The organism is Stenotrophomonas sp. YJH_SMC_43, from assembly GCF_059372535.1.
Genome location: NZ_JCAFVQ010000002.1, coordinates 952,055 through 1,007,768, shown reverse-complemented (window position 1 = coordinate 1,007,768; position 55,714 = coordinate 952,055). Strand labels below are relative to the sequence as shown.

The window sequence follows — 55,714 nt, the reverse complement described above, 5'->3', positions numbered from 1 at the left end:
AAGATCGCCAGCATCGGCCAGGTGCTGGCACGCGCCAGCGAATGCACGCAGGCCGCCGCCGAACTGGGCAACACCTGCCGCATCTTCGACCCGGCCGCTGCCGACCGCGTGGAGGAAGAACGCGTGCTGCGCTGGGTCACCCGAATCCGTGAAGCACTGGCCGGTGATGGCTTCCAGCTGCACTACCAGCCGGTGCTGAACCTGCAGGGGGAGTCGCTGGAGCTGTATGAGGCCTACCTGCGCCTTGAGCACAATGGTGAACTGCTGAGCCCGACTGCGTTCCTGGGCATCGCGGAGGAACACGGCCTGCTGGCCGACATCAACCGCTGGGTGGTGTCACGGGCGATCGCTGTGCTGGGCCAACGTGCACGCGAAGGCCATGCCACGCAGATGCTGGTGAAGGTGACGCCAGAGTCGTTCGACGACCCGCAGATGATCGCCACCCTGCGTCGGGAACTGCAGGCACAGGGCGTGCCCGGCGAACGGCTGTGGCTGCATGCGCCGGAAGCAAAGGTGTTCACCCATCTGCGCAGTGCGCAGCAGTTCCTTGCCGAAGTGGCGCCGCTGGGCTGCCGCATCGGCCTGGAGCAGTTTGGTTCGGGATTGGACTCGTTCCAGCTGCTGGCCCACTTCCAGCCGCAGTTCCTCAAGCTGGACCGCGGTTTCACCAGCGATCTGGCCGCCACCCGAGAAAACATCGACCGCATCAGCCAGATCACCGCGCGCGCGCAGGAAGCCGGCATCCGCACCATCGCCGAGTTCGTCAGCGATGCCAACTCGATGACCCTGCTGTTCAGTGCCGGCGTGGATTACGTGCAGGGCGACTTCGTCGGTCCGGCGTTGCCGGAGATGGGGTTCGAGTTTGGTTGACGCCTCTCTGTAGAGCCGAGCGATGCGCGGCTGCGAGACTCAAGCGAAGAGCAGCCGAGCATGGCTCGGCTCTACACAAAGAGAAGGGCGGCTTTCGCCGGCCTTTTCATTGATCAGGTCATGTCGACCAGATTGTCGATCTTCACGTCCGGGTTGACGTCGGCCTCGTAGTCGACGCCCTCCACGCCAAAGCCGAACAGGCGCAGGAAGTCGGCCTTGTAACCGGCCAGATCGCTGATCTCGTACAGGTTCTCGTTGGTCACCTGCGGCCACAGCGCAACCACCTTGCCCTGCACGTCTGCCGCCATTTCCTTGTAGTCGGCACGCAGGCGGCCTTCCTCATCGACCAGCGCAACGGTATGGCCCTCGCCATCGACCAGGTCGTGGCGCAGGCGATCGATCGCCACGCCGTCGGCCTTGCCGCCGTAGAGGATGTCGTACAGCACATCCAACTGCTCGATGCAGCCTTCGTGGGTGCCCTTTTCCTTCATCACCTTGAACAGCAGCGACAGGTACAGCGGCATGGTCGGAATCGCCGAACTGGCCTGGGTCACCACCGCCTTCAGCACCGATACGCGTGCATCACCACCAATCTTGGCCAACTTCTCGCGCAGGCCCAGCACCTTGGTGTCCAGGTCCTTCTTGGCGGCACCGATCGAGCCGTTCCAGTAAATCGCCTGGGTGATCTCTTCGCCCACATAGGTGAAGGCGGTGGTGGTGCAGCCGTTGGCCAGCACGCCGGCATCGGCCAGCGCGTCGATCCACATCTGCCAGTCTTCGCCGCCCATCACCGCAACGGTACCGGCGATTTCTTCCGGAGTGGCCGGCTGCAGATGGGTTTCGGTCAGCACTTCCTTGTCGGTATCCAGGCCGCGCAGGGTGATCGGCTCACCGATCGGCTTCAGCGTGGAGCTGATGATCTCACCGGTCTTCGGATGCTTGCGCCGCGGCGCCGCCAGGCTGTAGACCACCTGGTCGACCTGGCCAAGATCGGCCTTGATCATCTCGATGGTCCTGGCCTTCACTTCATCGGAGAAGGCATCGCCGTTGATGCTCTTGGCGTACAGGCCGGCTTCGTCGGCGTACTTGTGGAACGCGGCCGAGTTGTACCAGCCGGCCGTGCCCGGCTTGGTCTCGCTGCCCGGGCGTTCGAAGAAGATGCCCAGGGTCGCGGCGCCACTGCCGAAGGCAGCGGTGATGCGCGCAGCGAGGCCGTAGCCGGTGGAGGCGCCGATCACCAGCACGCGCTTGGGGCCGTTCTGGATCGGCGGGCGCGCGCGGATGTAGTCGATCTGCTGCTTGACCGCGGCGTCGCAGCCGGTCGGGTGGGTGGTGACGCAGATGAAGCCGCGGACGCGCGGTTTGATGACCATGGATACCTCGGGTTGGCAGATGCGGCGCGCGGGGCGCTCAGCAGGAATATGGGTGCGCGCATGCGCGCGCGAACCGCAGGATCGTAGTGCGCGGGGGCCGAATGCACAACCGACGCTGCCGTAGGGTGGTGTTTCTTTTGCAGGGTTGCACCCTGCACCCGCAGAGGCCTGAGCAACGGCCAGAGCCAGAGCAACGTCAAAAGCTGGGTTCCTGGGGGTGGGCGGGGGTGGGTCCGGTTGAGGGGGACGCTGCAAGTACGTCCATGTAAGCTCGGTCGCCGCATCCATGCGGCTCACGCCCCCTCAACCGGACCCACCCCGCCTTCGACAGACTTCCGCGATCTGTCAGGACGGCATTCTGCTCTGGTGGGTGTCGACCTTGGTCGACACGGTAGATCCACGCCATGCGTGGATGACTCATTCGATATCTGACAGGTGTGTCGACCAAGGTCGACACCTACCAACAGCCGCAGGAAACGATCTGGGGCAGAGCCCCCTGAGTCAGGGGGCGGCCGCGAAGCGGCGGGGGTCTGGGAGCTGGTAAGTGGGGCCCACGGTTCGCGCAGCGAAGCGTGGGAGCGACAGCGCGCATGCGATGACGCGTACCAGCCCTGCCAACAAAAAACCCCGCTTGCGCGGGGTTCTCTGTGCATTGCGTGCAGCGCGAACGCTTACGGGCGACGGGCCAGGGCCTCGACGTCCTTCGCCTTCGGCAGCAGGTCCTGCTTGCTGACGCGCAGGAAACCGATCGTCAGCATCGGCACCGCCACCAGGATCGAGGACAGCACCACGATCACCGCACCGATCATGTGCGTCTCGGCCAGGCCTTCCATCGAGCTGCCGCCGTACATGTACAGGGCCAGTGCCGACAGGAAGAACATCACCGCGGTGATCACCGTACGCGACAGCGTCTGGTTGATCGAACGGTTCAGCACTTCCATCGAGTCCACGCGCAGGCTGCGGAAGTTCTCGCGGACGCGGTCGAAGACCACGATGATGTCGTTGATCGCAAAGCCCATCACCGACAGCAGGCCGGCCAGCACGGTCAGGTCGAACTCACGGCCCAGCAGGGACACGTAAGCCACCGTCACGATCAGGTCGAACATGGCCACGATGCTGGCGGTGACCGCGAACTTCCATTCGAAGCGCACGGCGATGTAGATCAGGAAGCCGGCCAGCATGAAGATGGTGGCGTACAGGCCATTCATCGCCAGGTCCTTGCCGATCTGCGGGCCGACGAACTCGTTGCGCAGTACGGTTGCCTGATTATCAGCCGTGGACAGTGCCTTCACTACAGCGGCAGCGGTAGCCTTGTCTTCGGTGGCGGCAGCACCCGTGCCCGGAGCATGCTCGCCGTGTGGCGCCAGGCGGATCAGCAGGTCGGTGTTGCCACCGACGCTCTGTACCTGGGCGCCGTCGAAGCCATTCTGCTCGAGCTTGGTGCGGACCTGCTCGACGTCCACCGCCTTGTCGAAGCGGGCTTCGATCAGGGTACCGCCGGTGAAGTCCAGCGCGTAGTTGAAGCCCTTGAACGCGATGATGCTGATCGACGCCAGGAACACCACGATGGTGACTGCCATGGCGACATGGCGCCAGCGCATGAAGTCGATCTTGGTGTCGTTCGGGAGGATGTGCAGCGGAAACAGTTTCATTGTGCGTGTCGTCCCGTCAGATGGCCACGTTCTGGAGCTTCTTGCGACGGCCGTAGATCAGCGTCGCCAGCGCACGCGACACGGTGATCGCGGTGAACATGGAGGCGAAAATACCGATGATCATGGTCAGCGCGAAGCCCTTCAGCGGACCGGTACCGAATGCAAACAGCGCCACACCGACGATCAGGCCGGTCAGGTTGGCGTCGAGGATGGTGCCCGAAGCACGCTCGTAACCGGTCACGATCGCGGTTTTGCCCGGCACGCCGGCACGCAGTTCTTCACGGATACGCTCGTTGATCAGCACGTTGGCGTCCACTGACAGGCCGACCGACAACGCCAGGCCGGCAAAGCCCGGCAGGGTCATGGTCGCGCCGAACAGCGACATCACCGCCACCACGATCAGCAGGTTGAACAGCATCGCGATCGAGGTGATCACGCCGAACATGCGGTAGTAGACGCTGAAGAACACCAGGGTGAACAGGAATGCGAACACCACCGCGCGCATACCGTTCTTGACGTTCTCGGCACCCAGGCTCGGGCCGACCACGCGCTCTTCGACGAAGTCCATCGGCGCGGCCAGCGAGCCGGACTTCAGCAGCTTGGCCAGGTCCTCGGCTTCCTTCTTCTGAAGGCCGGTGGTCTGGAAGTTCTTGCCGAACACGCCGTTGATGTTGGCCACCGAGATCACTTCCTCGTTGACCTTGAAGCCACGCACTTCCTGGCCGTCGACAACGGTCACGGTCGGTACGCGCTCGGTGTAGACCACCGCCATCGGCTTGTTCACGTTGGCGCTGGTGAAGTCGAACATGCGCTGGCCGCCGACATTGTTCAGCGTCACGCTGACCGCCGGAGAACCGCTGTTCGAATCGGTCACCGCCTGCGCGCCGACCATCTGGTCACCGGTGACGATCACGCGCTTGTTCAGCAGGACCGGACCACCGCCATCACGACGCTGGTAGACCTTCGCTTCCGGCGGAATGCGGCCGGAGTTGATGGCGTCCTGTGCATTGCCGTCAACCACCGCGCGGTACTCGAGGGTAGCGGTGGCGCCGATCATGCGCTTGGCTTCGGCCGTGTCCTGCACGCCCGGCAGCTGCACGACCACGCGGTCGGCACCCTGGCGCTGGATGATCGGCTCGGCCACGCCCAGCTGGTTCACGCGGTTGCGCAGGGTGTTGATGTTCTGCTCGATGGCGCCGTTGGCGATCTGGGTGATCTCAGTTTCCGGCACGGTCACCGTGATGCGATTGCCACTGACGTCGTAGCCGAGGGTCGGCTGCGCCTTGACCAGGGCGGTGCGGGCACGCTGCGCGGCGTCGTCACCGGCGGACGGGCTCAGGTTGGCCACGATACTGTTGTCAGCACGGCGTTCCACCGACTGGTACGGAATGCGGGCGTCGCGCAGGGTGCTGCGCACGTCTTCGGTGTAGGCATCCAGGCGCTTGTCGAGCGCGGCCTTCTGGTCGACCTGCAGCACGAAGTGCACGCCGCCCTGCAGGTCCAGGCCCAGCACCATCGGGCGACCGCCGAGGTTGGCCAACCAGTCCGGCACGGTCGAGGCCAGGTTCAGGGCCACGGTGTACTTCTCGCCGACGGTGTCACGCAGGGCGTCGCTGGCAGCGGACTGCGCCTTCAGGTCCGGCAGGCGGACGATCAGGCTCTCCCCTTCCTTCTCGGCACCGAGGGCGTCCACACCGGCCTTTTTCAGGTCGGCCAGCACACGGTCGCGCAGCGCGTCGTCGACCTGTCCGCCACGGTTGGCGGTGATCTGGACGGCCGGGTCCTTCTGGTAGATGTTGGGCAGCGCGTACAGCGCACTGAGCGCCAGTACGATCAGGATGACGACGTACTTCCAGCGTGGAAATTCGAGCATTGCTTGGGTCCCGCGCGGCGCCATCCCCGGCGCCGCGGTTGTGCATCGGAAAGGGAGTGGCTTACTGGGCCGACTTCAGGGTACCGGCCGGCAGCACGTTGCCGACAGCGCCCTTCTGCACGCGGATGCGCACGTTGTCAGCCACTTCGATGGTGATGAAGTTGTCGCCGATGTCGGTGACGATGCCGGCGATGCCGCCATTGGTCAGCACTTCATCGCCACGCTTGATCTTCTCCAGCATGGCCTTGTGCTCCTTCTGCCGCTTCATCTGCGGGCGGATCATCAGGAAGTACATGATGGCGATCAGGATGACCGGGAACAGCAGCGTGGTCAGGCCCATGCCCTGCGGTTGGCCGCCGGCGGCCTGGGCGTGGGCGGCGGGAATCAGGAAAGCAAGCAGGTTCATCGTTGGTCCTTTGGTTGGGCGGCGCTCCGGCCCTTTCACGGGCACGGCGTGTCGACCGCGGATCTGGGTCAGCCTTGAAGTATGCCACGGCCCCGGGCGTTCGTCCTTGGGCCGTTTGGCAGGGGGTACTCGGTTTACAGGGGCGGTGCGACCGCCCCGCGTGCCGCGTAGAAAGACTCACGGAAGGCCAGGAAGGTTCCCGCCTCGATCGCCGCACGGATGTCGGCCATGAGCTTTTCGTAATAGAACAGGTTGTGCAGGGTACCCAGCATCGGCGCCAGCATCTCGTTGCAGCGGTCCAGGTGGCGCAGGTAGGAACGGGTGTAGCCACCGGTGCAGGCCACGCAGCCGCAGCCGGGCTCGATCGGATCCATGTCGCGCGCGTACTGCGAGTTGCGGATGCGGACGGTGCCGAACGAGGTGAAATAGTGGCCGTTGCGCGCGTTGCGGGTCGGCATCACGCAATCGAACATGTCCACGCCACGTGCGACACCCTCGACCAGGTCTTCCGGTCGGCCCACGCCCATCAGGTAGCGCGGGCGGTCACCCGGCAGCTCCGGGTCCAGGTGGTCGAGCATGGCATTGCGCTCGTGCTCCGGCTCGCCCACGGCGAGGCCGCCGATGGCGTAACCGTCGAAGCCGATCGCCTGCAGGGCCTCCGCCGAGCGGCTGCGCAGGTCGGTGTGCACGCCACCCTGGACGATGCCGAACAGGGCCGCGTCGTTGCCCAGCTCGTCATGCGCGTTGCGGCTGCGCTGCGCCCAGCGCAGGCTCAGTTCCATGGAACGGCGGGCGACGTCTTCGGTGGCCGGGTACGGGGTGCACTCGTCGAAGATCATCACCACGTCCGAATCGAGCACCTTCTGGATCTTCATGCTCTCCTCCGGGCCCAGGAACACGCGAGCGCCGTCGGTGGGCGAGGCGAAGGTCACGCCCTGCTCGGTGATCTTGCGGCGGTGGGCCAGCGAAAACACCTGGAAGCCGCCGGAGTCGGTCAGGATCGGGCCGTCCCAGCGGCAGAAGCCGTGCAGGCCGCCGTGGTCGGCGATGATGTCCAGGCCCGGGCGCAGGTACAGGTGGAAGGTGTTGCCGAGGATGATCTCGGCGCCCAGCGCACGCACCTGGTCCGGCAGGATGCCCTTGACCGAGCCATAGGTCCCCACCGGCATGAAGGCCGGCGTTTCCACCGTGCCACGCGGGAAGGTCAGGCGGCCACGGCGGGCACGGCCGTCGCGGGTCTGGAGCTGGAACTGCAATCGGGACATGGAGCGGTCATTCGGGCAAATAGTCGCTCATTGTCTCCCAAAACCGGCTCGACCGCCCATTCAGGCCTGAACGGCACGGCAGTAGAGCCACGCCATGCGTGGCTTTCCTGGTCTCCAGGCACCTGCAAGTGCGCACCAACGGTGCGCACCCACCACAAGCAGGCAGAGGTCAGCCCCCTACCCCGCTTGCGGGAACAGCAGCATGGCGTCGCCGTAGCTGAAGAAGCGGTAGCGCTGCTCGATCGCGTGCTGGTAGGCCTCGAACACCCTTTCCTTGCCGGCGAACGCGGAGATCATCATCAGCAGCGTGCTTTCCGGCAGGTGGAAGTTGGTCACCATCGCGTCGACGCTGCGGATGCGGTAGCCCGGGGTGATGAAGATCTGCGTTTCACCGGCGAACGGCAGCAGCTCGCCATCGCGCATCGCGCTTTCCAACGCGCGTACCACGGTGGTGCCGACGCCGATCACCCGGCCGCCGGCCGCGCGCGTGCGCCGTACCTGCTGCACCAGCTCCGCGCCCACGTTCAGCCACTCGCGGTGCATCACGTGATCCTTCAGGTCATCGGCGCGCACCGGCTGGAAGGTGCCCGCGCCGACGTGCAGGGTGACATGGCCGAAGTCCACGCCCTTGTCCTTTAGCGCGGCCAGCAGCGGTTCGTCGAAATGCAGGCCGGCGGTCGGCGCCGCCACCGCGCCCACTTCGCGCGCGAACACGGTCTGGTAGCGCTCGCGGTCGTCCACGCCCGGCTCGCGCTGGATGTACGGCGGCAGCGGCAGGCGGCCGGCATGCAGCAGCCACTGTTCCAGCGATTCCGGCACATGGAACTGCAGCACGTAGAACTCGCCATCGCGACCCAGCACCTCGGCTTCGCCACCGGCATCCAGCGCGATGCGGCTGCCGGCCTTCGGCGACTTGCTGGCGCCGACCTGGGCACGGGCCTGCTGGCCGCCGAGCAGGCGCTCGATCAGGATCTCCACGCGGCCACCGCTGGCCTTCTGCCCGAACAGGCGCGCCGGGATCACCCGGGTGTCGTTGAACACCAGCAGATCGCCCGGCTGCAGCAGGGATGGCAGATCACGCACCTGCAGATCGGTGAAGCCATCGGGCGCCGGCGGGACCAGCAGCAGGCGGCTTGCGGAACGTTCGGCCAGGGGCGCCTGCGCGATCAGTTCAGCCGGCAGGTCGTAGTGGAAATCGGACTTCTTCAAGGCAGTGGGCGGCAACAGGTCGACAATGGCGCGCATTGTACGTCCAGCGTCTGCGAGCCGGCGCGCTTCGCGGCGAACGTCGCGCAAAATGCTGCTATGCAGCAGGTTTCTGCGGGGTTATCGCGCAAAAAAACAAGTGCTAGCATCGAGCCGGAAGTCCGCTGCACGAGCCTGCCCCAAGCGCGCGTGATGACGCGCGTTTTGCTTTTGAAGACCCGTGCGACCCATTGTTTCAGGAGATCTGCAATGAGCTTCATCGAACGCCTCGCCCCCCTGCGCAACCAGCCCGGCACCCGCCTCACCTCCGGCCTGGACGATGCCACCCTGACCACCCTGTCCGCCAACCACCCGCAGCTGATCGCCGCGGTGGACGCCGCCGCCGAGGAATTCGCGCGCGTGCAGGCCGACCTGGGGCCGCTGCTGGCGCAGGACGAACAGGCGCAGATCGACGCGATGCAGGACGGTTTCGTCAATTTCTATGCCGATGACGCGGTGACCCCGTACGTGGCACTGGCCGCGCGCGGCCCGTGGGTGGTCACCCTGAAGGGCGCCGTGCTGTACGACGCCGGCGGCTACGGCATGCTCGGCTTCGGGCACACCCCGGATGCCGTGCTGGAGGCGATGGCCCGCCCGCAGGTGATGGCCAACATCATGACCCCCAGCCTGTCGCAGCAGCGCTTCATCACCGCCCTGCGCGCCGAGATCGGCCACCGCCGTGGCGGCTGCCCGTTCGCCCGTTTCATGTGCCTGAATTCCGGTTCCGAGGCCGTCGGCCTGGCCGCCCGCATCGCCGACGTCAACGCCAAGCTGCAGACCGACCCCGGCGCGCGCCACGCCGGCGCCGCGATCAAGCGCGTGGTGGTCAAGGGCAGCTTCCACGGCCGTACCGACCGCCCGGCGCTGTATTCCGATTCCAGCCGCAAGAGCTACATGCAGCACCTGGCCAGCTATCGCGGCGAGGACTCGGTGATCACCGTGGCGCCGTACGACGAGGCCGGCCTGCGCAAGGTGTTCGAGGATGCCGCACGCAACCAGTGGTTCATCGAAGCGGTGTTCCTGGAGCCGGTGATGGGCGAAGGCGACCCCGGCCGCTCGGTGCCGCCGTCGTTCTATGCCGTGGCCCGTGAACTGACCCGTGCCCATGGCAGCCTGCTGCTGCTCGACTCGATCCAGGCCGGCCTGCGCGCGCATGGCGTGCTCTCGGTGGTGGACTACCCGGGCTTCGAAGGCCTGGACCCGCCGGACATGGAGACCTATTCCAAGGCGCTCAACGCCGCGCAGTACCCGCTGTCCGTGCTGGCGGTAACCGAGCATGCCGCGCAGCTGTACCGCAAGGGCATCTATGGCAACACCATGACCAGCAACCCGCGTGCGCTGGACGTGGCCTGCGCCACCCTGGCCCAGCTGACCCCGCAGGTGCGTGCCAACATTGCCGAACGCGGTGCCGAGGCCGTGCGTAAGCTGGAACAGCTGAAGAACGAGCTGGGCGGGCTGATCACCAAGGTGCAGGGCACCGGCCTGCTGTTCTCCTGCGAGCTGGCCCCGCAGTTCAAGTGCTACGGCGCCAATTCCACCGAGGAATGGCTGCGCCAGCACGGCATCAACGTGATCCACGGTGGCGAGAACTCGCTGCGCTTCACCCCGCACTTCGGCATGGACAGCGAAGAGCTGGACCTGCTGGTGGGCATGGTCGGCCGCGCCCTGCGTGAAGGCCCGCGCCGCGAGCAGGCGGCGGCGGCGTAAACCCCCGCTTCGGTAGAGCCGAAGGCAGCGGCAGGAGCCGCTGCCAACGTCGCTGGCGACGGCCCGAAGGGTGCCGGTCAGGACGACCGGCATAGCCCATGCTCGGCTGGCGCCTTTGCCGCGATCTGAACGAAGAGCAGCCGAGCGCGGCTCGGCTCTACAGAAGGCCTCTCAAGGCCTCATAATCCTTGGGCACCCCGTCCCTGACCGCCCTGCGGTCGGCGACGGGGCGTTTTCGTTTCCGGCCAAGAGACAGGAAGATCCATGAAATCGATCTGTGTGTACTGTGGTTCCAACGCTGGCAGCAAGCCGGCCTATACCGAACGCGCCATTGCACTGGGCGACCGCATCGCCCGCGACGGCCTGCGCCTGGTGTATGGCGGGGGCAACGTCGGCCTGATGGGAACCGTGGCCAATGCCGTGCTTGCCGCTGGCGGCGAAGTGACCGGCGTGATCCCGCGTCAGCTGGCCGACTGGGAAGTGGCCCACCGCGGCCTGACCGAACTGGAGATCGTCGGTTCGATGCATGAGCGCAAGTCGCGCATGTTCGACCTCGCCGATGGCTTCGTCACCCTGCCCGGCGGCTTCGGCACCATGGAAGAGATCTTCGAGATGCTGACCTGGCGCCAGCTGGGCATCGGCAACAAGCCGTGCGCGTTCCTCGATGTGGAAGGCTTCTACGCCCCGCTGATCGGCATGATCGATCGCATGGTGGAAGAGCGCTTCCTGCACCCGGACCAGCGCCAGGACCTGTGGTACGGCTCGGACATCGAAGCGATGCTGGAGTGGATGAAGAACTACCAGCCGGCCCAGGCCTCGAAGTGGATCGACGAGAAGCGCCGGGCCGCCCTGCGTTGATGCAGCCGCACGCGGTGGCTCAGGCCGCCGCGTGCGACCACGGGGCAGGCCGCCCCAGCAGATAGCCTTGGCCGTAATCGCAGCCCAGTTCGCGCAGGGTCTGCCGCTGCGCCTCGGTCTCGATGCCTTCACCGATGGTCTCGATGCCCAGCGTGCGCGCCAGCGACAGTACGCCTTCGACCAGCGCGCGCGTGCTCTGCACTTCCGGTCCATGCAGGCCGGCGATGAAGCTCTGGTCGATCTTCAGCGTACTGATCGGGAAACGGTGCAGGTAGGACAGCGCGGAGAAGCCGGTACCGAAATCGTCCAGCTGCACCTGGATGCCGCGCTCGCGCAGCCCCTGCAGGATGCGCAGCGTGTGCGGGCCATCGTCCAGCAGCGCCACCTCGGTGATCTCCAGGCGCAGCCGGCGCGGATCGGCACCGCAGCTGTCGAGCAGGCCGAACAGGCGGTCACTGAATTCGGCGGAGCGGAAATGCCGGGGTGAGACGTTCACCGAGACGTAGCCTTCGCCCCCCTGCGCCAACCCTGCGATGACCTGCTCGTAGATCAGCCAGTCGACCTGTTCGATCAGGCCGCTCTCTTCACCCAGCTCCAGGAACGCGCCCGGCAGCAGCAGGCCGCGGCGCTCATGCTGCCAGCGCAGCAGCGCCTCGTAGCCCACCACCTCGCCATCGGACAGGCGCACGATCGGCTGGTAGAACGGCACGAAATCGCGGTTGTTGATCGCACGACGCAGGTCGGCCTCCAGGTCGAGGCTGCGCATGGCCTGCTCGCGCATGTCTTCGTCGAAGATCGCGCAGCGGTCATGACCCTGCGCCTTGGCCCGGTACATGGCCGCGTCGGCGTCGCGCAGCAGCTCTTCGCCGGTGCGGTAGCGCGGGTTCCACAGGGCGATGCCCAGGCTGCCGGACGGGAACAGTTCGCGCCCGGCGATCCACATCGATTCCTGCAGCGCCAGCAGCAGGCGCTGGCCAAAGTCCAGCGCCTGTGCCAGGCCCTGCGGGCATTGCAGCAGCACCGCGAATTCATCACCGCCCAGCCGCGCCACAACGTCCTCGGCGCCAGCCATCGATACGATGCGCTTGGCCACCTCCACCAGCATGCGGTCACCGGCAGCGTGGCCGATACTGTCGTTGACCAGCTTGAAGCGGTCCAGGTCGAGGAACAGCACAGCGAACACCGGCCCACCATCACGCTTGGCCAGCGCCAGCGCATCCTGCAGGCGGTCCAGCAGGTGCAGGCGATTGGGCAGGCCGGTCAGCGCATCGTGCATGGCCTGGTGGGTCAGGCGCTGCTCGGCACGCAGCCGCTCGCCGATCTGCCCGAGCAACTTCTCGTTGACCTCGGCCAGCTCGCGGGTACGTTCTTCCACGCGCTTTTCCAGCTCGGCATGCGCCGAGCGCAGCCGCTGCTGGTCGCGCTGACGGGCCAGGCCGGTACCGATGTTCTGCGCAACGAAGGTCAGCAGGCGCTGGTCATGCACGCTGAAAATGCTGTTCTCGCTGTAGCTCTGCACCACGATCGCGCCGACCACTTCGTCGTCGCGCAGCAGTGGTACGCCCAGCCAGCAGTGCGAACGCGCACCGGATTCACGCACCTCGCCACTGGCCAGCAGTGCATCGATCTGCGCGCGCGAGGCCAGCAGCGGGCGCCGGTTGCGCACCACGTATTCGGTCAGGCCCCGGCTGAAGGGCCGTGGCGCGCGACTGGCATTGTGCTCGTCCACCGAATACACGAAATCCAGGCCGTTGCCGGCCGGGTTGACCAGGGCGATGTAGAAATTGCGCGCGTCGAGCAGACGCCCAACCACGCCATGCACCTGTCCGTAGAACTGGGCCAGGCTGTCGGCCGACATCGCCATCTCGGCAATGTTATAGAGCGCGGTCTGCAGCTGTTCGGCGCGACGCCGCTCGGTTACTTCGTCCTGCAGGCTGTGGTTGGCCCGCTGCAGTTCCTGGGTACGCCGCTCTACCTGCTGCTCCAGCCGCACCTGCGCCTGGCGCCGGTCCATCGCGGTCTGCACATGCTGCGCAACGAAACCCAGCAATGCGCGCTCGGCCTCGCCATAGCGGGCCGCCTGTTCATAGCTCTGAACCACGATGGCACCGCATACACGGCCATCGCGCAGCATCGGCACGCCCAGCCAGTCCAGGCTTTCCGGCCCACGCTGCGGGTCGTGCTCCTGTTCCATCACCTGCGCCAGCAGTTTGCGCGAGGGACCACTGAGCGGTTTGCCATGGCGCAGCAGCGCCACGGTCAGGCTGCGCGGCATCTCGCTGGCGTCATGGCTCTGCGTGGGATCGGCGACGAAGTCATCGACCTGATCGGCGAAGTACAGGAACCGGATCTGGTCGCGCACATCGTCGTATTCGACGATGTAGCAGTTCTCGGCATACATCAGCGTACCCAGCACGCCATGCACGTGGCGCAGCATCTCGGGCATTTCAAGGTCGGCACCGGCCAGGTCTGCAATCTGGAACAGGGCCTGCTGCAACCGCTCGGCCTCTTCCAGTGCCTTGATCTGGCCGGCCTGGCGGCCGCGCTGCAGCGCCAGCTCCATCGCCTGCCGGGCAACGCCCCACCATGCCGGCGAAGGCACTGCGCCTTCGACCGACAACAGCAGGCGCGCACCATCATGTTCCCAGCCGTGCTGGCCATCGCCCGCGCCGGGTACCGCCGCATCACCTCCGGCAGCCGCTGTCGGCCACCCCCCCTGGCCACGACCGAGCTGCGGGTCGTCCCAGCCGACGCGGACCACGGCCGTTTCCGGCAAAAGCGCATGCAACGCGCGCACCAGCGCCGTGCTCAGCACGGCCTCGTGTGGTGGCTCTTCCGCCGGTTCAGCATGCGTGGACAAATGACAATCTCTTGGCGCCGTCGGTGCGTCGCCTCCCCTGAGCCGCCGAGCATAGCGCGCCACCCGGGGGGCAATGGAAGCCCGTAAACCCCGAATCGTGCGCCCGTACGTTTTTCCTGCTGTCCGTAGCCCCTTCCGAGCCATGACCCTCGCCCTGCCCGCCCCCGCCACCGGCTATGCGCCATCGCCTGCAGGCCTTACCCTGTACGCCGTGGAAGCCAGCGCACTGCCAACCGATGAAGCCTTGATGCTGGCCTGGGCCGGTGGCGACCTGCGCGCATTCGAAAGCCTGTATGCGCGCCATCGCAAGCGCCTGTTCGGCTTCCTGCTGCGGCAACTGCGCGACAACGCGCTGGCCGAGGAGATCTTCCAGGACGTCTGGCAGCGGGTGATCAGCGCCCGCGCCGGCTGGCAGCCCGAGGCGGCGTTCAGCACCTGGTTGTTCCGCATTGCGCACAACCGTCTGAATGACCATTGGCGTGCCGCCCGTCATCGCCCCGCCGCGCCGGCCGACGCCGATCTGCGCCTGGCCGCGATCGAGGATGGGCAGACCCCGGAAGGTGAGCTTTCCGAATTCGAACAACGTCGCCGCATCCAGCTGGCGATGGAACAACTGCCGCCGGAGCAGCGCGAAGTGCTGCAGCTGCGGCTGGATCAGGAACTGAGCCTGGAGGAGATCGGCCAGATCACCGGCGTAGGCCGGGAAACCGTGAAATCGCGGCTGCGCTATGCGATGGACAAGCTGCGTGCGGGATTGAACGCATGAACCGAGACGAACCGCTGACGCCGGAAGAACGCGAGCTGTCCCGCCTGCTCGGCCGTCGCGCCGATCAGGCACCGCCCGCCGCACTGGACGCCGCCATCCTGGCCGCGGCCCGCGCTGCCGTGGACGCTCCGGCTGCCGATGCGGTCGCCTCTCCCGAGGCGCCGCCCATGCAGCGCGCACGCCCGCGTTGGCCGGCGGTGTTCGGCATCGCCGCCTCGATGGTGTTCGCCATTGGCATCGCCTGGCAGCTGCGTCCGGAACCGCCGCCGGTTCCGGCCGGTGAGGCCGCTGTTGCTGCGGCACCGGCTGCTGCAGAAGACGTTGCGGCTGCCGATCAGGCCGCTGACAGCAGTGCGGCCGACAGCGCGGTGGCGGCTGCGGAACCGGCCGCTGCGCCCGCAGCGCCCGAGGCAGGCCCTGTTGCCGCTGCCCCGGCACCGGCACCGGTCATCGCGCGCACGCGCAAGCCTGCGCCGGCCGAGTCCGCTGACGCGCCGGCCCAGGCTACACGATCGATGGCTGCAGATGCCGCCGCCGATACCTCCTTTGCGGCCCTTCCGCCCACTCCGGCCGCAGCGCCGGCAGCGGCGCCGCCTGCGCCACCGGCACCCGCCGCCTACTCGGCACCGGCACCGGCATTCGCGCCGGTAGCGTCCGGGGCGCTGAAAGCACGCACGGCCGCAGCACCGGCAGCGAATGCCGCCGAAGTCGAGCGGGCGCAGGCGCTGGACCGGGTAGAAATCACCTCGATGAAGCGTGAGGCTCCCAGCCGTTCCGCACCAGGCATCATGCGCCGCAGCACCGATGCGGGCCTGAGCGCGGACGCCGTGCAGGCCGAGGTGGACGCCGACGCACGACTGCCGCGTCGGCAGTGGCTGCAGAAAATCCGTACACGACGCGACGACGGCCAGCGCGATCTGGCCCGTGCCAGCCTGGAGCGTTACATGCAGCAGTACCCGGAAGCGCGCCTGCCACGCGACCTGCGCCCACTGCTGGACGACTGAAGCGGACGGGAATACCTGGCAACCCCGTAGAATGGCGGGAATGCTCGATACTCTCGCCCAGCCGGTCAGCCACACGCTGGAAGTCAAACACAGCCGTTTCATCGCCCATGCCGCGCCGATCGAAGGCGCCGCAGCGGCCATGGCGTTCCTGCAGCAGGTCGCGGTGGCCGATGCCACCCACAACTGCTGGGCCTACCGGCACGGGCAGGACTATCGCTCCAGCGACGATGGCGAGCCGGCCGGCACGGCTGGACGTCCGATCCTGGCGGCGATCGACGGCCAGGGTTTCGACCGGGTGATGGTGGTGGTGACCCGCTGGTTCGGCGGTATCAAGCTCGGCGCCGGTGGCCTTGTACGCGCCTACGGTGGCGCCGCCGCCGAGTGCCTGCGTACCGCGCCGCGCCTGCCGCTGCTAGTGATGGCCCGGCTGCAGCTGCTGGCCGGCTTCGAGGATCTGGGTACCCTGCACGCCACCCTGCCCGCCTTCGGTGCCGAAAAGCGCGATGAACAGTTCGATGCCCATGGCGTGTGCCTGCGGATCGAATTGCCTGCCGATCAGGTCGACGCATTGAAAATCCGCCTGCGCGACGCCACCCGTGACCGTATCCGCATAGAAGACGACGACCAGGATGACTGACAAGGACGACGCCCCCGCTTCGACCCCGCCGCTGCGGCGCCTCGGCAGCCTGCGCACGCTGTGGCCATTCGTGCGCCGCCATAGCGGGCTGTTCACCGCCTGGCTGCTGGCCCTGGCGGTGTCTTCGGCCGCCACGCTGAGCCTGCCGCCGGCGGTGAAGCAGATGATCGATCATGGTTTCAGCAGTGGCGGCCAGATCAACCGCGCCTTCGCCCTGCTGATGCTGGTGGCGGTCGTGATGGCGTTGGGCACGGCCGCGCGTTTCTACTTCGTGTCGCTGCTCGGCGAAAAAGTCGTGGCCGACCTGCGCAGCCAGCTGTATGCCCACCTGATCCAGCTGGGCGCCGGCTTCCACGACCGCAGCCGCAGCGGCGAACTGGTCTCGCGCCTGACCGCGGACACCGAACTGCTGCGCAGCGTGGTCGGCTCGACCATGTCCGTAGCATTGCGCAGCACGGTCACTGTCATCGGCAGCCTGGCGATGCTGTTCGTCACCAGCCCGCGGCTGGCCGCATGGTCGCTGCTCGGCATTCCACTGGCGGTGCTGCCGATCATCATCGGTGCGCGCAAGCTGCGCACGGTCGCGCGCAACAGCCAGGACCGCATCGCCGATGCCAACAGCCTGGCCAGCGAGACGCTGGGCGCGGTGCGCACGGTGCAGGCACATGCACGCGAACCATACGAACGCGGTCGCTTCGACAAGGCGCTCGGTGACGCCATCGGCGCCGCCCGCCGCCGCATCGGTGCACAGTCGCTGGTCACCGCCAGCGCCATCCTGCTGGTGTTCGGCGCCATCGTCGGTGTGCTGTGGCTGGGCGCGCACGACGTCATCGACGGCCGCCTCAGCGCCGGCACGCTGGGTCAGTTCGTGCTGTATGCATTGATCGGCGGCGGTTCGGTGGGCGCGCTGGCCGAAGTATGGAACGAGCTGCAGCGCGCGGCCGGCGGCATGGGCCGCATCGGCGAACTGTTGCAGGAAGACATCGAGATCCGCGCACCGGCCCAGCCGCATGCACTGCCGCAACCGCTGCGTGGCGAGATCCGGTTCGACGACGTGGTGTTCCACTACCCGCAGCGACCGGAGCAGGCCGCACTGGACCACTTCAACCTGCATGTGCGCCCCGGCGAGACCGTAGCGCTGGTGGGTCCGTCAGGGGCGGGCAAGAGCACGGTGCTTTCGATGCTGCTGCGCTTCCATGACCCGGCCAGCGGCCACATCGACGTGGACGGCATCGACGTGCGCCAGGTCGACCCGGCCGAGCTGCGTGCGCAGCTGGCGCTGGTGCCACAGCAGCCTACGCTGTTCGCTGCCAGTGCCCGCGACAACATCCGCTATGGCCGCCTGCAGGCCAGCGACGCCGAGGTCGAGGATGCCGCACGAGCGGCCGAGGCCGACGGTTTCCTGCGCGCGTTGCCGCAGGGCTATGACAGCGAGCTGGGTGAGCGCGGTGCCCGCCTGTCCGGTGGCCAGCAGCAGCGTGTGGCGATTGCCCGTGCGCTGCTGAAGGATGCGCCGATCCTGCTGCTGGATGAAGCCACCAGCGCGCTGGATGCACAGAGCGAACACAGCGTGCAGCAGGCATTGGAACGGTTGATGGCGGGTCGCACCACGCTGGTCATCGCCCACCGCCTGGCCACCGTGCTCAAGGCCGACCGCATCGTGGTGATGGACCAGGGCCGCATCGTCGCCGAGGGCACGCACGCACAGCTGCTGGCCGAAGACGGACTGTACGCTGAACTGGCACGCCTGCAGTTCATCGATTGATGACGTCCGGCTAACATCGGCGCGGCCAAGCTGGCCGCGCAACTGCAGCATCCGCTGAAGGAGGTGCACGATGTCGTTCCGTCAGTTCCCCGCCGTCGACAGCAACGGCGAAAGTCACATCATCATCGAGTTCAAGCCCGAGGCGAATGGCAGCGGGCACCATTCCGAAGCCACGCCGCGCTACGAGCTGGATGATGGGCGGCCGCTGGTGCGCGATGGCCGCGAGTTCACCACCAGTGGCGGCGAGTTGAGGTTGACGATTTGAGGTTCGCCGGGCATGGCCCGGCGCTACCGGATTTCATTCCGCCCTGCTCTGGTGGGTGTCGACCTTGGTCGACATGCTTTTTGCCAAAGGCGGTCGAGCATGGCTCGACGCTACAAAAAAGCATGGTCAATTTTTCACCAAGCATCTTGACAGCCTTGGCTGCCAAGGGCTGCGCGCGGTTATCCACACCTTTGCTCAGAAACCATCCACATCGCCTGTGGATGAATTCAGCCCAGCACCCGTCCGATGCCGCTGGCGTCCACCTCGGCCGCCGCCCGGGTGATCGCCGCCGGATCGCTGCCGGCCACGAATCCGATACGGAAATGCACTTCGCCGCCAGGCGTTCGCGAAGAATGGATCGACGCCAGGCTGATGCGGTGCTGCTCGAACACGTTCAGCAGTTCACGCAACGACCCCGGCCGGTCTTCCGGCAGGTGCACTGACAACGCATTGCGCTCGGTCAGGTCAGCCAGCAGATAGCCCACGCGTTCGAATGTGTAATTGCCGTCCGCGAGCGCCTGCTCGCCGAAGGCAGTGCGATTGGCCGACAGCAGCTGCTCCCGGAATGCAGCACGTGCACCGTCGTCACCCTGCCCGACCTGCGCCTGCAGGGACTGCAGCTGGCCGACCAGCCGCTCCAGCATCGGCGCTACGTATGGGTTGCCGAACTGGATGTCTTCGTAGATCGCCGGGTTGAGCGACAGGATGCGCGAGATGATCGCCGTATCCAGCTCGAACGATGCCGACCGGTACGGCATCATCGCGGCCAGATCGCCCAGCTGCGGCTGGTACTGGCGCAGCACGCCGGCCTGGGCCAGGTGAGTGGCATGCACCATCGCCTGTACCAGCGCCATCATCTGGTCGTGGTGCTGCGGCGTGGCGCGCACGCACTCAGCCTGCAACGCCGTGCACAGCGTATCAGCCCACGGCTGCCAGTGCTGCAGCCGCGCTTCGCAGACCACCATCACCCGGCCCTTCAGGGTCGGCGCCTTGGGCGGAGCGGTCATCGGGTGCAGGCCGACCACTTCGGCTTGAGAGGCCAACATCGCCTGGACCGGCGCTTCCTTCACCGAGGTCACGTCCAGCCACAGTCGGTCGCGTTCACGGCCTGCGGACTGCCGCACGTACTCGGCGATCAACGCGGGCGTGTGCCGGATCGGCGCCGAGAACACCAGCACGTCGGCCTGCGCCAGCAGCTCTTCCGGCGTATGCGAGTCCGGATCGGCCGGATCGTGGCCGATCACCTTCAGCTGCATGTGCTGCTGGAAGAAGCGGGTCAGCCAGCGCCCGTAGGCGCCGGCACTGCCGATGATGCCGACCGTGCGCGGCGTACGTTCGAGCAGGCCGCTCATGCCACGCGTTCGGCGCGGAAGCGCGACCCTTCGGCCAGCGCGGCAGGCGCTGCAGCAATCACGTCGAACTCTTCGAAGCCGTTGTCCAGGGTCGCCTCCAGCGCCGCGTGGGTGCCGGCAATCGCACGCGAGATCGCCTGTTGCATCGATTCGCCGCGCAGCAGGAACGACACCACCAGCGACATCAGCACATCGCCGGTACCGGCCACGTCCACCGGCAGCAGCGGCGAGGTCCAGCGCCAGGTCTCCTCGCGGCCAACGGCCAGGGTCACCAGTTCACCCGGGGTGCCGCCTACGCTGTGCGCGATCACCCAGTGCGGGCCACGATCCAGCAGCGTGCGTGCGGCGGCGATGGCATCAGCCTCGGCGAGCGCCGGCATGCCGGTCAGGCGATTCAGTTCAAAGGCGTTCGGGGTCACCAGCCAGGCATGCGGCAACAACCGCTCGGCGAAGATCGCTTCCAGGCCCGGTTCCACGTAGGGGCCGGTGTGAGTATCACCGATCACCGGATCCAGGCAGTAACGCAGCTGCGGGCAGGCCGGCAGGATGTCGTCCAGCCAGTCGGCGAAGGCGGCACCATTGGCCGTGCTTCCAAAGTAGCCGGAGACGAGCATCCTCGCCCGCTGCGGCAGGCCACGCTCGTGGGTGCCCCGCAACAGATCGGCGAACCAGTCGGCGGGCAGCACGCGACCGCGGGTGGTGTCGTAGAACGGCGCGTTGCTCAGCAGCACGGTCGGAATTTCGGCTACGCGCACGCCGAGCGCGCGCATCGGCGGTACGGCGGCGCTGTTGCCGGCATGGCCGTAGACAAGTTGCGACTGGACCGAGATGACATCGATCGGCGACGGGCCGTCGGGCCGCTGGCGGCGGCCGTGGACCAGGTGGTTATCAAGGAATTCGCTCATGGCCGCATTCTACGCCCAAGGGGGTTTTCGGCAGGGCTTGCAGCCCTGCACCTGCTCTATGCAACGGCAACGGCAACGGCAACGGCAACGGCAAAAGCCAGAGCGGCATTCCGTGAGTTGGCGGGGCGGTGTGGGTGGTCAGGACACGCCGTAAACCCATCCATGGGGGCTCGATGGCGCCATCCATGGCGCCAACGGTCCTGCCCACCCACACCGCCCCGCCTTCGACAGGTTCATGCGGCTGTTGGTAACTGCGGCTGTTGGTAGGTGTCGACCTTGGTCGACACGGTAGATCCATGCCATGCGTGGATGAATTCATTCGATATCTGACAGATGTGTCGACCAAGGTCGACACCCACCAGAGCAGAGCGCTGCTCCAACAGATCGCGGCCAACTGTCGAAGGCGCGGTGGGTCCGGTTGAGGGGGCGTGAGCCGCATGGATGCGGCGACCGAGCTTACATGGACGTACTTGCAGCGTCCCCCTCAACCGGACCCACCCCGCCAACCCACGGATAGCCAGCTTCTGCTGTTGACGTTGACGTTGCTTCGGCGGGTGCAGGGCTGCAAGCCCTGCAAACCAAACCCCCTCAGTGAGCAGCAGGCCGAGATGGCGGCAGCCACGCCGCCACGATGCCGAGTAGCGGCAGGAACGCGGTCAGCTGGTAGACGTACTCAATGCTGGTCTTGTCCGCCAGCAGGCCGAGCACGGCAGCACCCAGTCCGCCCATGCCGAAGGCGAAGCCGAAGAACAGGCCGGACACCATGCCGATGCGGTGCGGCATCATCTCCTGCGCATAGACCACGATCGCCGAGAACGCTGACGACAGCACGAAGCCGATCAGCACCGCCAGCACCGTGGTCCAGAACAGATCCGCATGCGGCAGCATCAGTGCGAACGGCGCCACGCCCAGGATTGAAGTCCAGATGATCGGCTTGCGCCCGATGCGGTCGCCCAGCGGCCCACCCAGGAAGCCACCGGCAGCGGATGCCACCAGGAACGCGAACAGATGCAGCTGCGCCTGTGCCACCGGAATGCCGAAGTGATGGATCAGGTAGAAGGTGAAGTAGCTGCCGATGCTGGCCATGTAGAAGTATTTGCTGAAGATCAGCACCAGCAGGATCGCCAGCACCTTGGCCACGGTGCGCGACGGATGCCGCGGGGCCATCGACGCGGCGCTGGCCGGACGCGGGGTGCCCAGATGCAGCGCATACCAGCGGCCGACATAGGTCAGCAACGCGATGCCGATCAGGGCGGCGCCGGCAAACCACGATGCGGCATGCTGGCCATACGGCACGATCACCGCCGCGGCAATCAGCGGGCCCAGCGCGGTACCGAAGTTGCCGCCGACCTGGAACACCGACTGTGCAAAACCATGGCGGCCGCCCGAGGCCAGCCGCGCGATGCGCGAGGCTTCCGGATGGAAGATGGCCGAACCAATGCCGACCATCGCCGCCGCCATCAGCACCACCGCGTAGTTCGGTGCGAAGCCCAGCAGCAGCATGCCGCACAGGGTAGAAGCCATGCCGATCGGCAGCGAGTACGGCGCCGGGCGGCGGTCGGTGGCCATGCCGATCAACGGCTGGAAGATCGAGGCGGTGAGCTGGTAGGTCAGCGTGATCAGGCCGATCTGGGTGAAGCTGAGATTGAAGCCGCCCTTGATCACCGGATAGATGGCCAGGATCAGCGACTGCATCATGTCGTTGACGACATGCGAGGTGGAGATGGCGGCCAGCACGCCGGGGGCCACCGGGCGTGAGGTCGTTGCGGGAGAAGCCAGGGTCGACATGGACACAGTCAGTTTGGGGGCGAGCCACGCATGCTACGGTGACCTCCCCCTCCCTTCTGCCGCGTTCGGGTCATGGCATATCGCAAAAAGGACACCCCCTGCCCGGTCCGCGAGACTGCGCCGTGGAACGAGGTTCCGGTGCACCGCCCAGTGACCTGCCGCGCCCGCCACTACAAGCCCGGCACCCACATCGCGCCCCACCGGCACCGCCGTCACCAGCTGGTGTTCGCCATGTCCGGACTGATGGTGGTGCGTGCGGACGGCGGCCGCTGGGTGGTGCCTTCGACCCGCGCGATCTGGGTGCCGGCCGGCATGGCCCATGCGGTGGACTGCATCGCGGAAGTACACATGCGTAGCCTATACGTGGAGCCGGACTTCGCGCCGCAGCTGCCGGACGAGGCATTTGCGGTACAGGTAGCGCCGCTGCTGCGCGAGCTGCTGCTGGCCGCCAGCCTGATCGAGACCGCGCATGTGGACGACAGCCGCGACGGCCGCCTGGTGCGCCTGCTGCTGGACGAGCTGCACCGCATGGACGTGCTGCCGCTGCACCTGCCCTCCCCCACCGACCCGCGCCTGCAGCGGATCTGCCAGCACATCCAGAAGCATCCCGGCGACGACGCCACGCTGCAGGATTGGGCGCAGGCGCTGCAGGTGGACGTGAAAACCATCCAGCGCCATTTCGCCAGCGAACTGGGCATGACGTTCGGCCAGTGGCGACAACAGGCGCGGCTGCTGGCCGCGATGGAACGGCTGGCGGTCGGCGACAAGGTCATCGATGTCGCGCTGGCGATGGGTTACGACAGCCCGAGCGCGTTCACCAGCATGTTCAAGCGGCAGCTGGGGCAGACACCCGCGGCGTTTTTCCGCTGACGGCATACAAAAACGCCGGGCATGGCCCGGCGCTAGCGTTCAACGCTTGGGTTAAAAACTCAGGACGTCATCCGGTCCCAGAAGCCCTTCACGCCATCGATGAAGGTGGCCGACTTCGGCGAATGCTTGCGCGCTTCCTCGCCGACGAAGGTGGCTTCGAACTGCTCCAGCAGCTTGCGCTGCTCGTTGGTGAGGTTGACCGGGGTCTCCACCACCACACGGCAGTACAGGTCGCCCTCGCTGCGGCTGCGCACCGAACGTACGCCCTTGCCACGCAGGCGGAACAGCTTGCCGGTCTGGGTCTCGGCCGGGATGCGGATCTCCGCCTCGCCGCCCAGCGTGGCCACGCGCACGGTGTCGCCCAGTGCGGCCTGCGAGATGCGGATCGGCACTTCGCAGTGCAGGTCGTCGCCATCGCGCTGGAAGATCGCATGCTCGCGCACGCGCACTTCCACGTACAGATCACCCGGCGGCGTACCGGCCGGACCGGCTTCGCCCTCGCCCTGCAGGCGGATGCGGTCGCCGGTGTCGACGCCGGCCGGCACCTTCACCGACAGCACCTTGTCTTCCTCGACACGGCCGTTGCCATGGCAGGTCTTGCAGGGCTTGGCGATGATCTGGCCACGGCCGCCGCAGTTGTGGCAGGCCTGCTGCATGGCGAAGATGCCGCGCTGGATGCGCACCTGGCCACGGCCATGGCAGACGTTGCAGATCTCGACCTTGCCGTCTTCGGAGCCACTGCCATCGCAGTCGCCGCACTCGGCCAGGGTCGGAATCTCGATGCGGCGCTCGACGCCGCGCACGGCTTCTTCCAGGTCCAGCTCCATCACGTAGCCGATGTCGGCGCCGCGACGGGCCTGGCGCGGACCACCGCCGCCACCAAAGATGTTGCCGAAGATATCACCGAAGATATCGTTCATGTCCGGGCCGCCCGGACCACCGCCGCCCATGCCGTGCTCGAACGCGGCGTGGCCGTGGCTGTCATACATGCGGCGCTTGTTGCCGTCGGACAGTACTTCGTAGGCTTCCTTGCACTCCTTGAAGGAGGCTTCGGCCGCCGTATCGCCCGGGTTGCGGTCCGGGTGGAACTTCATCGCGCAGCGGCGGTAAGCCTTCTTCAGCTCGTCGTCGGTGGCGGTGCGGGCAACGCCCAGCACTTCGTAGTAATCGCGCTTGCTCATATCGTGAATCGGGTTCCGGAAAGTCGGGATTCGTCAAAGCGGAAGAGCGGAACCAGGTCCGCTCTTGCGTCGGGCGCCCCGACACGCCGGTGGGCGGTCAGGACCCTGATGCGACAACGGGACGCTGATGGCCAGCGTCCCGTGTCGGTCCGGATCAGGACTTCTTGTCGTCCTTGACTTCGGTGAACTCGGCGTCGACCACGTCATCCTGCGCCTTGCCTGCGTTGCCGGCGTCGGCACCCGGGGCAGCACCGCCCTGGTCGGCCGAAGCGGCAGCGAACAGCGACTGGCCAGCTTCTTCCAGCGCCTTCGACTTGGCTTCGATCTGTGCCTTGTCGTCACCCTTCATCGCGGTTTCCAGATCGGCCAGGGCCGCCTCGACCTTGCCGATCACTTCGCCACCGACCTTGCTGCCGTGCTCGGTGATCGCGCTGCGGGTGCCGTGGATCAGGGCGTCGGCCTGGTTGCGGGCCTGCACCAGTTCCTGGAACTTCTTGTCTTCTTCGCGGTTGGCTTCCGCGTCGGCGACCATGCGTGCGATCTCTTCCTCGGACAGACCCGAACCGGCCTTGATCTCGACCTTCTGTTCCTTGTTGGTCTTCTTGTCCTTGGCCGACACGTGCAGGATGCCGTTGGCGTCGATGTCGAAGGACACTTCCACCTGCGGCAGGCCACGCGGCGCCGGCTCGATGCCGGACAGGTCGAACTTGGCCAGCGACTTGTTGAAGCGGGCCTGTTCGCGCTCACCCTGCAGCACGTGCACGGTCACGGCCGACTGGTTGTCCTCGGCGGTGGAGAACACCTGCGAGGCCTTGGTCGGGATGGTGGTGTTCTTCTCGATGATCTTGGTGAACACGCCACCCATGGTTTCGATGCCCAGCGACAGCGGGGTCACGTCCAGCAGCAGCACGTCCTTGACGTCGCCACCCAGCACGCCGCCCTGGATCGCCGCACCCAGTGCCACGGCCTCGTCGGGGTTGACGTCCTTGCGCGGTTCCTTGCCGAAGAACTCGGTCACCGCCTGCTGCACCTTCGGCATGCGGGTCTGGCCGCCGACCAGGATCACTTCGCTGATGTCGCTCGAACGCAGGCCGGCATCGTTCAGGGCGACACGGCACGGCTCGATCGACTTCTTGATCAGGTCGTCCACCAGCGCTTCCAGCTTGGCGCGGGTCAGCTTGATGTTCAGGTGCTTCGGACCCGACGCGTCAGCGGTGACGTACGGCAGGTTCACTTCGGTCTGCTGGGCGCTGGACAGCTCGATCTTGGCGCGCTCGGCAGCGTCCTTCAGGCGCTGCAGGGCCAGCGGATCCTTGCGCAGGTCGATGCCCTGGTCCTTGTTGAACTCTTCAACCAGGTACTCGATGACGCGGTTGTCGAAGTCTTCGCCGCCCAGGAAGGTGTCGCCGTTGGTGGCCAGCACTTCGAACTGCTTTTCGCCGTCGACGTTGGCGATCTCGATCACCGAGACGTCGAAGGTGCCACCGCCCAGGTCGTACACCACGATCTTGCGATCCTTGTTGTCGCCCTTGTCCAGGCCATAGGCCAGCGCGGCCGCGGTCGGCTCGTTGATGATGCGCTTGACGTCCAGGCCGGCGATGCGGCCGGCGTCCTTGGTCGCCTGGCGCTGGCTGTCGTTGAAGTAGGCCGGCACGGTGATGACCGCTTCGGTGACCTTCTCACCGAGGAAGTCCTCGGCGGTCTTCTTCATCTTTTCCAGCACCTTGGCCGAGATTTCCTGCGGCGCCATCTTCTTGCCGTCGCTGGTGGCCACCCAGGCATCGCCATTGTCATGGGCGAGGATGCTGTAGGGGACGTGCGCGATGTCCTTCTGCACTTCGGCGTCGGTGAACTTGCGGCCGATCAGGCGCTTCACCGCGTAGAAGGTGTTCTTCGGGTTGGTCACGGCCTGGCGCTTGGCCGAGGCGCCGACCAGGACTTCGCCGTCCTTGGTGTAGGCGACGATCGACGGGGTGGTGCGATCGCCTTCCGAATTCTCGATGACGCGGGCCTTGCCGCCGTCCATGATCGCCACGCACGAGTTGGTGGTGCCGAGGTCGATACCAATGATCTTGCCCATGGGGGAGACTCCTGAGGATGCTTGTTGGGGTCAGTCCGGCCGTTCGGCCGGTGGATGAATACGATGTGGGGGAGGCTCGTGGAACATTCAAGCCATCTCCCGAACGCTGTGTTCAGCGCCTGGAAAACCTTGCCAGGCATGGCCTGGCTCGACCGGGGCCGGGCATCACCCGGCCCAGTCAATCAATCGGCGGCCACCACCACCAGCGCCGGCCGCAGCAGGCGCTCGTTCAGCAGGTAGCCCTTCTGGAACACGGTCACCACGCTGCCGGGGGCCGCGCCCGGGGCCGGCACCTGGCTGATGGCCTGGTGGTGTTCCGGGTTGAACGGCTGGCCGGTCGGGTCCAGCAGGACCAGACCGTTGTCGGCGGCAACCTTCAGCAGCTGCTTGTAGGTCAGCTCCAGGCCTTCGCGCAGCGGGTGCGGGTCGTCGCCGGCGGCCTTCAGGCCGGCATCCAGGCTGTCGAACACCGGCAGCAGCTCGCCGAGCAGCTTCTCGTTGGCGAACTTGCGGGCCTGCTCGATGTCACGGGCCACGCGCTTGCGCTGGTTCTCCAGGTCGGCGCGCTCACGCAGCGCATCGGCCTTGATCTGCTCGACTTCGGCGCGCAGGCGCTCCACTTCGTCGTTGACGCCGGCGGCGGCAGCCGCATCAGCGGCACTCTGCTGGGATTCGATATCTGGCTGTTCGTGGTTCATGTCTGGGTCCCTGGCGGTCACTCTCCGCCTCCACCCACACTAGTGTGGGCGGGATGCTGCGTTTCAAGCGTCGGATGTTCCGGGAGTGCGCCCGGCGGGTGAAAAGGCCGCGCCGAGCACATCGGCGGTGGCCTGCACCAGCGGGATCATGCGGTCGTAGGCCATCCGCTTGGGGCCGATCACGCCCAGCACGCCCAGCACCTGGCCGTTGGCGGTGTACGGGGCGGTGACCAGCGAGACGCCCTGCAGCGGCATCATCCCCGTCTCCTCGCCGATGAAGATGCGCACGCCCGGCGCCTGGATGGTCCGCTCCAGCAGCTGCAGGATCTCGCGCTTGCTGGAGAACAGCTCGAACAGTTCACGCAGGCGCTCCAGGTCGGACAGGTCCTGCACCCCCATCAGGCGGGTCTGGCCGGCCACCAGCATGTCGTCGGCCGCCGGCTGCAGGGCCTGCTCGGCCAGCTCGATGCTGTGCGCCAGCAGCTGCTCCAGCTCGGACCGGGCGTCGCGCAGTTCCAGCAGCAGGCGGGTGCGGATCTCGGCCATTGGCAGGCCGGCGAAATGGGCATTGAGGTAGTTGGCCACCTGCTCCAGCTGGCCCGGCGCAAACTCCTGGCGGGTCTCGATGACGCGGTTCTGCACCTCGTTGTCGGCAAACACCAGGATCGCCAGCACCCGGCGCCCATCCAGCGCCACGAAATCTATCTGGCGGAAGGCGAACTGCTCGCGCCGCGGCGCGCTGACCACGCCGACGAAGTGGCTCATGGCCGACAGCAGCTCCGAGGCGCTGCCGAGCAGGGCCTGGGTGCTGCCGCCGCCAGCCAGTTCCTGACGCAACCGGGCCAGCTCGCCCTCGCCCGGCGGCTGCATCTGCAGCAGGCTGTCGACGAACACCCGGTAGCCGTGTGCGGTCGGGACGCGCCCGGCCGAGGTGTGCGGCGAGGCCAGCAGCCCCAGGTCCTCCAGGTCGCCGAGGATGTTGCGGATGGTGGCCGGGCTGACCTCCAGGCCGGCCACGCGCGCCAACGTCTGCGAGCCGACCGGCTCACCGTCCTGGATGTAACGCGCGATCAGCGTGCGCAGCAGATGGCGCGCACGCGGGGCAAGCTGGTCGGGAGAACCGTGCATGGAATCAACCTGTGAGACACGGACACTAGATAATGGCGGCGCATCACCTTGGCAAGTCATTGGACCTCCCTCGCCCACGTGCTAGCGTTGCGCGGCTGCTGATACCCCCTTACCCATGCTCAGACATCTTTCGATCAAGGATTTTGCCGTCGTCCGCGCCACCGAACTGGAGTTCGGGCCAGGCATGACCGTCGTTTCAGGCGAGACCGGCGCCGGCAAGTCGCTGATGGTCGACGCGCTGGGCTTCCTGTCCGGCCTGCGCGCCGACAGCGGCGTGGTCCGCCACGGCGCCGCGCGCGCCGAGCTTTCGGCCGAGTTCACGCTGGACCAGCTGCAGGCCGCGCGCCAGTGGCTGGCCGACAACGAGCTGGACGACGAAGAACAATGCCAGCTGCGCCGCGTGATCCGTGCAGACGGCGGTTCGCGGGCGTGGATCAATGGCCGCCCGGTGACCCTGGCCCAGCTGGGCGACCTGGCCTCGTTGCTGGTGGAGATCCACGGCCAGCACGAACAGCAGGCCCTGCTGGCGCGCCCGTCGCAGCTGGCCCTGCTGGATGCCTATGCCGGCAACGAGAACGAGCGCCGCCAGGTGCGCCGCGCCGCGGCCGCATGGCAGGCACTGGTCGATGAATCGCTGGCGCTGTCGCAACAGGGCGACGTGAGTGACCGGATCGGCTTCCTGGAACACCAGCTGCGCGAGCTGGACCGCGAAGACCTGGAGCCGGAGTCGATCGTGGCGCTCGGTGCCAGCCATCGCCGCCAGGCCCACGCCAGCGCCCTGCTGAGCGCCTGCCAGGCCGCCAGCAACCAGCTCAACGGCGATGACGGCAGCTCCGCGCTGGACCTGCTGCAGCAGGTGCGCCACGAGCTGTCGCGCCTGATCGAACACGACCCGCGCTTGGGCGAGGTGGACGGCCTGATCGAGAACGCCTCGATCCAGCTGCACGAAGCCCTGTCGCTGCTGGACCGGGTGCACGATGACCTCGATGCCGACCCGGAGCAGTTCGAAGAGAACGAGCGCCGTCTCGGCCGCCTGCACGACCTGGCCCGCAAGCACCGCGTGCCGATGGACGAGCTGGGCGCGCAGCGCGAGCGCATGCACGCCGAAGTGGAGCAGCTGCGCGGCGCCGACGAACGCCTGCAGCGCCTGGCCGGCGAGATCGACAAGGCCGCCGCCGACTGGCGTGTGCAGGCTGAAGTGCTGACCGCCAGCCGTCGCAGCGCTGCTGCCGAACTGTCGGCCACCACCACCGGCATCATCGCCGAGCTCGGCATGGGCGGTGGCCAGTTCCTGATCGAGCTGGAGCCGCAGGATGCCGGCAAGCCCGATCCGCAGGGTGCCGAGCGCGTGGAGTTCCTGGTCGCGGCCAATGCCGGCCAACCGCCGCGCGCCCTGCGCAAGGTCGCCTCGGGCGGTGAACTGTCGCGTATCTCGCTGGCCATCGAAGTCGCCGCGCTGGACCTGGATGCGGTGCCGACCATGGTGTTCGACGAGGTCGACTCCGGCATCGGCGGCGCCGTGGCCGACATTGTCGGCCAGAAGCTGCGCGCCCTCGGCGAGAAGCGCCAGGTGCTGTGCGTGACCCACCTGCCACAGGTCGCCTCCAAGGGCCACGCGCATTACCGGGTCAGCAAGGCGCCAGTGGAAGGCATGACCCAGAGCGCAGTGGAAAAGCTGGACAGCAAGGCGCGCGAGGAAGAGCTGGCACGCATGCTCGGCGGCGTGGAAGTGAGCAAGGAAGCGCGCGCCGCCGCACGCAAGCTGCTGCAGGTGTAACGCCGACCGGGCCGAGCATGGGCTCGGCTCTACAGGAACGTCCCGAACGAAACCGACATGTAGAGCCGAGCCCATGCTCGGCTTCTGTCCGCCGGCGCTCTCACCCCAAGGGCCGTGCCAGGTCCACCGTTTCCACCAGGTAATCCAGGAACGCGCGCACCCGCAGCGGCAGGTAGCCGCCCTGCCCCAGGAACACCGCGTGCACCTCTTCCAGGTCACCGGGATTGGCTTCCTCCAGCACCGGCAGCAGGCGTCCGGCAGCGATGTCGGCCTGCACCTGGAACGCTGCCAGCCGTGCCATGCCCAGACCACCCAGCACCAGCTGCCGCAGTGCATCACCGTTGCTGGCGCGGGCATTGCCACTGGGCAGCACCATCCGCTCGCGTCCGTCCTGCAGCAATGGCCAGCCCTGCATCGCCCGGGCATGGCCGATGTCCAGCCGATTGTGCGACTGCAGCTCCTCAACGTCGCGCGGCAGCCCATGCCGCTGCGCGTAGGCCGGCGCGGCCACGATCATCATCCGCGTCGCGCCCAGCCGCCGCGCCACCAGGCTGGAGCTCTTCAGCGGCCCGGCCCGCACCGCCACATCGGTGCGCTGCTCCAGCAGGTCGATCACCTCGTCGTTGAGGGTCAGGTCCACGCCCACCTGCGGGTTGCGCTCCAGGAACGCCGGCAGCAGCGGCAACAGGAAGTGCTGGCCAAACGGCACGTTGGAATTGACCCGCAGCCGTCCGCGCGGCTCGGCATGTGCGCTGGCGCAGCGTTCGGCCTCCTCCAGGTCGGCCAGCACGCGCAGGCCACGTTCATAGAACGCGCAGCCTTCCGGGGTCAGCTGTAGCTGGCGGGTGGAGCGTTGCAGCAGGCGCGTGCCCAGCCGCTGTTCCAGCCGGGCCACCAGCTTGCTCACCGCCGAGGGCGTCATGTCCAGGGTGCGGGCGGCGGCGGAGAAGCCGCCGGTCTCGATCACCCGCACGAACACTTCCAGCTCGCCGGATCGGTTGATGTCTGGTCGCGCCATGGCAATGAATCCAGTTCACAGATGATTATCCATGCGCAGTCTAGTTCACAGATAACCACGGAATCACCATGGTGGTCCCTCCACCCGGGACCGCCCGATGAACCGCCTGAGCCACCTTACCGCCACCACCCTGCTCGCCCTGTCCGGCGTCGCCAGTGCCGCATCCGCCCCGCACTGGGTTGCCAGCTGGCAGGCCAGCCCGCAACCGGTCTGGGGCGTGGATTTTCTGTTCCCGACCCTGGTCCCGGCCACGTTGCATGACCAGACCTTCCGCCAGACCGCGCGCATCAGCCTGGGCGGGCCTCGGCTGCGGGTGCGGCTGAGCAATGCTTACGGCACCCAGCCGCTGCGGATCGGGGCAGCGAGCGTGGCTGCCCGGGCGGGGGACACACCGCAGCCGCTCAGTTTCGACGGCCAGCCCGGGGTGCTGATCTCCCCCGGGCAGGAACGGCTGAGCGATCCGCTGCCACTGGTCACGGATGACCGGCAGGCACTGCAGGTCAGTGTCTTCGTGCCGGGGCCGACGCCGGTGCAGACGTTCCATTGGGAAGGCCGCCAGACCAGTTGGACTGCGCCCGGCGACCAGAGCCGGGCCCAGGCTCTGAGCGCGGCCAGCAGCACCACTGCCCGCCTGTTCCTGGCCGGCATCGAGGTCGAGGCCGCCGCCCGCGCACGTAGCGTGGTGGTGATCGGCGACTCGATCACCGACGGCGCCACCGCCAGCCTCGACCAGGACCAGCGCTGGACCGACCACCTGGCCGCGCGCCTGGCACCGCGGGGCATCGCCGTGGTCAACGCCGGTATATCCGGGGGGCGGCTGCTGCGCGACGGCATGGGTGAGTCGGTTCTGGCCCGCTTGCAGCGCGATGCACTGGATCAGCCCGGCGTGGCCAGTGTGATCGTGCTGATCGGCATCAACGACATCAGCTGGCCTGGCACCGCGTTCGCCCGCAACCAGGCCCGGCCCGCGCTGGCGGAACTACAGGCGGGGTATCGCGCCCTGGCCGAGCAGGCCCGAGGCCGAGGTATCCGGATCGTAGGCGCCACCCTGACACCGTTCGCCGGCGCCCTGCCCGACACGCCGCTGGATGACTACTACCGCCCGGACAAGGATGTCCTGCGCCGGCAGCTCAATGCGTGGCTGCGCACGGACAGCCCTTTTGACGCGGTGATCGACCTGGACGCCGCGCTGCGGGACCCGGCCGATCCGTCACAGATGGCGGCCGCCTACGACTCCGGTGACCACCTGCACCCGGGCGATGCGGGTAACCGGGCCATGGCCGAGGCGGTCGATCTTGAGGTGCTCATGGGGCCATCCACGCATGGCGTGGATCTACCGTAAGCAACGAAAAACCCCGGGCAAGCCCGGGGTTTCGTCGCACTACGGCTGGCCGGAACGGCTTACTTGCGCTTTTTGCGCACGTACAGCACCAGCGAGTGCTCTTCCAGCTCGTAGCCGTGGTCGGCAGCGATCTTGCGCTGCAGCTCCTCGATCTCGTGGCTCTCGAACTCGATGATCTTGCCGCTGTCCACGTCGACCATGTGGTCATGGTGGCCGCCACGGTCCAGCTCGTAGACGGCCTGGCCGCCTTCGAAATTGTGCTTGAGCACGAGACCGGCGGCCTCGAACTGGGTCAACACCCGGTAGACCGTCGCCAGGCCGATCTCGTCGCCATGCTCAAGCAGCTGGCGGTAGATATCTTCGGCGGTCATGTGGTGCTGGGCATTGCGCTGTTCAAGCAGCGCCAGGATCCGCATCCGTGGATGGGTCACCTTCAGGCCGACTTTTCGCAGGTCGTGGGTTTCCATAGGTCTCCGTTCATTGGCGATTTAGCGCCAGCTGCCTCGGATTGGGTCGCGGTGGCACGCCGGGAGTGTATCATCGGTTTGATTTCCCCAACCGCCAGTCCCGATGCGCAATCTCCTGTTGGTCGCCGCCGTCGCCCTGTCCACCACCGGGTGCGGCATCATCTACAAGCAACCCATCTATCAGGGCAACCTGATCCGGGAAGATGCCGTGGCCAAGCTGCAGGTCGGGCAGAGCAAGCAGCAGGTCACTGCGCTGCTGGGCACCCCGTCCATTCCGGACCCGTTCCACGCCCAGCGCTGGGACTACACCTCCAGCCAGCGCGTGAACCGCCTGGGCCGCACCGAGGTGAAGAACTTCACCGTGTTCTTCGACAATGACAACGTGACCCGCTGGGAAGGCGATTACTTCCCGGGTAACGACAAGGCCCTGGCCCAGCAGACCGTGCGCCAGTTCGGCCGCAATCTGCCGAAGGACAAGAAGAAGAAGGGTCGCTGACGCCCCCTGCCCGTCCGCACGGACGGGCGGCAGGAATCAACCGCCGAGCGCGCGACGCCGGCGGTTGTCCTTGGGGTCGGCCTGCAACGGGCGTAGCAGCTCGATGCGGTCGCCATCCAGCAGTACCTGCTGCGGGCGCGCCAGTACCCCATGCACGGCCGCCGCCGGGCAGCCTGCACTGCCTTCCAGCGCAGCAGCGGCAATGGCCTCGGCCACGGTCGCGCCCTCGTCCAGCTGCAACCGGCGCGAGAGCACCCGCTGCGGCCAGGCCAGCACCACCTCGACCTCGATCATTGCTCAGGCCTCGTCGGCAACGCGGATGAAGTCGTTGACCATGCGGTCGGCCAGGCTCTGGAAGCCCAACGCCAGCGCCGGCCCCAGCAGGCGCGAACTGGGCTCGAAGTCCAGGGTCAGGGTGACTTTGCAGGCATCTTCGGCCAGCGCATGGAACTCCCAGCGGCCATGCAGCTGCTTGAACGGACCATCGCGCAGCTGCATGTCGATGCTGTGCGGGCGCTGCAGGGTGTTTTCAGTCTGGAACCAGGTGCTGAACGAGCCCAGGCCCAGATCCAGGCGCGCTACCAGTCGGTCCTCGCCCTGCTCCAGGATCTGGGCAGCCGAACACCAGCGGAAACGGCGCGGATAGGCCTGGACATCATTGACCAGGTCGAACATGCGCGCGGCCGAATGTTCGACCAGGGCGCTGCGGCGGATAGTAGGCATGAATACAGGACGTTTCGGCAATCGACCGGGCGGGCCCGAATCGGAGACAATACGGAAATGAGCAAGAACAGCGGCAAGGATAAAGCAAAGAGCGCGACGGCCAACAAAACCATCGCGTTGAACAAGCGTGCCCGCCACGAGTACCACATCGAAGATCGCTTCGAAGCCGGCCTGGCCCTGCAGGGCTGGGAGGTGAAATCGATCCGTGCTGGCCGCGGCAACATCGTCGACGCCTACGCCTACGTGAAGGATGGTGAGATCTTCCTGATCGGCGCGCAGATCACGCCGTTGATCCAGGCCTCGACCCATGTCGTGGCCAACGACCGGCGCGATCGCAAGCTGCTGCTGCACCGGAGCGAGATCGACAAGCTGGTTGGCAAGGTCGAGCGCGATGGCTACACGATCGTGCCCACCGCGATGTACTGGAGCAAGAACAAGATCAAGCTCGAAGTCGCGCTGGCCAAGGGCAAGCAGACCCACGACAAGCGCGATGCCGCCAAGGACCGCGACTGGGCGATCGAGAAGCAGCGTGTCATGCGTCGCGGCAACCGCGACGCATAAGGCGGTTGCGCATCACCCTGTAGAGTCGAGCCATGCTCGACTGCTTTGGCTGTCTGTAAAGCCGAGCCACGCTCGGCTTCGGCAAGAAGAGCAGCCGAGCGCAGGCTCAGCTCTACAAGACGCTGGTCACCCCGCCAGCATGCCCTGCCTGCGCACCCGCGGCGCCAGTGCCGCGTGCATCACCGCCAGATGCATCACCACTGCCAGCTCCGGCGCGTAACGATCATCGCCCGAGCGCCACTGCTGGGCCAGCTGTGCGGCATCAGCCGGCAGCAGCGCCAGCAGCTGCGCATCGTCCAGCGCGTCGGCCGCACCCTGCAGCCGGCGGGCCATCTGTCGCGACTGCCACACGTGCACACCAATGCTCAGGCTGGCCAGCGACATCAGCACCACGGCCAACCCGTGTTCGAACCACTGCGACAGCACTTCCGGCCCCCACAACAAGGCCGCCAGCACCGCCAGGCCCGGCAGGCGCCACCCCAGCCAATGGATGCGACCACGCTGCGACCAGTGCACCACCACCGCGCTGGCGACCAGTGCCGCAGCGGCCGTGGCCGGCAACTCGGTCACCCAGGTGGCCGCCAGCAGCACCGCCAGCACCGCCCATACCCAGCCCGGCGGCAACGCGCGTCGCTGGTAATCGGCACCGACCGGTCCGATCAGCTGCCGCAGGCTGCGTTGTTGGCTTGCATCGGTCACCCACCGTCTCCGTGTCTGTCCTGGCCTGGATGGTCGTCGCCAGTGTGTCGCAAATTCGTGCCCACGAAGTTAGCAATCCGCTATGACAGACGCTCTACAACAAGTTGCGGATTGACAGGACGCGCGGCTCGCCCGCAGCACTCACCCCGCCGACAGATCCTTGCTGAGGAACACCCTGCATGTGCCGACCGGATCGCATGGCACCCGGCCGAACACGACCCATCCATGCTTCACATAGAAGTCGGGCGCCTGGAAGCTGAGGGTGTACAGCACGCCGGAACGGCAACCACGACGCCGTGCTTCATCCTCTGCGGCCTTCAGCACGCGCGATCCCAGCCCGTTGCCGCGATAGGCCGCTGGCAGATGGAACAGATCCACGAACCACAGGCCCAGTGAAGTTCGCCCGGTAAGCCCCCCCACCACCTCGCCACTGGCCGGATCGGTGACCAGCACCGCGAGTGTGCGCCGATCGGCGTAACCCGCTGCGTTCAGATTGAACTGGTCCAGGCCACTGCCAATTAGGTCCAGCGCCTCGTCGCTGGGATCATCGGTTACGGCGACTTCAAGCGACATGGCGTCCTTCCATTGGCTGCAGATCGAGAGTCTGGATGCTATCAACCCCAATATTTTGCTGCTGGGGTCAGGCAGAACGGCCAACCGTCCCGCCCCCCATCAACCGAAGGGTGTCTATACTCTGGGCTGGCTCGCCTCTTCATAGGAAGTTCGCATGACTGCGACGGCCTCCAATCCTGACGATTCGATTGACCCCACCTACTCCGGCTCTAGCACTGAGCACAGTGCAAAACTGCCGGGTGACAGCGCTTCGATTACCCGGACCGCAGACGGCGCTGTAAAGGTTGCCGGACGTAGTATCGAGAAGACTCAGGCAGAGGTGGCTCTTGCAGGCGCCACGTTGAAGAAGGTGACAGAGGTAACGGGTACGGCAGGCGAGAACCGTATCGAGCGCGAACGCATCACCCAGTTCAGCCTTGAGGCGTCGGTTGCAGTTGGCGCACGCGCCGAAGTCAAAGGCAAAGAGCGTCTGGCTGGTATCGAGCTTGAAGCCGGATCGCAGGTGGGTGCCCGTGTGCGCTATCGCGTCTCCCTGCCTGACACCACCGCATCTGAAACCGGAAAATCCACTCCTGCAACGGCTGAGCAAGCTGCCAGAGTGAACCCCTTCAACCCGACCACGCTGCCGATTGGTGGCCGGGTGTTGCTGGATAGCCAGCAATTCCAGCAGAGTGAGTTGAAAGTTGCGTTCCGCCACATCGCAACGGTGAACCAGCTCACTGAAGCGGAGGGGGTCGGTGTCGCGATCAGCCGTTTGGACGAACACCATGTCCGGGTCGTTACGGGGCCCAACAAGGCGATCGAATCCCTGCAGGGCGTGGGCGTCGATCTAGGCATTGCGCGCGTGATGGCCGGTCGCCAGGATGCGCTTGGACAGTCCAAACTGCAGACCGCCGACTTTGACCTGCGCGACCCGGATGCGCGTGCGGCCTACATCCGAATGCTCGCAACAGGCCAGGTGGCCGATCAGACGCCGGGCGTGAGCAACGTGGCTCAGCTGGAGCGGTTGGACTACAGCTCCCAGCAGCGGCTGCAAGTGGGACTGGTCAATGACCTGGTGAGTGCCGATATCGCGGGGCGCCGCAATACTGGCACGGCGATCCAGAGCACGGCTCCCGACGGCAAGGTCACAGTCACCCAGCAATTGAGCTATGACGACAACGTGAAGCTGACGATTGTGCGCGCCTTCATCCGTGACGGAGAAACGCTCCGCGAGGACGTGGATGCGCGCAGGTATCAGTTCCTTGTCGACACGGATGTGCCGACCCCCGGCTTTATGGACAAGGTGGTTGGTGGCCGAAACGAAGCCGTTGAGGAGCGCAACATCGCCACCGGGTTGAACCTGGCTTTAACTGGATCGACCGAGGGCCCGGGACAGATCCGTCCCGGTGAAAAAGTCTCGGTCAGCTTCAGCGAAGCGCAGATGCAGGAATTCATGCAGCGAACCCAGAAGATGGTCGAGCGCCCCCTCGGACATCTCGATCCATTGGCAGGTATCGCTCGCGCTGGCTATGGCGACCAGCCGCAGCGCGATGGTCTTGAGTTCGCAATCGGGATAGCCCGTAGCCTGCAGGGTAATGCCGATCAGTTCGGCAAGCATCTACAGCGTGTGGCGCAGGACGGTGACCCGCGTGGGCCTGTCCACCCGATCAATGCGCAACTCACGCGCTCAGACGGCACGCTGCTCAATGCGCCGGTTCAATCGCAGCAGCAGGCACCGGCCCCCCTTTCACCGGCTGGCCGCACCGCCACCCTCGATCCGCGCCATTCGGACCACGAGGCAAATGCCATCTACAAGCAGAATTTCCAAGCGGCAGAAAGACTGGCATGCACCCAGGGTGGATTGCCGGATCAGGCAGTTGAGCGTTTGGCGATGGCCGGAACCATCGCAGCCCAGCGGGCTGGGTTGAGTCAGGTGGATCACCTTGTGGTCGGAAATCGTGGCCAAGCTTTTGTCGTGCAGGGGGCACTCGACTCCCCGGCGCATCTACGGGCGGGTTTCGACTATCAGACGGCGTTGAATACACCGATCGAGGACAGTTTCTCCAGATTGGAGGTGGCCTCTGAATCGCGTGCACAGAGCGATCTGCGTACTCAAGAGCACGAGCATGAGACGCGACTGATGGCGGCGCGAGGACTATGACCTGTCTCCGGGTCAGCAGGGCTTGTGCTGTCCAGCGTCGCCGATGAACTGCCACTGGCGTATGCCTGGCCATAGCTGAATCATGCCGCTTCCAGCGGCGCCAGTTCCTGAAGGGGCCGCCGCGGCGGCCCCTTGGACCTTACAGGTCCGGCAGGCCCAATCGTCTCCGCAGCGCCGCCACTAGAATGATCGAGATCTGCGCCAACGCATCCTGATCGCGCGTCAGCTCGTCATACATATCCAGCAGCTCCGGTGGGATCTTTCCCATCCGGGCTGCCTTGAAGGCCTCCATCGAGACCACCTGAGCCTTATGGCGCTCATCTTCCATGTCCTTCTCCAGCGTCTGGCGGCGAGAGTGCCGCCCTCTGCATGCCTTGGACCCGCCTCCAAGCCTGTTGCAGGGAAAAGAAAAGCAGCACCACCATCCATGGACTGGCCCTTCTCCTCCAATGGCCACCGGTTCTCAGCGTGATGGCTTCACAGAAGGATGACCGTTTGATCTTCCACAGGATTTCTAAGCGGCATGTCATTGATTCAATCGAACATCGAATCGTCCTTCAGGGATAGGGGGGCTTGGAGGGTTCGAGCAACCGTTGTGCAACCTCCCTTGACGCCCCTCTGCAAAAGCAGCCCGCCAAGAGGTAAACGTGAAATCGATCAGGACCGCTTTGCTCGTTATCTCGTTGTCCAGTCCGTTCCACTTGGCTTACGCCCAGTCCCCAGTGCAAGGCGGCGGCGCCTCGGTGCCGGCAAACCTCTACAAGGGATCAGCAGACAGCATTCTTCCAAACAGCTTCAGCTACGCCGTAACGGGCTCCGGCAAAGAGAAGAAAGCGTTTCTCAGCAATGATCCCAGTCTCTTCGGGAACATCGGCACAGTACATTTTGCGGCAGGCGATTCCGTTCTTACGGCGACCGAGTTGTCCGACTACACCAACGCCGACAACGTACCCACAACCAACCAAAAATATGGAGCGCTCATCCAGATTCCCACGGCGCTCGTACCAGTCGTGATCCCCTTCAACAAGCCCGGCGCGAAGCTTGACCTGTCCATCAACGATATCTGTGGTGTCTTCTCAAGCAAGATAGCGGACTGGTCTCAACTATCATCGGGTTTGTCGTCGGGTCAGAGTGGCCCGATCACTGTGGTTTACCGCTCGGAGAGCAGCGGTAGCACTGAAGTTCTCACGCGTTTTCTGTCTGCGGCATGCAAGTCGGTTGATTTGTTCGGGACTAGTCTCAAACAGCAAAGCAACTGGAGTGGATCGGCGCCGGGCTTCTCGATCCAGACGAGCTTCGCCGGCTTGTTCTCAAACAACACGGCGCCCTCAAACTTTCTCCCTGCCGTGGCAACGGGAGACACCTCGCTGCTTGATACCGTCAACTCTGGTAATGGCCGCATTGGATACACTGGCCCAGACTAATGGTCAACCGGGACGATGCCACGAAAGTGGCCCGCGTGATTGGGTTCTCGCCCAAATATGTGAGCATCCCCGCAACGATCGGTGCCGTTAGTCCGCCCACAAGCGTGTTGCAAGCGCCATTCGTTCATTCCTTTTCAATCACTACGGAAGCGCAGGTGATTCCAGCCAGGATCAAGGGCCCAATGACGCGACATTACGGGCGCACTGGTTCTACCCACTGGATAGGAGTTGGCGTGAGGCGATCCAGACACGATTCGCTCTTGCAAGTAGTTCGACCGGACTGAACAACCCGGACGCCTGCAATGGAATGGGGCGTCCCTAGCAGGGATGCGACATCACGACCTTGGAAAACAGGGGCCGGCTGTCATGCCGGCCTCTGCCCCGCTGCCTGCCTCTGGACAGCAGCGGCGGCTGAACGATTTCAGCGTCAGCCCTGACCGCGCGTGACTGTTCAGGAAGATTGCCGTAAGATCCGTTTCGTTGGGCAGGGTCAGTGTCAGCTTTTTTGCCGGCATTGGCCCCAAAGCCTTGCAATGCTTGAAGAAACCGGGGGTGCATTGGTTTCGACGGGGGTTGTGAAGTCGCCTGGCGCATGCCGAGGGGGTAGCTTTCCTCGTAAATCCAGCTGCAAAACTCTAGTTGCCAACGACGACAACTACGCTCCGGTCGCTCTCGCAGCCTAAAAACTGCGGTGCGTGACCTTCTGCCGACTTAGGCGGAGCCTCGAAACTGCTTGTGTCCATGCTCGCAGCGTAGAGTCATTATCATGGAATCGCGCTGGGCGGCTGCCTGTCAGTCCGGCACTAGAACACAACAGGCTGGTTCCCGGGTGCGCTTTGCACACCGTGCTGCTCGGGGATGAGATTCAACGGTGAGCTAAGCATGTAGTGCTGGGGATGGAGTGCCTTCGGACGGCGGTTCAATTCCGCCCACCTCCACCAACGAACGGTTCGTCAAGGACCGGAGAAGCCCGGAAATTCCACCAACGTGGGTTTCCGGGCTTTTTTATTGCCCGCCTCGCCTCGCCGCGGAGTTCACCGCCCGGGCGCAGTCGCGATTCGATGCCGTCAAGCAATGTCGGCACCGCGCATCTTCTCTCACCTTCGACATCACTAAATCACTTCAGAATTTTCCCAGCCTCCCCTTGGGGGGGATGTGTCCGCGAAGCCGTTCGTCCCGGGTCGCCATCAAGAGGAGACCACGGAGCACCCGCACCCTTCACATGAAGCCGCGCCCGAGGGGCACGGCCTGTTCGACACATCTTTCACAAAGGAACTGTATCCATGCGTACGTCGCTTCGGGTTTCCCTTGCCAGCGCCATCACCCTGGTTCTGGTCAGCGCCCCCGCCTTCGCCCAACCCACCGAACGGGTATGGACGCGAGGCATGGCCAGCAACGAGCAGTACAGCAGTTTCATCGTCAAGTACCGGGACGGCAGCAGCAAGCGCGTTTCGGCCACCACCGCACAGGATGCGCTGAAGAAGCGCCTCGGCATCCAGCAACGCAGCAAGCGCTCGATCGGCGCTGCGCCGGCCCCAGCAGTGACCCACCAGCGCCGCATGGGCGGTGGCGCCGACGTCGTCACCACGGACAAGGCACTGGATCTTCCGGAAGCGCAGATCCTGATGCAGCGCATCGCCGACGATCCGGACGTCGAGTATGTGCAGCCGAACTACATGATGAGCGCGTTCACCACACCGAACGATCCGCGCTACGGCGAGCAGTGGCACTACAGCAATCCGACCAGTGGTGCGCGCCTGCCGGCCGCGTGGGACCGCTCCACCGGCCAGGGTGTAGTGGTGGCTGTGGTCGATTCGGGGTATCTGAACAACAACGACCTGCAGGCGAACCTGTTGCCGGGTTACGACATGATCTCGTCCACCCGCTCGTTCAGTGATTGGCAATGCATCATCGGGGGAATGAATCCCGGCTGTGGTGGCTCCGACGATGGCGACGGACGCGACGCCGATGCCTTCGATGCCTCGGGCATCGCTCACGGCACCCACGTCGCTGGGACGGTCGCGGCGGTGACCAACAACCAGATCGGCGTCGCCGGCGTGGCCTACAACGCGAAGGTCGTGCCGGTGCGCGTACTCGGCAATCAGGGCAATGGCGGTTCCGCCGACATCATCGACGGCATGCTCTGGAGTGCGGGTATCAACGTGCCCAACGTCCCGGCAAATGCCAACCCGGCTGAAGTCATCAATCTCAGCCTCGGCGGCCGCCGGGCCTGCTCGCCGGCCGAGCAGGATGCAATCGACGACATCACCGCGCAGGGCACGATCGTGGTGGTCGCCGCCGGCAACAGCAATCTGGATGTGTCCGAGTTTGCTCCGGCGAACTGCAAGGGCGTGATTGCGGTTGCCGCCAACGATCAGGGCGGTCGTCGTGCGTTCTACTCCAACTACGGCGCAGGCATCCACATCACCGCACCCGGTGGTGAAACCTGGTCCTGCCGCGCGTCCGTCGGCGAGTTCCTGCCGCTGGCCACGCCGCCGAACCAGACCAACTGCGCACCGACCCGCCAGCATCCGGCACAGGGCATCCTGTCCACCGTGGGCAACAACGCCTTCGACTTCATGTCCGGCACCTCGATGGCGGCGCCGCACGTCGCCGGCATCGTCGCGCTGATGCAGGCAGTGGCGCCGGTGCCCAAGACCACCGACCAGGTCAAGGACATCCTGCGTCGCACTGCGCGCCCGATCGCGGCAGCAAACTGCCCGGGGGGTTGCGGGCCAGGCATTGTCGACGCCGCAGAAGCGGTGAAGGCGGCCAGCAACTGACGGCATGGCGCAGCGGCCCGGCAAGGTCGCTGCGCCTTCGTCGCGCATCCGATCTGTACACGCAGGCAACATCAGCAGGCCCATAATCCGGTTCCGCGCCCGGTGCCGGGCGCGCTGCTCCGTCACGTACAGAAGGACCTGCAATGAGAACCAGAAACACCGCGTTCGCCGTGGTCATGACCGCTCTGGCCGTGAGCTCGGCTACCCACGCAGCCCCGCCGCCTGCCATCGCTCCCGCCGGCACCGCAACGCTGGAGGCCCTGCTGGCCTGCAAGGCAGGTTCGAACTTCAGCGAAGCCGAGGCCATCGATGCCCTGCAGGCAGCCGGCCTGGCCAGGAAGCCTGGCGGCACGTTCGAGCCGGAAACCACGCCAGTCGCCCTGTTCGGCGGTACCGTCACCCATGCCGATGTGAATGTCGCCGAGGGCGAGAAGAGCGTCTTCGTCTACTTGAATGGTGTCGATCCGAAGCGCCTCGCCAAGACCTGGTCGGTGACCACGGTCAACGAATACGCCAACACCGAAGAGCCCTCGTACGTGAAGCGCATCGACAAGCGCCACACCCTGCACGTGATTGCCGGTGACGATTACGAAGGTTATTCCGCCGCCGTGAAGTGCCAGATCGCGCCGTAACGGCCTGACCCGCGCTACAGCCAGCGTCGTACTCGCTGGCGGAAGGCTGCGTACGCCTCAGGAAAGCGGGCCGACAGTGCCCGCTCTTCCGGTACGATCTGCCACCGGTTGATGTACAGCACGAACAGCGGCACAGCCAGCAGTGCGGCCAGGTTCTGCAGGTACAGCATGGCACCTGCCAGGACAGTGGCCTGCCCCAGATACATCGGGTTGCGTGTGTAGCGGTACACGCCGTGCGTGACCAGCACGCTCGACGCCGCCGGCCGAAGGGGATTGACCGTGGTGCCCACGCGACGGAAGGCCAGCTTCGGCAGCAGGTTCAAGACCACGCCGAAGACCATCACCAGACCCGCAAGCAACTCAGGCATCGGTAGCTGCAACGCCCCGCCCGGCTGCCATCGGCTGCCCATATAACCGATGGCGGCGCACAACAGCATCGCAAGAGGCGGAGGAACACGGGTCTCAAGCCAGCGCATCGCAGCCCTGCATTCATCCTGTTCACCCCAGTGTCACACGGAAATGCCTGAATCGCCCGGTTGGCGGCGCTTCCGTGCTCCAAACCGACCGCCCGGTATCTTCCGCTTTGACATGCCGACCGCTAGAGTGGCGCCACCGCGCAGGAGGATCGTATGGCAACCACGGGCTTGGGCTTCATCGGCCGCACGACCCTCATCATCACCGTGCTGCTCACCCTGGGCGGCTGCGCCACGTTGCGCCAGTTCGGGCCGTCGGTGCAGGTGGCCTCGGTCACCCCCGGCCAGTACATCGCCCTGAAGCGCGGCGACATCCTGACCACCGGCAAGCTCAGTTCGGCCACCATGGAAACCCTGCGCGTGGCCGGTCTCGACGAAGGCGTCTGCGCCAAGCCCGGCCTGCCCTGCATCGAGGCCATGGAAGGCAGCATCGTGGTGCGCGAGGAGGACAAGCGCTCAAGCCTGGCCGAGCTGTGGCTGCAGTATGCGATGACCCTGCCCGCGCCCAAGCGCGAGTACTCCACCTCCGGCCGTGCCAAGAGTGCGATCACCGAGCTGGATGCCGACTTCCAGCCGCGCCTGGACGCGTGGATGCAGGTCGCGCGGCAGGCCTACGCCTACCTGTTCTTCACCGAGCGAACGGCCAACCAGCGCGGTTTCGAGGACCGCCAGACCCAGGTGCGCGACTACTACAACCTGGCCGTGCAGGAAGCCTCGGTGCAGTTGTACAACGCCTATGCCACCGGGCGCGTGCACAGCCAGGCCAGCCATTTCCAGCTGGGCCGCTGGACCTTCGTGCTGGCCCCTTCAGGCGAGGCATCGCCGCTGGATACGCGCACCCCCACCGAACTGGTGCCGGCGGCCTCGCTGTCGTTCACGGGCACGCTGCGCAGCGTGCATCGCCGCGATGGCTTCGGTGCCGAACTGGTGGCCGTGATGGAGGATCCGGCCGCCGCCACGGCCACCACGCCGCCGGCCACAACACCCGCCGCGCAGGCCGCCACACCGGTCACGCAGAGCTGGAGCGAGATGCCGTCGCCATCGATGACGGTACTGCTGCGCTTCTCCGGAAAGAACCTGTGGGAAGTGCTGCACGACGACGAGCCGGAACTGGAGATCCACGATCCCTACCAGGTCACGGAAGTCACCCTGCATGGGCAGCAGGTGCCATTGGCCGCGAACTTCACCGCAGGCTACGCATTGTGGCTGGCGCGCTCCAACTTCAGCCACCAATCACTGCGTTCGCTGTTCGGCGGCAAAGGCGGCATCGACACGCCGCATCTGTACATGATGCAGCCCTACGATCCGAACCGCCGCGTGCTGCTGATGATCCATGGCCTGGCCAGCAGTCCGGAAGCCTGGGTCAACGTCGCCAACGAGCTGATGCGCGACGACGAGATCCGCCAGGATTTCCAGGTCTGGCAGTTCTACTACCCCACCAACATGCCCATCGCGATGAGCCACGATTCGATGCGCCACACACTGGATGAGGTGTTCAAGCATTTCGACCCCAGCGGCAAGGCGCAGGCTTCGCATGACATGGTGCTGGTCGGGCACAGCATGGGTGGCGTGATCGCGCGGCTGATGATCTCCTCTTCCGGCGATCATCTGGTCGACACCCTGCTGGAGACTGCGCAGATGACGCCGGCACAGCGTGAACTGCTGCGTACCAAGGGCGCACCGGTACTGACCTTCCTGCCGGAGCCGGAAGTATCGCGCGTGATATTCATCGCCACGCCACACCGCGGCACCGATGTGGCGGGCACCCGCCTGGGCCGCTGGATCGGTCGCCTGGTGCGGTTGCCGCTGACCGTGCTGGAAGACGTCGCCACCATCGCCAACGACGGCCAGATCGATCGCAACGACGGCAAGCACGGCTACCAGATGAACAGCATCCAGAATCTGGACAAGGACGATCCCTTCGTGCGCGCCGTGGCGGACCTGCCGATGTCGCCGAAGGTGCACTACCACTCGATCATCGCGCGGGCCAAGGCCGATGGTCCGCTGGAAAAGACCGACGACGGGCTGGTGCCCTACTGGAGCTCGCACCTGCCGCACGCGGATTCGGAGAAGGTGATCGTGTCCGGGCACAGCGTGCAGGAAGCCACGCCGGCCATCGTCGAACTGCGGCGGATCCTGCATGAAGACATGCAGGAACACGACCGGCAGTACAAGTAACGCTAGGCGTGGCAGCATCACGGCAGCGGTGCTCTGGCCGGCCGGGACACCACCACCGCGGCAAGACCGGGAAACTCAGCCTTGTCCGTCGGACGCAGCTTCGGTGATCAGTTCGGCCACCGCTACCGGCTGCGATGCCAGCGATGCATGACTGGCATCCAGCGTGATGCTGGCACGTGGCTGCATGCGTGCCGCCATGCGCCGCTGGTTATCAGGGTGAATCATGTGGTCAGCGCTGGAGACCTGGTACCAGCTCGGCTTATGCCGCCACGCCGGAACACTGACGGCATCACCGAACGTGCTCGCCAGCGGCGCCTTCTGGGTGACCGCCATCACCCGCGCCTCGTCGGCCTGCAGGTCCTGGCAGAAACTCTCGTGGAATTTGCCGGGCTGCAGCCACAGGTAGCCGTCGCTGTCCGGCGCCAGATTGGCCGCCGCCTGCGGCAGCTGTTGCTGGGTGATGCCGCCAGGGCTCTCGCCCGCATCCGGCGCGAACGCGGCGATGAAGACCAGGCCGGTCACGTTGGGTTCGTTTCCGGCTTCGGAGATCACCGCGCCACCATACGAATGGCCGACCAGCAGCACCGGCCCCGCAACCTGGCGGATCATGCGCCGGGTCCGCTCTGCGTCGTCGGCCAGCGACGTCAACGGCAGTTCCACGGCATGCAGATCGTGGAAGCCCCGGCGATCGAGCTCCAGGATCACCTTGGCCCAATGCGCGGCGCCGCCCCAGAAACCATGAACCAGAATGATGCTTGGCTTGCTCATCTTGCAGAACTCCTCACTTGGATGGGATCGTTGCCCGACAGCCATCAGCGCTGCCTGAAGCCACCCGACCAGACTACGGATCGCCCCTGCCAGCGGCGATGCACGGACTCCTGAAAACCATGCCAAGGCTCCACACCACCGAATCGCTTCAGGCCGGCTCCGACGCCTTGTTTGCGATCTTCCAGTCCTCGCGCATGCACGGCGGCGACATCACCCGCCACGTCGTGCAGCCCGGTGGGGCCCGCATCATTGCCGAGGGGCGCGGCTGCTTCCATTTCATCGAACAGGGCACGGCACGCCTGCATGCGGATGCCACGGTGGTGCCACTGCAGACCGGCGAGCTGCTGTTGATGCCGCATGGCAGGACACATCGCATCGACTGTGCCGGCGACGCCCCGCAACCTGCCCATCTGACCACGGCGTCCTTTGGATTTGATGGCCCAGGCAGCCAGCTGCTGCTTGATGCCCTGCCCGGCTGGCTGCATGTTCCCGGGGTTGACCGGATGCCGAACGGATTTCCCGCCAGCTCAGCCGATTGGGTGGCGGTAACCCTGGGCGCAATCCAGGTTGAAGCGGCCCGGCCCACGCTGGGTAGTGGGCTGATGCTGTCACGCCTGCTCGACCTGTTGTTTGTCTGGACGCTGCGCTACTGGCTGGGAACCTCCAGCCCTCACAACTGCCAGCGTCTGCACGCACTGGCCGACCCATTGATCGGGCGGGCACTGGCGTTGATGCAGGCACACCCCGCACAGGCATGGACGGTCGAGTCTCTGGCGGCAAGCCTGAATCAGTCCCGCTCGAACTTCGCGCAGCGGTTCAGCCTGGCCACCGGCATGTCACCGATGCGTTATCTCGCTGGATCGCGATTGCAGCTGGCCGCGGAGCTGCTGCGCAGCGGAAACCGGCGGGTTTCGCAGATCGCCGGAGACGTCGGGTATCTCTCCGAACCAGCATTCAGCCGTGCGTTCCGCCGTGCTTTCGGCATGAGCCCGAATGCCTGGCGCCAACAGATGGCAGCGTCGCGCGAATGAGGGGAAAACCCTCATCGCACGTACGCATCAGCCCTTCTATGCTGGCTCCACTACCCCACTGGAGGTCCTCATGAAAACGCAAGAGCCCAGCCGCCATCCCAGCCCCGACCCGGCCGAGCGCGACGCCTTCTTCCCGTCTCCGTACTCGCTGTCACAGTTCACGTCGGCGAAGAGCGACCTGTCCGGTGCCGACTATCCCGACGCGCGCCGCGACGGCCGCTGGAAGGTGCTGATGATCGCTGCGGACGAACGCTATCTGCCCACTGCCAACGGCCACCTGTTCTCCACCGGCAACCATCCGGTGGAAACCCTGCTGCCGATGTACCACCTGGACAAAGCCGGCTTCGACATCGATGTGGCCACGCTGTCCGGCAACGCCGCGAAGTTCGAGTGGTGGGCGTTCCCGCGCGAGGACAAGGAGATCGGCGGACTGTACGACCGCTACGAGGCCCGCTTCCGCCAGCCACTGCCGTTGGATGAGGTGGTGGCAGGCCTCGATGCCGCATCGGATTATGCAGCCGTGTTCATTCCCGGTGGCCATGGCGCCCTTATCGGACTGCCGCAGAGTCGCGCGGTAAAGGCAGCCCTGCACTGGGCGATGGCCGAGCAACGCCACATCATCACCCTCTGCCATGGTCCGGCCGCGTTGCTGGCCGCAGGCGTCGACGAGGCCGACGGTGGTTCGCTGTTCCGCGGCTACCGCATCTGTGCTTTCCCCGATGCGATGGACCGGCAGACGCCGGAGATCGGCTACATGCCCGGGCAGCTGCCGTGGTTCTTCGGTGAACGCCTGGCGCAGCAGGGCGTGCAGATCGTCAATGACGGCATCGATGGCAGCGTGCTGCAGGACCGCCTGCTGCTGACCGGCGACAGCCCGCTGGCCGGCAATGCGCTGGGCAAGCTGGCCGCGCGCACGCTGCTCGACGCACTGGCCGGGCGCTGACCGGGATGGGCGATCTGGTGCAGGCGTTGCTGGAACTGGAACGCGCTCGCTCACTGAGTGCGGTGGGCGCGGTACTGCGCAGCATCTCTGCACCGCTCGGCTACGATCGCGTGCTGGTGTTCGCCACCGGCACGGGGTTGGAGCGCGGTACCCAGCGCGTGTACTGGATCGAGGGCGACTGGTTCGGCGACGGCAGCAGTACCGACCTCGCGCGCTACCTGCACGCCTGTCCGGTCAATCGCCACGTGCTGGACAGTGACGCGCCGTTCTTCTGGAGCAAGCGCCAGGGCGTTCGCGGCGAACGCTATCAGGTGGTGAAGCAGCCTCGTGGTGAAGGCCTGCACGGCCTGCAGGTGCCGGTGTTCGGCACCACCGGCCTGGAAGGCGCGATCAGTTTTGCCGGGACAGCGATCGATGCATCGGCCAGCGCGCGGCTGCTGCTGGATGCTGCTGCAGCTGCAGCATTCCGTGCCGCACGCCGGCTTGCAGAGACACCCAGCGAACTTTCCGGACGTACGTTGAGCACGCGCGAACGCGAGGTGCTGCGCTGGGTCGCCGCCGGCCGTCGCCAGGCGGAGATCGCGGCCACGCTGGGGCTGTCAGCACGTACGGTTGAAAACCATCTGCGTCGCGCGCGCCAGCGCCTAGGCGTGGCAACCACCGCGCAGGCAGTGCGTGCTGCCAGCCGCCGCGGTGAGATCGAAGACTGATCGCAGCAAGGCACTTCCGGCGGTCGGGTTCACGTGTTACACACGCCATGCGCATGTGCGCGATTGCAGAAAGCAAGGATGATGCTTATGAAACTGCAACTGGCCGCGATGGCCGCGTTGGTGGTGGCAACTGCAACCCTGGCTCCGGCGGCGGACGCCAATGCTGGGGGACCGAGAGAGAATGTTTCCTGTGTGCCTGTGAACGTGGACCGCAACCGCGTCCACCAGCACTGCACGGAAACCTACACCGATGAATTCGGCAACGTCTACACTGCCGAGTATTGGATCGACGAGTACGGCAACCCTTACCTGCGCGACTGAGCCGGGTGGGGAGTGCGCCGGGCCGATCGCCGGGCCGGCGCGCATGCCGCAGCTGCCGCTCGGTCGCATGCGCTACCGGGGGTAGTTGCACGACACCGCGCAGATGCGCGATTGCAGACACAAGGATGATGCCGATGAAACTGCACCTGGCCGCGATGGCCACACTGGCCGTGGCCTTCGCGGGAATGATGTCGAGCGGCAACGCCAACGCCGGGGTAACCAGCCCACCCGGCAGCGTGACCCGCTGCGAACCCTTTGAAGTGGAGCGCTACCGGATCCACCAGCATTGCATCGTGACCATGCCCGATGCGGACGGGGAGATTTTCCTCACCGAGTACTGGATCGACGAATACGGCAATCCCTACTTGATGTAATCCTCATCGACAAGGAGCGTGGAAATGAGACTGCATAAAGGCATACCGGCATGTTCGCTTGCCACCGTGCTGGCCGTGTTGATGCTGGCCCCTGTCGCCAGCACAACGGCTGCCGAAGTCATCGAGGTCCAGGAAGAGTGCGTGCCCTTCCGCATCGCTGGCAACGTATTCCACCAGCGCTGCACGTCGTACGTGGTCTACGACGACGGCACCCGCGAAGTCACCGGCCATTACAACCGCGACGAAAACGGGATGATCTACGACCCCTGATCGCGCCCGCGCGATCCGCCGGGCGGCGCCTTCACCGCCCGCCCGGCATCTCCCAGCCGCCCATCCCGGCATACCGCTGCCCTCGCCTTCCGTGGCATGCTTCGTGAAACCGTTTTCATGGAATGGAGGGATTCCACGATGTTGTCGCGTTTCCGTCGCCCTGCGCTGTGTGCGCTGCTGGCGCTTGCTCTGCCTGGCGTCGCCTGGGCTGCTGCACCGGCGCCGCTGAAAGTAATGTCGTTCAATGTCCGCACTCCGGCCGATACCGAACCGGGCAAGCGCTGGCCCGACCGTCGCGATGCCATGGTCAAGGTGATCCTCGACGCGCATCCGACGGTGATCGGCACGCAGGAGCTGGTGAAGGAACAGGCCGACTACCTGTCAGGGCACCTGCCCGGCTACCGCTGGTTCGGTGAAGGCCGCCGCGGTGGCAGCGGCGATGAACACATGGGCGTGTTCTACGACAGCAAGGTGCTGGCCATCGAGGAATCCGGCAACTTCTGGTTGTCCGACACACCCGATGTACCCGGCAGCATCACCTGGGGCAACCTGTACCCGCGCATGGTTACCTGGGCCCTGTTCCGGCGCCTGGACGACGGCCGTCGCTTCTATTTCATGAATACCCACCTGCCCTACCGCGACGAGGACGAACCACGCCGGGTCAAGGGTGCCGAGCTGATCGGCAAGCGCCTGGAAGCCCTGCCGGCCGACCTGCCGGTGGTGTTGACCGGTGACTTCAACAGCGAGCCAGGCGGTGACACCTACAAGGCGTTCACCCGCCTCCTGCTGGACACCCGTACCCAGGTGAGGGCTCCGCAGGGTCCGCGCCTGACCTTCCACAACTTCACCGGCAAGGCCACCGTACAGCTGGACTGGGTGCTGGTGCGGGGCTTCCATGCGCGCAGCTTCCTTACCGATGATCGCCGCGTCGATGGCGTGCTGCCGTCGGACCACTTCCCGTTGGTGGTCACGCTGGACTGGCCGAAGCACTGACTCCCTGCGGCAGCCGTGGCTACGGCGGCGGCTGCCGCGACAACAGCCGGTACAACGCCTGGTGCTGGTTGCGCGCCTGGCAGATGCGGGCGCCGACGGCGAGAAACACGGCAACGCCGATCAGCCCCAGCCCCAGCATCGGATCGGGCAGCCGCAGGAAACCGATGGCAGCGGCCATCGTCGCCAGCACCATCAGCACTACGACCGCTACCGACAGCCCTGCGCCAGGCGGTCCCGGATCACCAAACAGCATGCGCTGGGTATCGCGTTTGTCATCGCTCATCGCCTTCCCTCCTGGACTCTGCCCCACTAGTTACACCGCAGGCCCCGGTTCTGGCAGAGTCAGAAACGTCATGACTGTGACAACGTCCACAGCACGCGACACGCTACCCTTCCTCCATTCCCAATCTGCGGAGGACGTCATGGCGCACCAGAGCCGTCTGGCCGGATTCATCATCGACTGCCAGGACACGCCCGCTGACGAAGGCGCACGCTTCTGGGCGGCCGCACTCGGCCTGCAGGCGCAGCCATCGTATGCCGAAGATGGCGCCGAGTACGCCGACCTGCATGGCGCTCCCGCGGGCCTGAACGTGGAAGTACAGCGCGTCGATCACCCTTCACGGGTGCACCTGGACATCGAGAGCGACGACATCGACGCCGAGGCCGACCGCCTGGAGAGGCTCGGCGCGCGCCGGATCGGCTTCGTCAAACGTTGGTGGGTAATGGAAGCACCGACCGGCCATCGCTTCTGCATCGTGCGCATGCGCGAGCGCGAGGTGCCTGCCAATCACTGGCCCTGAAAGAAGAAAGGGACGGAAGCCACTGCTTCCGTCCCCTGCGGTTACTGCACCTGCGCCACGCTCGGCGGCTGCGGTGATTGACCCCATCCCCCCAGCGCCTTGTACACGCCCACCACGCTGACGTTGACCTCGGACTCGGCGGCCGCCAACGCATCATCGGCCGCCAGTTGCGTGCGCTGCGCATCCAGCAGGGTCAGGAAGTCCTCCGAGCCCTCGCGGTAGCGGATCTGCGCCAGCGACTCAGCGCGGCGTGCCGCCTGCGCCTGCTCGACCACGATCGCCAATCGCGCCTGCTGCTTGGAATAGCGGGTCAGCGCGTTTTCGGTGTCTTCCAGTGCCAGCAGCACGGCCTGCTCATACTGTGCTGCCACGCCTTCGGCCTCGGCCTTGCTGGCACGCAGGCGTGCACGCACGGTGCCGAAGTCGAATGCTGCCCAGCTCAGCGACGGGGTCAGCGACCAGGCCTTGTTGTTGCCATTGACCAGGCCACTTGCATCGCCGCCGAGGAAGCCGACGAAACCGGACAGCGACAGCCGCGGGAACAGGTCCGCAGTAGCCACGCCCACGCGTGCGGTAGCAGCGGCCAGGCGACGCTCCGCCACGCGCACGTCGGCGCGTTGGCGCAGCAGCTCGCGGGTATCGCCCAGCGGCAGTGCCTTGGCGAATGCCGGCACGTCATGTGGTGCCAGCATGGCGGTCAGCGTTTCCGGGCGCTGGCCCAGCAGCACCGCCAGCCGGTTACGCGACTGCGTCTCGGCCACTTCCAGAAGCGGAATGTCGGCCTCGATCGCCTTCAGCCGTGCACGGCTGCTCTGCACGTCCAGCTCACTGCCGGCGCCCAGCTCCCAGCGCGCCTCGGTCAGCTTCTGCGTATCGCGCAGGTTGACCAGCGTGTGCTGGGCCACGGCGATGCGCTTCTGCGTACCGCGCAGCTCGAAGTAGTTGCGCGCCACTTCGGCGGCGACCAGCACCTGCGCATCGGCCAGGTTGGCCTGCTCGGCGTCGAGGTCGGCGCGCGCGGCTTCTGCAGCACGGCGCTTGCGGCCGAACAGATCCAGCTCCCAGCCGGCGTCGAAGCCGAGCTGGTAGCTTTCACTGAACACCCGCTGCCCACCCAGCTGCGGATCGGGTTGCTTGCGGCGGTCGTAGCTGCCGCCTGCGGTGATGTGCGGGGCCTGGTCGAAACGGCTTTCGACGAACACCGCGCGGGCCTGGCTGACGCGGGCCACGGCCACGCGAAGATCCAGGTTGTCCGACAGTGCGCCATGCACCAGCTGTTCCAGCACCGGATCATCGAACTGCGCCCACCAGCTGGCCACCGGCGAGGTGGTGCTGAACACCGGCTGCTGCGCACCCCGCAGCACCACAGGCTCCTGTACCGGCGCCTTGTAGTTGGGGCCGACGCTGACACAGCCTGCCAGCACCAGGCTGGAGACGGCCATCGCCAACGTGCGGATCACCATGGCAGCACCTCGCCCAGGTAGGTGAAGCTGCCGCTGGCGCCGGATTCACCGATCAACGCCATTTCCACGCTGGAACGTGCGCCTTCGCTGATTTCGATTTCGCCGTTGCCGCCGTTCATGTCGGTCTTCACGTAACCCGGATGCACGGTGTTGACCTTGATCGGGGTATTGCGCAGTTCGTAGGCCAGACTCAGGGTCCAGCTGTTCACCGCCGCCTTGGAGGCGTTGTAGGCCGGGATCTTGAAATCGTAGATGCCCGACGTCGGGTCGGCGTGCAGGGTCTGCGAGCCGAGCATGCTGGACACGTTGACGATGCGCCCGGATTTGGCCTGCTTGACCAGCGGCAGGAAGGCCTGGGTGACCGCCACCAGCGCGTACACGTTGGTGTCGAAGGTGCGCTTCCAGGTTTCGAGCGACTGCTCCGACGGCGCCTGCGCCGGGTTCTCGATCATGATGCCGGCGTTGTTGACCAGGATGTCGAGGCGGCCATGGCGCTGGCGCACCTGCTCGACCGCTTCGGCGATGCTGGCCGCGTCGGTCACGTCCAGTTGCAGGGCTTCGACCGGCAGGCCTTCAGCCTGCAGCTTCAGTGCCAGCTCCACGGCGGTCTCACGCTTGCGACCGGCCAGCAGCGTGTGCACGCCAGCCTGGGCCAGCTGGCGCACAGTTTCCAGGCCGATGCCACGGGTGGCGCCGGTGACCAGCGCGATCTTGTTCTGATGGGTGTTCATGGATGCATGCCTTGTGAGGGGAAAGCCGCCACCGGCCAATGACCGGCGGCGACGGGGTTCCATATCAGTGGTGGATGGTCGGCTCGCCGTGCTGCACCAGCTGGCCACCACCGTTGCGGGTGACGAACTTGCGCAGGGCCACGTAGAACACCGGGGTGAGGAACAGGCCGAACAGGGTCACGCCCAGCATGCCGGCGAACACGGTGATACCGGTCACCGAGCGCACTTCGGCGCCTGCACCGTGCGACAACACCAGCGGCACGGTGCCGGCGATGAACGCGATGGAGGTCATCACGATCGGGCGCAGACGCAGGCGGCAGGCCTCCAACGCGGCTTCAACGATACCCTTGCCGCCCATCTCCAGCTCGCGTGCGAATTCGACGATCAGGATCGCGTTCTTGCACGCCAGGCCCATCAGCACCACCAGGCCGACCTGCACGAACACGTTGTTGTCGCCACCGGTCAGCCATACGCCGAACAGCGCGGACAGCAGGGTCATCGGCACGATCAGGATCACCGCCAGTGGCAGCGACCAGCTCTCGTACAGCGCGGCCAGCACCAGGAAGGCCAGCATGATCGCCACCGGGAACACGATGAAGGCTGCCTTGCCCTGGGTCGCCTGCTGGTAGCTCAGGTCGGTCCATTCAGTGGTCATGCCCACCGGCAGCACCTTGCCGGCGATCTCGGTCAGCTTGTTCATCGCCTCGGCGGAGGACAGCAGGCGCGGGTCGGCTTCACCGGCCAGGTCAGCCGCCGGATAGCCATTGAAGCGCAGCACCGGGTCCGGGCCGAAGGTCTGCTTGATGGTGACCATCGAACCGATCGGCACCATCTCGCCGCGGTCGTTGCGGGTGCGCAGCTTGCCGATGTCCTCGACCGTCTCGCGGTACGGACCGTCGGCCTGGGCGATCACCTGCCAGGTACGGCCGAACTGGTTGAAGTCGTTGACGTAGGCCGAACCGAGGTAGGTCTGCAGGGTGTCGAACAGTTCGGTGAGCTGCACGCCCTGCGCCTTGGCCTTGACGCGGTCGACCTCGGCATCCAGCTGCGGCACATTGGCCTGGTAGCTGGAAATCGGGAAGGCCATGCCCGGCGTCTGCGCCACGGTGCCCTGCATCGCCTGTACGGCATTCTGCAGCGCGCCGTAACCCAGGTTGCCACGGTCCTCGATGAACATCTGGTAGCCGTTGCCGTTGCCCAGGCCGAGGATCGGCGGCGGCATCATCGCGAAGGCGAAGCCTTCCTGCAGCCCGGCGATCTTCTGGTTGATCTCGGCGTTGATCTGCGCGGCGGTGCGGCCATGGCGCTCGGCGAACGGCTTGAGCGGAATGAACGCCACACCAGTGTTCGGCGTGTTGGTGAACTGCAGCGCGTTCAAGCCCGGGAACGAGATGGTGTGGGCCACGCCATCGGTTTCCTGGGCGATCTTGGCGACCTTGCGCAACATTTCATCGGTACGCGCGATCGAGGAGC

Annotated in this window: 53 protein-coding genes and 1 other RNA gene (2 of these 54 cut by a window edge); 27 read left to right on the top strand and 27 right to left on the bottom strand. The window is 66.0% G+C overall.

Going from position 1 to position 55,714, the window contains the following annotated elements; all coding sequences use genetic code 11:
- On the top strand, positions 1 to 870 hold the 3' end of the coding sequence (locus AC5QAH_RS11165) for an EAL domain-containing response regulator (RefSeq protein ID WP_495232342.1). 1,200 nt of this gene lie to the left of the window's left edge; the window shows 870 of its 2,070 coding nt (coding positions 1,201–2,070); its start codon lies beyond the left edge, outside the window; its stop codon occupies positions 868 to 870.
- Between the two features lie 113 nt (positions 871 to 983).
- On the opposite strand, the gene fabV is transcribed toward AC5QAH_RS11165, so the two are convergent.
- The 6 genes from fabV to queA form a co-directional block, all read right to left on the bottom strand.
- On the bottom strand, positions 984 to 2,243 hold the full coding sequence (fabV, locus tag AC5QAH_RS11160; protein WP_053442857.1) for an enoyl-ACP reductase FabV: 1,260 nt from the start codon (positions 2,241 to 2,243) through the stop codon (positions 984 to 986).
- 671 nt (positions 2,244 to 2,914) lie between these two features.
- Positions 2,915 to 3,895, bottom strand: coding sequence for a protein translocase subunit SecF (gene secF / locus AC5QAH_RS11155; RefSeq protein WP_010484505.1), 981 nt, complete (start codon positions 3,893 to 3,895; stop codon positions 2,915 to 2,917).
- Positions 3,896 to 3,911: 16 nt separating this feature from the next.
- Positions 3,912 to 5,768, bottom strand: a complete 1,857-nt coding sequence (gene secD / locus AC5QAH_RS11150; protein WP_010484504.1) for a protein translocase subunit SecD — start codon at positions 5,766 to 5,768, stop codon at positions 3,912 to 3,914.
- Between the two features lie 61 nt (positions 5,769 to 5,829).
- A complete protein-coding gene (gene yajC, locus AC5QAH_RS11145) occupies positions 5,830 to 6,174 on the bottom strand; it encodes a preprotein translocase subunit YajC (RefSeq protein WP_005409257.1) in 345 nt (114 codons plus the stop codon).
- Between the two features lie 134 nt (positions 6,175 to 6,308).
- Complete coding sequence (tgt, locus tag AC5QAH_RS11140) at positions 6,309 to 7,439, bottom strand: tRNA guanosine(34) transglycosylase Tgt (RefSeq protein WP_029379947.1); 1,131 nt, start codon at positions 7,437 to 7,439, stop codon at positions 6,309 to 6,311.
- 177 nt (positions 7,440 to 7,616) lie between these two features.
- Complete coding sequence (gene queA, locus AC5QAH_RS11135) at positions 7,617 to 8,684, bottom strand: tRNA preQ1(34) S-adenosylmethionine ribosyltransferase-isomerase QueA (RefSeq protein WP_010484499.1); 1,068 nt, start codon at positions 8,682 to 8,684, stop codon at positions 7,617 to 7,619.
- 210 nt (positions 8,685 to 8,894) lie between these two features.
- On the opposite strand from queA, the gene AC5QAH_RS11130 reads away from it, so the two are divergent.
- Together AC5QAH_RS11130 and AC5QAH_RS11125 are read left to right on the top strand one after the other, a co-directional pair.
- A complete protein-coding gene (locus tag AC5QAH_RS11130) occupies positions 8,895 to 10,391 on the top strand; it encodes an aminotransferase class III-fold pyridoxal phosphate-dependent enzyme (protein ID WP_043403227.1) in 1,497 nt (498 codons plus the stop codon).
- A 264-nt stretch (positions 10,392 to 10,655) separates the two neighbouring features.
- On the top strand, positions 10,656 to 11,249 hold the full coding sequence (locus tag AC5QAH_RS11125) for an LOG family protein (protein ID WP_010484495.1): 594 nt from the start codon (positions 10,656 to 10,658) through the stop codon (positions 11,247 to 11,249).
- Between the two features lie 19 nt (positions 11,250 to 11,268).
- On the opposite strand, the gene AC5QAH_RS11120 is transcribed toward AC5QAH_RS11125, so the two are convergent.
- Entirely contained in the window at positions 11,269 to 14,109 is a 2,841-nt protein-coding gene (locus AC5QAH_RS11120; protein ID WP_224329221.1) for a bifunctional diguanylate cyclase/phosphodiesterase, read from the bottom strand.
- Positions 14,110 to 14,356: 247 nt separating this feature from the next.
- Between AC5QAH_RS11120 and AC5QAH_RS11115 the strand changes: the two genes are divergently transcribed.
- From AC5QAH_RS11115 to AC5QAH_RS11095, 5 genes are all read left to right on the top strand, one after another.
- Complete coding sequence (locus tag AC5QAH_RS11115) at positions 14,357 to 14,875, top strand: RNA polymerase sigma factor (RefSeq protein ID WP_229301621.1); 519 nt, start codon at positions 14,357 to 14,359, stop codon at positions 14,873 to 14,875.
- Positions 14,872 to 15,879, top strand: coding sequence for a hypothetical protein (locus AC5QAH_RS11110; protein ID WP_495232341.1), 1,008 nt, complete (start codon positions 14,872 to 14,874; stop codon positions 15,877 to 15,879). Before AC5QAH_RS11115 ends, AC5QAH_RS11110 begins: the two co-directional genes overlap by 4 nt.
- A gap of 40 nt (positions 15,880 to 15,919) precedes the next feature.
- Entirely contained in the window at positions 15,920 to 16,516 is a 597-nt protein-coding gene (locus AC5QAH_RS11105) for an IMPACT family protein (RefSeq protein WP_126561084.1), read from the top strand.
- Positions 16,509 to 18,281 (top strand): ABC transporter transmembrane domain-containing protein, encoded by a 1,773-nt coding sequence (locus AC5QAH_RS11100; protein ID WP_495232340.1) that lies wholly within the window; start codon positions 16,509 to 16,511, stop codon positions 18,279 to 18,281. Before AC5QAH_RS11105 ends, AC5QAH_RS11100 begins: the two co-directional genes overlap by 8 nt.
- A gap of 70 nt (positions 18,282 to 18,351) precedes the next feature.
- Entirely contained in the window at positions 18,352 to 18,546 is a 195-nt protein-coding gene (locus tag AC5QAH_RS11095) for a hypothetical protein (RefSeq protein ID WP_005409247.1), read from the top strand.
- A gap of 227 nt (positions 18,547 to 18,773) precedes the next feature.
- On the opposite strand, the gene AC5QAH_RS11090 is transcribed toward AC5QAH_RS11095, so the two are convergent.
- From AC5QAH_RS11090 to AC5QAH_RS11080, 3 genes are all read right to left on the bottom strand, one after another.
- On the bottom strand, positions 18,774 to 19,898 hold the full coding sequence (locus AC5QAH_RS11090) for a prephenate dehydrogenase (protein WP_049411457.1): 1,125 nt from the start codon (positions 19,896 to 19,898) through the stop codon (positions 18,774 to 18,776).
- Positions 19,895 to 20,803, bottom strand: a complete 909-nt coding sequence (gene pdxY, locus AC5QAH_RS11085) for a pyridoxal kinase (protein ID WP_241873887.1) — start codon at positions 20,801 to 20,803, stop codon at positions 19,895 to 19,897. The genes AC5QAH_RS11090 and pdxY overlap by 4 nt, the downstream gene beginning before the upstream one ends.
- Positions 20,804 to 21,391: 588 nt before the next feature.
- Entirely contained in the window at positions 21,392 to 22,591 is a 1,200-nt protein-coding gene (locus AC5QAH_RS11080) for an MFS transporter (RefSeq protein ID WP_241873886.1), read from the bottom strand.
- 72 nt (positions 22,592 to 22,663) lie between these two features.
- On the opposite strand from AC5QAH_RS11080, the gene AC5QAH_RS11075 reads away from it, so the two are divergent.
- Positions 22,664 to 23,461 carry an AraC family transcriptional regulator gene (locus tag AC5QAH_RS11075; protein ID WP_053442852.1) on the top strand — a complete coding sequence of 266 codons (798 nt, stop codon included), beginning with the start codon at positions 22,664 to 22,666 and terminating at the stop codon, positions 23,459 to 23,461.
- A gap of 59 nt (positions 23,462 to 23,520) precedes the next feature.
- On the opposite strand, the gene dnaJ is transcribed toward AC5QAH_RS11075, so the two are convergent.
- The 4 genes from dnaJ to hrcA all read right to left on the bottom strand — a co-directional run bounded on the left by dnaJ (position 23,521) and on the right by hrcA (position 28,548).
- Positions 23,521 to 24,642, bottom strand: coding sequence for a molecular chaperone DnaJ (gene dnaJ / locus AC5QAH_RS11070; RefSeq protein ID WP_241873885.1), 1,122 nt, complete (start codon positions 24,640 to 24,642; stop codon positions 23,521 to 23,523).
- A 154-nt stretch (positions 24,643 to 24,796) separates the two neighbouring features.
- Positions 24,797 to 26,722, bottom strand: coding sequence for a molecular chaperone DnaK (gene dnaK / locus AC5QAH_RS11065; protein WP_010484469.1), 1,926 nt, complete (start codon positions 26,720 to 26,722; stop codon positions 24,797 to 24,799).
- Positions 26,723 to 26,904: 182 nt separating this feature from the next.
- The gene (grpE, locus tag AC5QAH_RS11060) at positions 26,905 to 27,420 is read right to left on the bottom strand and encodes a nucleotide exchange factor GrpE (RefSeq protein WP_010484465.1); all 516 of its coding nucleotides are present in this window, start codon (positions 27,418 to 27,420) and stop codon (positions 26,905 to 26,907) included.
- 63 nt (positions 27,421 to 27,483) lie between these two features.
- Positions 27,484 to 28,548 carry a heat-inducible transcriptional repressor HrcA gene (hrcA, locus tag AC5QAH_RS11055; RefSeq protein WP_010484463.1) on the bottom strand — a complete coding sequence of 355 codons (1,065 nt, stop codon included), beginning with the start codon at positions 28,546 to 28,548 and terminating at the stop codon, positions 27,484 to 27,486.
- A gap of 115 nt (positions 28,549 to 28,663) precedes the next feature.
- On the opposite strand from hrcA, the gene recN reads away from it, so the two are divergent.
- Positions 28,664 to 30,325 carry a DNA repair protein RecN gene (recN, locus tag AC5QAH_RS11050; protein WP_049483096.1) on the top strand — a complete coding sequence of 554 codons (1,662 nt, stop codon included), beginning with the start codon at positions 28,664 to 28,666 and terminating at the stop codon, positions 30,323 to 30,325.
- A 100-nt stretch (positions 30,326 to 30,425) separates the two neighbouring features.
- Here recN and AC5QAH_RS11045 read toward each other — a convergent pair whose 3' ends face one another.
- Positions 30,426 to 31,343: a LysR family transcriptional regulator gene (locus AC5QAH_RS11045; protein WP_241873883.1), complete on the bottom strand. Its 918-nt coding sequence runs from the start codon at positions 31,341 to 31,343 to the stop codon at positions 30,426 to 30,428.
- A gap of 97 nt (positions 31,344 to 31,440) precedes the next feature.
- Here AC5QAH_RS11045 and AC5QAH_RS11040 point away from each other — a divergent pair, with 97 nt between their 5' ends.
- Positions 31,441 to 32,685, top strand: coding sequence for an SGNH/GDSL hydrolase family protein (locus tag AC5QAH_RS11040; protein ID WP_241873882.1), 1,245 nt, complete (start codon positions 31,441 to 31,443; stop codon positions 32,683 to 32,685).
- Between the two features lie 59 nt (positions 32,686 to 32,744).
- Here the strand turns inward: AC5QAH_RS11040 and fur are convergent, their stop codons facing one another.
- Positions 32,745 to 33,152, bottom strand: a complete 408-nt coding sequence (fur, locus tag AC5QAH_RS11035; RefSeq protein ID WP_005409235.1) for a ferric iron uptake transcriptional regulator — start codon at positions 33,150 to 33,152, stop codon at positions 32,745 to 32,747.
- A gap of 103 nt (positions 33,153 to 33,255) precedes the next feature.
- Between fur and AC5QAH_RS11030 the strand changes: the two genes are divergently transcribed.
- The gene (locus AC5QAH_RS11030) at positions 33,256 to 33,648 is read left to right on the top strand and encodes an outer membrane protein assembly factor BamE (RefSeq protein ID WP_010484453.1); all 393 of its coding nucleotides are present in this window, start codon (positions 33,256 to 33,258) and stop codon (positions 33,646 to 33,648) included.
- Positions 33,649 to 33,684: 36 nt separating this feature from the next.
- Here AC5QAH_RS11030 and AC5QAH_RS11025 read toward each other — a convergent pair whose 3' ends face one another.
- Together AC5QAH_RS11025 and AC5QAH_RS11020 are read right to left on the bottom strand one after the other, a co-directional pair.
- A complete protein-coding gene (locus tag AC5QAH_RS11025; RefSeq protein WP_010484451.1) occupies positions 33,685 to 33,942 on the bottom strand; it encodes an RnfH family protein in 258 nt (85 codons plus the stop codon).
- Between the two features lie 3 nt (positions 33,943 to 33,945).
- Entirely contained in the window at positions 33,946 to 34,371 is a 426-nt protein-coding gene (locus AC5QAH_RS11020) for a type II toxin-antitoxin system RatA family toxin (protein ID WP_010484449.1), read from the bottom strand.
- A 57-nt stretch (positions 34,372 to 34,428) separates the two neighbouring features.
- On the opposite strand from AC5QAH_RS11020, the gene smpB reads away from it, so the two are divergent.
- The gene (gene smpB / locus AC5QAH_RS11015) at positions 34,429 to 34,932 is read left to right on the top strand and encodes an SsrA-binding protein SmpB (protein ID WP_010484447.1); all 504 of its coding nucleotides are present in this window, start codon (positions 34,429 to 34,431) and stop codon (positions 34,930 to 34,932) included.
- A gap of 126 nt (positions 34,933 to 35,058) precedes the next feature.
- Here smpB and AC5QAH_RS11010 read toward each other — a convergent pair whose 3' ends face one another.
- Together AC5QAH_RS11010 and AC5QAH_RS11005 are read right to left on the bottom strand one after the other, a co-directional pair.
- On the bottom strand, positions 35,059 to 35,631 hold the full coding sequence (locus AC5QAH_RS11010; protein WP_010484444.1) for a hypothetical protein: 573 nt from the start codon (positions 35,629 to 35,631) through the stop codon (positions 35,059 to 35,061).
- 141 nt (positions 35,632 to 35,772) lie between these two features.
- Positions 35,773 to 36,204: a GNAT family N-acetyltransferase gene (locus AC5QAH_RS11005; RefSeq protein WP_043399309.1), complete on the bottom strand. Its 432-nt coding sequence runs from the start codon at positions 36,202 to 36,204 to the stop codon at positions 35,773 to 35,775.
- 154 nt (positions 36,205 to 36,358) lie between these two features.
- Between AC5QAH_RS11005 and AC5QAH_RS11000 the strand changes: the two genes are divergently transcribed.
- Positions 36,359 to 38,347: an XVIPCD domain-containing protein gene (locus tag AC5QAH_RS11000; RefSeq protein WP_099560526.1), complete on the top strand. Its 1,989-nt coding sequence runs from the start codon at positions 36,359 to 36,361 to the stop codon at positions 38,345 to 38,347.
- A 139-nt stretch (positions 38,348 to 38,486) separates the two neighbouring features.
- Here AC5QAH_RS11000 and AC5QAH_RS10995 read toward each other — a convergent pair whose 3' ends face one another.
- Positions 38,487 to 38,675 (bottom strand): hypothetical protein, encoded by a 189-nt coding sequence (locus AC5QAH_RS10995; protein WP_049454717.1) that lies wholly within the window; start codon positions 38,673 to 38,675, stop codon positions 38,487 to 38,489.
- 319 nt (positions 38,676 to 38,994) lie between these two features.
- Here AC5QAH_RS10995 and AC5QAH_RS10990 point away from each other — a divergent pair, with 319 nt between their 5' ends.
- The 4 genes from AC5QAH_RS10990 (at position 38,995) to AC5QAH_RS10975 (ending at position 43,186) form a co-directional block, all read left to right on the top strand.
- Entirely contained in the window at positions 38,995 to 39,771 is a 777-nt protein-coding gene (locus tag AC5QAH_RS10990; protein ID WP_241873881.1) for a substrate-binding domain-containing protein, read from the top strand.
- Positions 39,772 to 40,319: 548 nt separating this feature from the next.
- Positions 40,320 to 40,712, top strand: a transfer-messenger RNA (tmRNA) gene (gene ssrA / locus AC5QAH_RS10985).
- 342 nt (positions 40,713 to 41,054) lie between these two features.
- Positions 41,055 to 42,554, top strand: coding sequence for a S8 family serine peptidase (locus tag AC5QAH_RS10980; protein ID WP_495232339.1), 1,500 nt, complete (start codon positions 41,055 to 41,057; stop codon positions 42,552 to 42,554).
- A 143-nt stretch (positions 42,555 to 42,697) separates the two neighbouring features.
- Complete coding sequence (locus tag AC5QAH_RS10975; protein ID WP_049454713.1) at positions 42,698 to 43,186, top strand: hypothetical protein; 489 nt, start codon at positions 42,698 to 42,700, stop codon at positions 43,184 to 43,186.
- Between the two features lie 14 nt (positions 43,187 to 43,200).
- Here the strand turns inward: AC5QAH_RS10975 and AC5QAH_RS10970 are convergent, their stop codons facing one another.
- Positions 43,201 to 43,662 (bottom strand): methyltransferase family protein, encoded by a 462-nt coding sequence (locus tag AC5QAH_RS10970; protein WP_049454711.1) that lies wholly within the window; start codon positions 43,660 to 43,662, stop codon positions 43,201 to 43,203.
- A 153-nt stretch (positions 43,663 to 43,815) separates the two neighbouring features.
- Here AC5QAH_RS10970 and AC5QAH_RS10965 point away from each other — a divergent pair, with 153 nt between their 5' ends.
- The gene (locus AC5QAH_RS10965; protein WP_241873880.1) at positions 43,816 to 45,837 is read left to right on the top strand and encodes an esterase/lipase family protein; all 2,022 of its coding nucleotides are present in this window, start codon (positions 43,816 to 43,818) and stop codon (positions 45,835 to 45,837) included.
- A gap of 75 nt (positions 45,838 to 45,912) precedes the next feature.
- Here the strand turns inward: AC5QAH_RS10965 and AC5QAH_RS10960 are convergent, their stop codons facing one another.
- A complete protein-coding gene (locus AC5QAH_RS10960) occupies positions 45,913 to 46,605 on the bottom strand; it encodes an alpha/beta hydrolase (RefSeq protein WP_019338357.1) in 693 nt (230 codons plus the stop codon).
- A gap of 98 nt (positions 46,606 to 46,703) precedes the next feature.
- Between AC5QAH_RS10960 and AC5QAH_RS10955 the strand changes: the two genes are divergently transcribed.
- From AC5QAH_RS10955 to AC5QAH_RS10925, 7 genes are all read left to right on the top strand, one after another.
- The gene (locus tag AC5QAH_RS10955; protein WP_235650383.1) at positions 46,704 to 47,636 is read left to right on the top strand and encodes an AraC family transcriptional regulator; all 933 of its coding nucleotides are present in this window, start codon (positions 46,704 to 46,706) and stop codon (positions 47,634 to 47,636) included.
- A gap of 70 nt (positions 47,637 to 47,706) precedes the next feature.
- A complete protein-coding gene (hchA, locus tag AC5QAH_RS10950; RefSeq protein WP_049454706.1) occupies positions 47,707 to 48,579 on the top strand; it encodes a glyoxalase III HchA in 873 nt (290 codons plus the stop codon).
- A gap of 5 nt (positions 48,580 to 48,584) precedes the next feature.
- Positions 48,585 to 49,289 (top strand): PA1136 family autoinducer-binding transcriptional regulator, encoded by a 705-nt coding sequence (locus AC5QAH_RS10945; protein WP_197597839.1) that lies wholly within the window; start codon positions 48,585 to 48,587, stop codon positions 49,287 to 49,289.
- An 87-nt stretch (positions 49,290 to 49,376) separates the two neighbouring features.
- Positions 49,377 to 49,610: a hypothetical protein gene (locus tag AC5QAH_RS10940; protein ID WP_049434923.1), complete on the top strand. Its 234-nt coding sequence runs from the start codon at positions 49,377 to 49,379 to the stop codon at positions 49,608 to 49,610.
- Between the two features lie 134 nt (positions 49,611 to 49,744).
- Positions 49,745 to 49,984, top strand: coding sequence for a hypothetical protein (locus tag AC5QAH_RS10935; protein ID WP_224329210.1), 240 nt, complete (start codon positions 49,745 to 49,747; stop codon positions 49,982 to 49,984).
- A gap of 24 nt (positions 49,985 to 50,008) precedes the next feature.
- Positions 50,009 to 50,254, top strand: coding sequence for a hypothetical protein (locus AC5QAH_RS10930; RefSeq protein ID WP_049454704.1), 246 nt, complete (start codon positions 50,009 to 50,011; stop codon positions 50,252 to 50,254).
- Between the two features lie 138 nt (positions 50,255 to 50,392).
- A complete protein-coding gene (locus AC5QAH_RS10925) occupies positions 50,393 to 51,247 on the top strand; it encodes an endonuclease/exonuclease/phosphatase family protein (protein ID WP_241873878.1) in 855 nt (284 codons plus the stop codon).
- 19 nt (positions 51,248 to 51,266) lie between these two features.
- Here AC5QAH_RS10925 and AC5QAH_RS10920 read toward each other — a convergent pair whose 3' ends face one another.
- Positions 51,267 to 51,530, bottom strand: coding sequence for a hypothetical protein (locus AC5QAH_RS10920; RefSeq protein ID WP_010484415.1), 264 nt, complete (start codon positions 51,528 to 51,530; stop codon positions 51,267 to 51,269).
- Between the two features lie 139 nt (positions 51,531 to 51,669).
- Here AC5QAH_RS10920 and AC5QAH_RS10915 point away from each other — a divergent pair, with 139 nt between their 5' ends.
- Complete coding sequence (locus AC5QAH_RS10915) at positions 51,670 to 52,047, top strand: VOC family protein (protein ID WP_241873877.1); 378 nt, start codon at positions 51,670 to 51,672, stop codon at positions 52,045 to 52,047.
- Between the two features lie 41 nt (positions 52,048 to 52,088).
- On the opposite strand, the gene AC5QAH_RS10910 is transcribed toward AC5QAH_RS10915, so the two are convergent.
- The 3 genes from AC5QAH_RS10910 to AC5QAH_RS10900 all read right to left on the bottom strand — a co-directional run.
- A complete protein-coding gene (locus AC5QAH_RS10910) occupies positions 52,089 to 53,510 on the bottom strand; it encodes an efflux transporter outer membrane subunit (protein WP_143994183.1) in 1,422 nt (473 codons plus the stop codon).
- Positions 53,504 to 54,241 carry an SDR family oxidoreductase gene (locus tag AC5QAH_RS10905; protein ID WP_049483068.1) on the bottom strand — a complete coding sequence of 246 codons (738 nt, stop codon included), beginning with the start codon at positions 54,239 to 54,241 and terminating at the stop codon, positions 53,504 to 53,506. Before AC5QAH_RS10905 ends, AC5QAH_RS10910 begins: the two co-directional genes overlap by 7 nt.
- A gap of 64 nt (positions 54,242 to 54,305) precedes the next feature.
- On the bottom strand, positions 54,306 to 55,714 hold the end of the coding sequence (locus AC5QAH_RS10900; RefSeq protein WP_019338348.1) for an efflux RND transporter permease subunit. Its footprint extends 1,762 nt past the window's final position; the window shows 1,409 of its 3,171 coding nt (coding positions 1,763–3,171); the start codon falls outside the window, past its right edge; the stop codon is at positions 54,306 to 54,308.

Bases quoted from the DNA above. Each gene is read 5' to 3' on its own strand.
- AC5QAH_RS11075 (WP_053442852.1), top strand. From the start codon at position 22,664: ATGGCATATCGCAAAAAGGACACCCCCTGCCCGGTCCGCGAGACTGCG.
- AC5QAH_RS10925 (WP_241873878.1), top strand. From the start codon at position 50,393: ATGTTGTCGCGTTTCCGTCGCCCTGCGCTGTGTGCGCTGCTGGCGCTT.
- tgt (WP_029379947.1), bottom strand. From the start codon at position 7,439: ATGTCCCGATTGCAGTTCCAGCTCCAGACCCGCGACGGCCGTGCCCGC.
- hchA (WP_049454706.1), top strand. From the start codon at position 47,707: ATGAAAACGCAAGAGCCCAGCCGCCATCCCAGCCCCGACCCGGCCGAG.
- AC5QAH_RS10975 (WP_049454713.1), top strand. From the start codon at position 42,698: ATGAGAACCAGAAACACCGCGTTCGCCGTGGTCATGACCGCTCTGGCC.
- AC5QAH_RS10945 (WP_197597839.1), top strand. From the start codon at position 48,585: ATGGGCGATCTGGTGCAGGCGTTGCTGGAACTGGAACGCGCTCGCTCA.
- AC5QAH_RS11125 (WP_010484495.1), top strand. From the start codon at position 10,656: ATGAAATCGATCTGTGTGTACTGTGGTTCCAACGCTGGCAGCAAGCCG.
- AC5QAH_RS10995 (WP_049454717.1), bottom strand. From the start codon at position 38,675: ATGGAAGATGAGCGCCATAAGGCTCAGGTGGTCTCGATGGAGGCCTTC.
- AC5QAH_RS10930 (WP_049454704.1), top strand. From the start codon at position 50,009: ATGAGACTGCATAAAGGCATACCGGCATGTTCGCTTGCCACCGTGCTG.
- fabV (WP_053442857.1), bottom strand. From the start codon at position 2,243: ATGGTCATCAAACCGCGCGTCCGCGGCTTCATCTGCGTCACCACCCAC.
- dnaK (WP_010484469.1), bottom strand. From the start codon at position 26,722: ATGGGCAAGATCATTGGTATCGACCTCGGCACCACCAACTCGTGCGTG.
- dnaJ (WP_241873885.1), bottom strand. From the start codon at position 24,642: ATGAGCAAGCGCGATTACTACGAAGTGCTGGGCGTTGCCCGCACCGCC.
- AC5QAH_RS11090 (WP_049411457.1), bottom strand. From the start codon at position 19,898: ATGAGCGGCCTGCTCGAACGTACGCCGCGCACGGTCGGCATCATCGGC.
- AC5QAH_RS11110 (WP_495232341.1), top strand. From the start codon at position 14,872: ATGAACCGAGACGAACCGCTGACGCCGGAAGAACGCGAGCTGTCCCGC.
- AC5QAH_RS11045 (WP_241873883.1), bottom strand. From the start codon at position 31,343: ATGGCGCGACCAGACATCAACCGATCCGGCGAGCTGGAAGTGTTCGTG.
- yajC (WP_005409257.1), bottom strand. From the start codon at position 6,174: ATGAACCTGCTTGCTTTCCTGATTCCCGCCGCCCACGCCCAGGCCGCC.
- grpE (WP_010484465.1), bottom strand. From the start codon at position 27,420: ATGAACCACGAACAGCCAGATATCGAATCCCAGCAGAGTGCCGCTGAT.
- AC5QAH_RS11115 (WP_229301621.1), top strand. From the start codon at position 14,357: ATGCTGGCCTGGGCCGGTGGCGACCTGCGCGCATTCGAAAGCCTGTAT.
- AC5QAH_RS11020 (WP_010484449.1), bottom strand. From the start codon at position 34,371: ATGCCTACTATCCGCCGCAGCGCCCTGGTCGAACATTCGGCCGCGCGC.
- AC5QAH_RS11080 (WP_241873886.1), bottom strand. From the start codon at position 22,591: ATGTCGACCCTGGCTTCTCCCGCAACGACCTCACGCCCGGTGGCCCCC.
- pdxY (WP_241873887.1), bottom strand. From the start codon at position 20,803: ATGAGCGAATTCCTTGATAACCACCTGGTCCACGGCCGCCGCCAGCGG.
- secD (WP_010484504.1), bottom strand. From the start codon at position 5,768: ATGCTCGAATTTCCACGCTGGAAGTACGTCGTCATCCTGATCGTACTG.
- AC5QAH_RS10960 (WP_019338357.1), bottom strand. From the start codon at position 46,605: ATGAGCAAGCCAAGCATCATTCTGGTTCATGGTTTCTGGGGCGGCGCC.
- queA (WP_010484499.1), bottom strand. From the start codon at position 8,684: ATGCGCGCCATTGTCGACCTGTTGCCGCCCACTGCCTTGAAGAAGTCC.
- AC5QAH_RS10910 (WP_143994183.1), bottom strand. From the start codon at position 53,510: ATGGTGATCCGCACGTTGGCGATGGCCGTCTCCAGCCTGGTGCTGGCA.
- AC5QAH_RS10940 (WP_049434923.1), top strand. From the start codon at position 49,377: ATGAAACTGCAACTGGCCGCGATGGCCGCGTTGGTGGTGGCAACTGCA.
- AC5QAH_RS10980 (WP_495232339.1), top strand. From the start codon at position 41,055: ATGCGTACGTCGCTTCGGGTTTCCCTTGCCAGCGCCATCACCCTGGTT.
- recN (WP_049483096.1), top strand. From the start codon at position 28,664: ATGCTCAGACATCTTTCGATCAAGGATTTTGCCGTCGTCCGCGCCACC.
- AC5QAH_RS10915 (WP_241873877.1), top strand. From the start codon at position 51,670: ATGGCGCACCAGAGCCGTCTGGCCGGATTCATCATCGACTGCCAGGAC.
- AC5QAH_RS11105 (WP_126561084.1), top strand. From the start codon at position 15,920: ATGCTCGATACTCTCGCCCAGCCGGTCAGCCACACGCTGGAAGTCAAA.
- AC5QAH_RS11030 (WP_010484453.1), top strand. From the start codon at position 33,256: ATGCGCAATCTCCTGTTGGTCGCCGCCGTCGCCCTGTCCACCACCGGG.
- AC5QAH_RS10965 (WP_241873880.1), top strand. From the start codon at position 43,816: ATGGCAACCACGGGCTTGGGCTTCATCGGCCGCACGACCCTCATCATC.
- AC5QAH_RS11095 (WP_005409247.1), top strand. From the start codon at position 18,352: ATGTCGTTCCGTCAGTTCCCCGCCGTCGACAGCAACGGCGAAAGTCAC.
- AC5QAH_RS10935 (WP_224329210.1), top strand. From the start codon at position 49,745: ATGAAACTGCACCTGGCCGCGATGGCCACACTGGCCGTGGCCTTCGCG.
- AC5QAH_RS11025 (WP_010484451.1), bottom strand. From the start codon at position 33,942: ATGATCGAGGTCGAGGTGGTGCTGGCCTGGCCGCAGCGGGTGCTCTCG.
- hrcA (WP_010484463.1), bottom strand. From the start codon at position 28,548: ATGCACGGTTCTCCCGACCAGCTTGCCCCGCGTGCGCGCCATCTGCTG.
- AC5QAH_RS11040 (WP_241873882.1), top strand. From the start codon at position 31,441: ATGAACCGCCTGAGCCACCTTACCGCCACCACCCTGCTCGCCCTGTCC.
- AC5QAH_RS11100 (WP_495232340.1), top strand. From the start codon at position 16,509: ATGACTGACAAGGACGACGCCCCCGCTTCGACCCCGCCGCTGCGGCGC.
- AC5QAH_RS11130 (WP_043403227.1), top strand. From the start codon at position 8,895: ATGAGCTTCATCGAACGCCTCGCCCCCCTGCGCAACCAGCCCGGCACC.
- AC5QAH_RS11000 (WP_099560526.1), top strand. From the start codon at position 36,359: ATGACTGCGACGGCCTCCAATCCTGACGATTCGATTGACCCCACCTAC.
- AC5QAH_RS10905 (WP_049483068.1), bottom strand. From the start codon at position 54,241: ATGAACACCCATCAGAACAAGATCGCGCTGGTCACCGGCGCCACCCGT.
- AC5QAH_RS11005 (WP_043399309.1), bottom strand. From the start codon at position 36,204: ATGTCGCTTGAAGTCGCCGTAACCGATGATCCCAGCGACGAGGCGCTG.
- secF (WP_010484505.1), bottom strand. From the start codon at position 3,895: ATGAAACTGTTTCCGCTGCACATCCTCCCGAACGACACCAAGATCGAC.
- fur (WP_005409235.1), bottom strand. From the start codon at position 33,152: ATGGAAACCCACGACCTGCGAAAAGTCGGCCTGAAGGTGACCCATCCA.
- AC5QAH_RS10970 (WP_049454711.1), bottom strand. From the start codon at position 43,662: ATGCGCTGGCTTGAGACCCGTGTTCCTCCGCCTCTTGCGATGCTGTTG.
- AC5QAH_RS10955 (WP_235650383.1), top strand. From the start codon at position 46,704: ATGCACGGACTCCTGAAAACCATGCCAAGGCTCCACACCACCGAATCG.
- AC5QAH_RS10920 (WP_010484415.1), bottom strand. From the start codon at position 51,530: ATGAGCGATGACAAACGCGATACCCAGCGCATGCTGTTTGGTGATCCG.
- smpB (WP_010484447.1), top strand. From the start codon at position 34,429: ATGAGCAAGAACAGCGGCAAGGATAAAGCAAAGAGCGCGACGGCCAAC.